Source organism: Thermoanaerobacterium thermosaccharolyticum DSM 571, assembly GCF_000145615.1.
GTDB lineage: Bacteria > Bacillota > Thermoanaerobacteria > Thermoanaerobacterales > Thermoanaerobacteraceae > Thermoanaerobacterium > Thermoanaerobacterium thermosaccharolyticum.
Genome location: NC_014410.1, coordinates 845001 through 901368 on the forward strand (window position 1 = coordinate 845001; position 56368 = coordinate 901368).

The window sequence follows — 56368 nt, forward strand, 5'->3', positions numbered from 1 at the left end:
GTGAATAACAGTAGGCAACGGTCTATGAAGTAGGAAGCTTCATCCTCTATAGGATGGAGTAGGTTCACCAATACAAAATTGCCTGGTCGTGACCTCAACATCTATTCAACATCTCAGTGTGCCGTATATGCAATAGATAAGTATTATTTTTATATTTTAAGTCAACAAATCTGCAGCTTGAAAAAGAAATAAAAATTGATCAAATGAGAACAAAATTTCATTGCGAATGCTTCACATGAGCTTAAAACACGATAAGCCTCTTATAAGTGGATATGTAGAAGCAATAGAAGATAAAATTGCAGAAGGTGAAAAGGCTAACAGAAATCTTGATATCATTTTGGATGAAACTAAACAAATGAGCAGTCTTGTATATTCAATGCTCGATTTACCGGTTCTTGACCAAGGGAATCATCAAACAGACTATGTGTGGTAAATTTATTAAATATTAGAGGCTGTAAAAATAAAAACGTAATTATTTCACATCCAGTCTATTAATGTGAAATGTTTCATCTAGAAAATCAAAGCCTTGTTCTTTGAAAAAGTTCCATATCCACTGATTCATTCCTATCATTTCTATAGGATTGTAATGAAGACCGAATAATTTTTGAGCTGGATTTATGTAGCCATTTTTTTCAACATTTGCTTTCACTTTGTCTGCAAAGTCTTTTCCTCCAACCATTGAAGCGATATTGTAAAGTTCATCTATCAAATAGCTATTTTTGTCATTGATGTATGTGTTGTTATTTTGGTATTTTTCTTCATAATATCTTTCAATTTTGTCATCGTTTAATTTCTTGTACTTCTCGTCAAAAATGACTGCATCTTTTTGAAGCTTTTTTCTGGAATTTAGCGTACCTTTTACATTTCCAAGGCACATAGCGAGAACAGGGATTGTAAGCTCTGGCAACTCTAAAAGCTCTTTTATTTCCTCATAGCGTAGATTCGGCGTACCTAAGTAAACACTGCCTATACCTTTTAAAGTGCATGCACATTCAATGCTTTGTGCAACACACATTACATCCTCTAAAGAGATGATAAATTCCAAAAAAGATCTGTTCCGCCCGTAAGGCGCCTTATTTATTTCGCACCATCTTTTCTGCTTATAAAAATCCAAAAGAAATACTAAAACAGTATCAGACTTTTCAATAAAATTTTGTCCGAGCAAATCTTTAAGCTTTGATTTTCTATCTTTGTCCCTTATTTTAATTATAGTGCATGGCTGAGTATTGCCTCCACTGGCGGCATTTAAACCAACTTCTAATATGTCATTTAAAACATCATCGTCGATGGGGATATCAGAAAAATTTCTGCAGCTTCTCCTATTCTTCAATAAGTCAATTGCATCCATCTGCCAATCCTCCTATTATCCTTTAAAACAAATTGTTGCGTAGCACTATACTATTTATAGTACTATATTAACGCTAAAGTCAAGTATTTTCTTTAATAAGTTTTTATAAACTAATGATTGATGAGAAAGATAACTATTTAAAGACTGACTTATTACATGGATTTCATGATTTGAGAAGATATTTTAAATTGACAAAGGCTATAATGAAAAGTATAATTCTTTTACAAGGTAAAAACACAGATTTGAGTAGCAGTTTGTATGCAATATGTTGGAAATTATAAGAAGTATGTAATTTGTTATCACAGCGGTCTTTATAAAAAGGAAGGTTAATGTATGATAATAAGTGCAAGCAGAAGGACGGATATACCTGCGTTTTACAGCGATTGGTTTTACAATAGAATTAAAGAAGGCTATGTTTTGGTTAGGAATCCTTTTAATTTACATTATGTAAGCAAGGTACCTTTATCTTTGGAATTAGTTGATTGCTTTGTGTTTTGGAGTAAAAATCCGGCGAATATGATTGATAATCTTCAAATTATTGATAGATATCCATATTATTTTCAGTTTACGTTGAATCCTTATGATGATAAAGTTGAGAAAAATGTCCCGAAGAAATCGGAAATAATAGATACATTTAGGAGATTATCAGATAAAATAGGACCCAATAGGGTTATCTGGAGATACGATCCTATCATTATAACTGAAGCTATTAGCGAGGAATATCACTATAAATATTTTGAAGTATTGGCATCGAAGCTTCAAGATTATACATCAAAGTGTATCATAAGCTTTGTGGATTTTTACCCTAAAGCAAAGAAAGGCCTTGGGACGATAGGCGCTTTTGACATTAGCGATGAAGATAAAATAAGGATAGCCAAAAGGATTGGAGAAATTGCAGAAGCGTATTCTCTCAAAATTGAAACATGCGCAGAAGAAATAGATTTGTCTCAATTTGGAATAGAGCATGGAAAATGCATCGATCCTAATCTGATTAAGGAAATTTCTGGACGTAATATTAAGGATGGAAAAGACAAAAATCAAAGAAAAGCATGTGGTTGTGCCTCTAGTGTGGATATAGGAGCTTATAATACGTGTATGCATAGGTGTATCTATTGCTATGCAAATTACAGTAGCAATGTTGTCAATGACAATATGACTAGGTATGATGTCAATTCTCCATTATTGTGCAGCAGTATAACAGATGAGGATGTAATAGCGGAAAAAAACAGTTAGTTATTTTACATCAAGCTTGTTTACATGAAATGAGTTGTCGTGAAAGTGAAATCACTGCTCTTTGAAAAAATTCCAATCCACTGATTCATTTCTGAAAGTTGATATTTTTACATAAAAAGAATATAATATTAGTAAGGAAAGTAAGGAATGGGTGTGGAAGATGGAAATTGCAAAAGTTACTAGTAAAGGCCAAATTACGATTCCTATTGATATTCGCAAGAAGCTTAATCTTAAAGACGGTGATAAAGTAATTTTTATTGAAGAAGGTGATAAAATTATTTTTGCTAATGCTGCAAAGGTAGCTTTTATGAACATTCAAAAAGCTTTTGAAGGTGAGGCCGAACGACTTGGTTTGAAAAATGAGCAGGATGTAGTGGATATGGTAAATGAAATAAGAGAAGAAATGTGGAAAGAACGTTATGAGAATAATGATTGATACAAATGTTCTTATTTTAATTTTTCTTTTTCCTACATCCAGAATGAAAAAATTAGTCGACATTATTACAGATCAACATACTATTGTATTGCCATCATATGTTATTGATGAGCTTAAGATGGTAATCAGACGAAAATTTCCTGCAAAATACCAAGACTTAGACACATTTCTTTCAGAATTGCCTTTTGAGTATACTTATACAATTGAAAAAATATATATACACAAATATCCAGATATTCGCGATAAAAAAGATTTGCCTGTTCTGGTGTCGGCTATCACAGAAGATGTAGATGTTTTAATTACAGGTGATAAAGATTTTTATGATTTGAAGATTGAAAAGCCGGAGATACTTACACCAGCAAAATTTGTCGAGAAATACAACTGAGAAGAGCTATTAAAGTTTATTGGCAACATGCGTTTTTTCATTCAAAAGCAGAACCCCATCTCATATTTCTGGCTTTCTTATAAATATCTCCATGGCTTTTTGTGACCGTGACTTTCTTGATGCTATCCTTTGTGCACAAATCCAATATTATGTGGCCTTTTCTTATCTGCGGATGTCTTATGATTCTGCTTTTTATTGTTTTGCAAGGCTTTTTTGACACACAAATGTACGAAAATTTTTCATCCTCGTATGGAAGTTCGCCATTTTTAACCTTTCTGTGCAAGCTTGTTCGCTGTATGCGCGAGGAAAAGTGGCACCAATCATTATCTTTTATGGGACATTTTTTATCATGCGGACAGGGTGCGATTACATGCGCACCAAGCGATATCAGAGCTTCCCGGGCTCTTTTTATCCTAGAAAAGCCGATTTTAGTTCCTGGCTCTATAATGATCAGTATATCATTAGCACTTTCCCACAGTTTTTTTATTATTTTACTCTGTACATCTTCATTTAGCTCACCAATGGAATACGATGCAATGACGATATCGTGTCTGTGAGCGTCAAATGATCTATTTAAATCTATTTTTAGCCACTTTGCGTTTTTGATAGAATCATAATGTGAATTAGAAGATAACTTTTTGCCGATATTTATCATGTTTTCGTCTTTTTCCAGAAGCGTTATTTGATCAATATCATGCCATATAGCAGTTGCCGCCCACATGGCTGTTCCAGGGCCTGCCCCTACATCTAAAAGAGATTTTGGGCGAAAATCATTATATACTTCTTTTACATGATTTAAAACAGTGTATATTGCGCCGTACGTAGCAGGCATCCTGTATACGACATAAGCGATTGTTTCATCATATCCGTTTAAAAATTTATCAGAATAGTTTTTATCACGGTATCGCTTAGAAATATCCGAAACTAAAGCTGCTAATTTATTTGTAGGTATAGCTTCTGTTTCGTTTTCTATGGCAGTGATAAGTTCTAATGGTAGTTCCATTTACATAAACAATCCTTTCTATTAGTGTTCAATTTATATTATACCATCAAACATAATTTTATGTTATAATTCAACTCAAGAACCGTCCTTGGTTGGATGGACTTTATGAAAGGCTGGATGTAATGATTAAAGAGAAGATAAAAGTTTCAGTTAGAGACTTGGTAGAGTTTATATTGCGCAGTGGTGATTTAAACAGTGAGTTTGTCGGAAACGGCAATAGAAGAGCGCTAGAAGGGGCAAGGATTCATAGAAAGATACAGAAATCTAAAAATGAAAATTATACGAAAGAAGTCTCATTAAAGTACGAAGCAGAGTACGATGATTTTATCCTTGCTGTTGAAGGCCGTGCGGATGGCATCATTATTGAAAACGGCAATGTTACGATAGACGAAATAAAAACTACAAATGCTCAACTAAATGACATTGATGATAATTACAATCCGCTACATTTGGCACAGGCAAAATGCTATGCTTATATATACTCTATTCAGAACGATTTGGTTGCGATAAATATTCAACTAACGTATTATCAGATTGATAATGATGAGATTAAATATTTGAGATACACGTATTCTATAGATGAGCTAAAAGCATTTTTTGAAGATCTTTTAAAAAAGTTTTACAACTGGGCAATGATATCATACAGTTGGATAAATGAAAGAAACAGCTCCATAGAGAAGATAGATTTTCCTTATAAAAATTACAGGAAAGGTCAGAGAAAGCTAGCCGTAACTGTCTACAGGACGATTGAAAGAGAGAAAAAACTCTTTGTACAAGCGCCTACCGGAATAGGTAAAACAATATCTACAATTTTTCCATCGATAAAGGCTATGAGGGAAGGGATGACGTCAAAGATATTTTATCTGACGGCTAAAACAATTGCTGGTACTGTTGCAGATGAGACGTTTAAGATGCTAAGGGATAAGGGGCTAAGAATTAAGACGCTTGATATCACTGCAAAAGAGAAGATATGTTTAAATGAAAGGACTGAATGCACCCCTGAGTCATGCCCATACGCAAAAGGCCATTATGATAGGATAAACGATGCTATAATGGATATGATTTTAAATGAAGATGATTTTAGCAGGGCAAAAATTGAGGAGTATGCAAAAAAACATACGGTATGTCCATTTGAGTTTTCACTAGACTTATCTTTATGGTCTGATGTTGTAATCTGCGATTACAATTATGTTTTTGACCCAAATGTCGGGATAAAAAGATTTTTTCAAGATAAGAGCGATTTTACTCTACTTGTGGATGAAGCCCACAACCTTGTAGACAGGTCAAGGGAGATGTTTTCTGCAGAGCTTTTTAAAAAAGAGTTTTTATCATTAAAAAAGTCGATGCAAGGGAAAAGCAGTAAAATAGAGAAGGTATTATCGAAGATTAATTCTATTTTTCTTCAAATGAAAAAACAGTGCGGTGAAAATAATTTTTTTGTGGCGAAAGAAAAACAAGTTGCTTTGGATGGCTATTTAAGGCAGTTTATAGGTGAAGCTGAATTGTACCTTGTAAATAATAAAAAATCATCCAAATGCGATGAGCTTATAGATTTGTATTTTAAATCATTATCTTATTTGAAAATTTCTGATATGTATGATTCGTCATATATGACGTACGTAGAAAAAGATGGTGATGATGTAAAAATTAAGCTATTCTGCTTGGATCCGTCTAAATTATTAAGTCAAACGCTTCAGAAAGTCAGAGGGACAATATTTTTTTCTGCCACACTTCTTCCGATTACATACTATAAGTCGCTTTTAGGAGGGAGCCATGAAGATTACGCAATTTGCTTAGATTCACCTTTTGATACTAAAAACAGAATGATTCTTATAGCAGATGATGTATCTACAAAGTACAAAGATAGAGAAAATACGCGAGAAAAAGTAGCGGAGTATATTGATGCAGTTGTGTGGAAAAAGCCAGGGAATTATATTGTGTATTTTCCATCATATGAGTATATGAACATGATATATGAGATTTATAAAGATCGAGGAACGAACATGATAATCAAGCAGGAGAGCAGTATGAGTGAGGATGACAAAGAGAGTTTTTTAAAGATGTTTGAAGATGAGAAAAAGGGAATCATAGCCTTTTGCGTGCTAGGAGGTATCTTTTCGGAAGGCATTGATTTGAAGAATGATAGATTAATCGGCGTTATAATTGTAGGTGTCGGTCTTCCTCAAATATGTCTTGAAAGAGATATAATAAAAGACTACTTCGAAGAAAAGTATGGGCTTGGATATGAGTTTGCTTACCTTTATCCTGGCTTTAATAAAGTGATGCAATCAGCAGGTCGTGTTATTAGAACTGAGACTGATAGAGGTGTTATTTTGCTTATAGATGAAAGATTTTTGCATAAGAACTATATAAAATTATTTCCTAAGGAATGGTTTCCGTATATTAAAGTCAATAAAAATAATATAGAAGCATATCTTGACGGCTTTTGGAGGAATTTATAATGGTGGAAGTGTACGCTACAAAAATCACGAGAAATGTAGACGAAGAAGAATATAGTAAATTATTAGAGGCAGTGTCAGAAGAAAAGAGATGGAGAGTTAAAAAGATTAAGAAATTTGATGATGCACTGAGGACTCTTTTGGCAGAGGCAATGCTTCGAGTGACATTAGTAAAAGAATTTGGACTAAAAAACAGCGATATCGTATTTTATAAGAATGAGTTTGGGAAACCTTTTTTAAAAGGCAAAAATATATTTTTTAGTATATCCCATTCAGGAGAGTGGGCATCTATAGCTGTAGATTGTGATAATTTAGGCGTTGACATAGAGAAGGTAAGAGATATCAATTTAAATGTGGCAAAGCGTTTCTTTTCGATGGAAGAGTGTAATGATATGATGAAAAAGGATGATAAAATAGACTACTTTTTTACTCTTTGGACACTAAAAGAAAGCTATGTCAAGGCACTAGGCAAGGGACTTTATGTTCCATTAAAATCATTTACTGTAAAATTAGAAAAAGAAATTAAGCTTTATGGAGAAAATAAAAATAAGTTTTATTTTAAGCAGTTTAATATAGATGTTGGATATAAATTGGCAGTCTGTGCTCAGAATAATATGTTTCAAAATAATGTTAATGTCATAAAACAAGATGATTTATTAAATAATATTTTTAATTTTTTATGAAATATGGTATAATTTAGAAAAATGGGTGGAGGTGATATTATGCAAAAGTCTGTTGAACTGACATATGGATCTAGGACATTGAGGGGTATGATGCATATGCCAGACGGTACACATGGCAAAGCTCCTATGGTGGTTATGTTTCATGGGTTTACAGGCAATAAAGTTGAGTCACACTTTATTTTTGTAAAGTTGTCAAGAGAGTTGGAGAAGGTAGGCATAGGCAGTTTCCGCTTTGACTTCTACGGCTCAGGTGAAAGCGATGGAGACTTTATTGACATGACATTTAGCGGTGAAGTAGAAGATGCAAGACATATAGTAGAATTTGTAAAGAACGATCCTCTGACAGATGTCAATAATATCGGAATACTGGGTTTCAGCATGGGTGGTGCCATTGCTGCCATTATAGCAAAGGAATACAAAGACGTCGTAAAATCATTGGTACTCTGGGCTCCTGCTTTTAATATGAGAGATGCAATAATGCTTCAATCTCAGAGTGAAGCAGGAAATTTGCTTAATGAACATGGCTTTGTTGATATTGGTGGGTTCGCACTTGGGAAAGGATTTGTGCTTGACATAGCTGATATTGATATATTTGAGTCAGCGAAAGGGTATGACAAAGACGTGCTAATAGTTCACGGCACAAAAGATGAAGCTGTTCCGTATACTGTGTCTGAGGAGATTTTAAAGACAGTTTACAAAGAAAATGGACGTAGAATATCGATAGATGGATCAGATCATACATTTAGCAGGCTTGACTGGCAAAGGAAGGCTATCGATGAATCTGCTGCTTTTTTGAAAGAAAAGCTTAAATGAAATAGAGGGCCCAATAGTGAGCCCTTTTTAGATTTACTTTTCTGTCACAAGCTTTACTATATTCAATATAACTTCAACAGCTTTTTCCATCGCAAAAATAGGTATGTATTCATATTTGCCGTGAAAATTATGGCCTCCTGTAAATATATTAGGCGTTGGAAGCCCCATGTACGATAACCTTGCTCCATCAGTGCCGCCGCGGATAGGAGACACATCTGGTTTTACGCCTGCTTTCTCTATAGCTTTTAGTGCAATTTCAACTATACTCATGTCTTTTTCAATGATTTCTCTCATATTGTAATATTGGTCTTTTAAATCTATTTCTACTGTGCCTTCGCCGTATTTTTCATTTAATTTGTTTATCAAATTTAACAAGTAATTTTTGCGATTTTCAAAGTTTTCTTTGTCAAAATCCCTTATTATGTAGTACAAGTGTGTTTCTTCTACATTACCATTAAAATTATTTATGTGATAAAATCCCTCATATCCCTCTGTATTTTCCGGTGTTTCTTCCAGCGGCAGCATTGAAGCAAGCTCTACTCCTATTAAAACAGAGTTTTTCATTTTGCCTTTTGCTGTTCCCGGATGTACATTTCGGCCGTGTATTATTATTTTTGCAGATGCTGCATTGAAGTTTTCATATTCCAATTCACCCAATTTTCCACCATCGATTGTATAAGCAAAATCAGCCCCGAATTTTTTTACGTCAAATTTGTCTGCACCGCGTCCGATTTCTTCGTCTGGCGTTATACATACTTTTATAGTCCCGTGTTTTATTTCAGGATGTGATATGAGGTATTCATAGGCGGTTACTATTTCAGCAATTCCAGCCTTATCATCGGCACCAAGCAGTGTTGTACCATCTGTCGTGATCAGTGTTTTTCCTATGTAGTCTTTTAATTCTGGAAAATCACTTGGCGACAAAACGATATTCTTATCCTTGTTTAATATTATGTCTTTGCCATCGTAGTTTTCGATTATCTGCGGATTTACATTTTTTCCAGACATATCAGGGCTTGTGTCCATGTGTGATATAAAGCCTACTACTGGTATTTTCCTATCAATATTAGATGGTACAGTTCCCATTACATATCCATTTTCATCGACGGATACGTCTGTAAGCCCGATAGCTTTTAATTCAGCAGCCAAGTCTTTGGCAAAAACCATTTGCCCATCTGTACTAGGGCATTTTGAAGAGTTTTCATCTGATGTTGTTTCATACTTTACGTATTTTAAAAATCGATGAGCGACGTTTTGCAATATACCCCTTCTTTCTTAAAATTTTCTAAAATTATTTTATCACTTATAAGAAAAATTTAAAAGAAATAAAGCCTGGGTTACCGTTACCAGGCTTTAGTAAAATTCTACTAATAAATGGTCGTCAATTTCTACAGGAATTTCGCTTCTTCTTGGCAATTTAATTAATTTGCCTTCCATTTTATCCACATCGACATTGATATATGGTGGAATATCATTTGTGCCGATGCTTTGTTTTATAAGGGGCATATTTTTACTTTTTTCTTTAACGGAGACGACGTCTCCGACATTTACCTCATAAGATGGGATATTTACTTTTTTGCCATTTACTAAAATATGGCCATGCGAAACGAGCTGACGTGCAGAGTATATTGTAGGAGCAAAGCCCATCCTGTATACAATATTGTCAAGGCGCCTTTCAAGAAGTGAAAGAAGTTTTTCGCTTGTCGGTTCCTTGCTTTTTAGTGCTTTTTCAAAATACCTTCTATACTGTCTTTCCTTAACGTTGTAGATTGATTTGAGCTTTTGTTTTTCAAGAAGTCTTCTACCGTATTCAGAAAGCTTTTTGCCTCTAGCTAGCCCATGCTGTCCAGGAGCGTACGGCCGCTTTAACGAAGGACATTTTGGACTACCGCATAGGGGATGTCCTACAATTCTGCACATTCTATGCTTTGGTACTATTGTTCTTGCCAACTGCTCACCTCCATTTTATAATGATAATCATTATCAATTAATCACATTCAATTATATAGTCTGAAATAAAATTTATCAAGTATTTTTCTTAAGTATATTTTTATCAAAGAACAAAAAAATATACAAAAACCCGGCATTAAGCCGAGTTTTTTAAAATTTTTCCCAGTGCAGTACGTCGCTTAAAGATTTTTTATTTCTTGGAGACGGATTTTGCGTACTGTAGCCTAAAGCAATAATTGAGATCATTCTAAGGTTTGATGGAACATTTAAATATTCATTTATGTCTTTTTCATATGTCCGATCATACCCTGCTACCCAGCATGAAGAGATGCCGTATGCTTTTGCTGCAAGTATGATATTTTCAGTTGCTGCTGCACCATCTTCTAGATGGTGGATGTTTTCTTTTTCACAGTATACAACTACACATGCTGCAGCATCTTTAATAAATTTGCCGTATGTAGCCTTTTCAGAAATATACTTAAGAGTTTCCTTGTCAGTTACAACGACGAAATGCCAAGGTTGAACATTGTTTGCAGATGGAGCAAGTCTTCCGCAGTCAATAATATCTTCCAGTATGTTTTTTGGAATTGGTTTATCTTCAAAAGATCTTACAGCTCTTCTTTGCTTTAATACTTCTAATGCATCCATATAAAACACCTCCATTTAATATTATAACCACTAAAAAAACAATTTCAAAATTTGGTTAAATATTTATTGACGGTAAAATATGAATATGTAAAAATATTGTTATAATGAGAGGGGGAGATATGGAATGGGTAGTATTGAAGGTAGGATAGGTGGCGTCTTTGCGGGATATGACATATATGCACTCGTAGAAGACGGAAAAATTGACGGAAGAATCGGAGGTTCAGTGATTGGAGACGATATAGACATAAAGTATTCTATGACAGATGGCAACATCAATGGAAGATTTGGAGGAGCTATTTTTGGTAAAGATATAACAGGTAGCATTGGAAATGATTTTGTTAATGCGAGAATTGGCGGCAGCATCGATGGACATGACTTGAACCTTCACTATGATGGAAATACAGTTTACGGCAGGTGTGGAGGCGCTGTTGGTGGATTTGATGTCATTATAAATTTCCAAGGGTCTACCGCAACAGGAAGGCTAGGTGGTACAATTGACGGCTTTGACGTTGAGTGCCAATGTGTAGATGTAGAGCCAATAGTGTCAGCCGTGGTAATTGCATCAGCATATTATCTTTACAAGAAAAAACAGAATCACAGTTCTTCAGGTGGAGGCACTAATTAATTGAATTTAACTAAACTTATAGGAGATGATATTATGTCGAGATTAAAATATATTATGGAACTTAAAGATTATTACGGCATTGACTTAAAAAGAATAAACCATGCATTAAAAGTGCTTAGCTTTGCTGACAGAATAGTGGATGGCGAAAATATTACTGATGAAAAAATCAAGAAGATCGTGTATATTACCGCAATTTTGCATGATATCGGCATCAAAAAAGCTGAAGAAAAATATGGTAGCTCATCCGGAAGATATCAGGAAATAGAGGGACCGGCCATTGCAAGAGAGATTATGCGGAAAAACAATGAGGACGAGGGTATAATAGAAAGAGTATGTTATATTATAGGTGGTCATCATACGGCATCTAAAAATGATGGACTTGATTTTCAGATAATATGGGAATCTGATCTTCTGGTAAATATAGAAGAGGATGAATTGTATAAAGATAGAGAAAAGGTCAGCAATATTGTAGAAAAGAATTTTAAGACAAAGACAGGCAAAAACATTGCAGGTGACTTGTTTCTAAGTTAAAGCTTGATAATATAATTTATATAGTATAAAATATGAGATGTAAAATAAGATTGGAGGTTTACATATGACAAATGTATTAAACTTTGACTATTCCAATGCGTTGAATTTTGTAAATGAGCATGAAATATCATATCTAGAGAAACAGGCGCAATTATCACTTGATATGGTGCTAAATAAGACTGCGCAGGGAAGCGATTTCCTTGGTTGGGTTGATTTGCCGAGGGATTACGACAAGGAAGAATTTGCTCGAATCAAAAAAGCTGCAGAGAAAATAAGATCTGATTCAGATGCACTTGTCGTAATCGGAATTGGTGGTTCGTACTTAGGCGCAAGGGCAGCTATTGAGATGCTTACACATTCATTTTACAATATTTTGCCACAATCAGTTAGAAAGGCGCCAGAAATATATTTTGCAGGAAACAGCATAAGCTCTACATACCTTCAAGATTTATTAGAAGTTCTGGATGGCAAAGATGTATCTATAAACGTCATATCAAAGTCTGGTACTACTACAGAACCTGCTATTGCATTTCGAGTCTTCAGGGATTTTCTAGAAAAGAAATATGGAAAAGAAGAAGCTAAATCTAGGATATATGTCACAACAGATAGAAAAAAGGGTGCTCTTAAAAAACTGGCGGATGAAGAAGGCTATGAGACATTTGTGATTCCTGATGATGTAGGTGGCAGATATTCCGTTCTGACGGCAGTAGGACTCCTTCCTATAGCAGCTTCAGGCATTGACATTGATGAAATGATGAAAGGTGCATATGACGCATCATTAATTTTCAAAAAACCTGATATAAAAGACAATTTAAGCATGCAGTATGCTGTACTTAGAAATGCGCTTTATAGGAAGGGCAAATCTGTTGAAATTTTAGTAAACTATGAGCCGAGGCTTCACTATTTTTCCGAATGGTGGAAACAGCTTTTTGGAGAAAGTGAAGGCAAGGACCACAAAGGAATATATCCTGCATCAGTAGATTTTTCGACGGATCTTCATTCCATGGGGCAATTTATACAAGATGGAAGCAGGATAATGTTTGAGACGGTTATAAATGTAGAAAAACCGCTAAAAGAAATAACGATAGACGAAGACAAGGACAATGTAGATGGACTTAATTTCCTGGCTGGAAATACGATAGATTTTGTCAATAAGAAAGCTTTTCAAGGCACGGTACTTGCTCACAATGATGGCGGCGTGCCAAATCTAATAGTGAATGTTCCAGAGATATCTGCATACAACTTTGGATATCTGGTTTACTTCTTTGAGATGGCTTGCGGCATAAGCGGATACTTAAATGGAGTAAATCCGTTTGACCAACCTGGAGTAGAAGCATATAAGAAAAATATGTTTGCGCTTTTAGGCAAACCTGGTTATGAGAAAGAAAAAGAAGAATTGGAAAAAAGGCTTAAAAGGTGACAAAAAGGATATGTCTATAAGGCATATCCTTTAAATTTATGTTTTTCTGAAAAAAATTTCTAGTATAATATTAAGTAGTTATTGTTAAGATTTTAGGATGGTGATCAAATGGAAGTTGGCATATCGACTGCTTGCTTTTACCCGGATTATCTTACAGAAGAAACTATTCCGATCATTGGAAATATGGGTATTAAAAAAGTTGAAGTTTTTTTAGAATCTTACAGTGAGTATGATGAAGATTTTTGCAAAGAGATGAAAGATAACCTTGATAAATATGAAATCGAGGTTAATTCTATACATGCCATAGGGACACAGTTTGAACCGCAGCTTTTCTCAGCAACATCGAGGCAAAGGAAGGATGCATCAAAGATGCTTCTAAAAGTGTTAAAAGCTGCCAAGATACTCGGCTCAAAGATCTATGTTTTTCATGGGCCGGCACTTAAAAAAGATACACTTCCTAATATAGATTTTGAGAAAATCGCAAAATATACAGATTATATAGCTGATACTTCCGGAGAATATGGAGTTAAATTTTCTTGGGAAAATGTTTATTGGTGCTGGTTTTCGTATCCTGAATTTGCAACATCCATAAAACAAGTCACAAACAGCAAAAATATATATTTTACCTTAGACATAAAACAGGCAATGAAAAGCAAAAAGGATCCCTTTGACTATCTTAAAACCATGGAAAAGCAGCTTACAAATGTCCATTTGTGTGATTACGATTTAAGTGGTGAATTGCATCTGCCTGGTAAAGGAAATTTTGATTTTAGGAGACTGTATAAAGAGTTAAAGAATATCGATTACAGAGGATCGCTTATAATGGAGGTGTACAGAAACAATTATAAAGATCGGAAAGAAGTGGTTGAAAGCATTGAGTATCTCAAAAGTATCTTTGAAAAATATAAATAATACCAGAGGCAAAAATCTTAATGAAGCAATTTAATTATTTTAAAAAGAGGTGTAAACATTGAAAACAAGGGAATATACATTTTTCGGTGGAATACATCCGAGATCTTATAAAGAATTATCTAATAAATATCCAATCGAAGAACATTTACCAAAATCACAAGTTATCATACCTTTGCAACAGCATATAGGTGCTCCATGCACACCATTGGTTAAAGTAAATGACTACGTTAAAGTCGGGCAAAAAATCGGTGAAGCGAATGGATTTGTTTCTGCTCCAGTACATTCTAGTGTATCGGGAAAGGTAGTTGCCATAGAAGATAGACCATCATCAAGCGGTAAGCTGGTAAAATCTATTGTTATTGAGTCAGATGGCGAATTTAATTATGATGACAATATTAAGCCAAATGAAGATATAGATAATTTAAAACCAGAAGAAATAAGGCAAATTGTCAGGGACGCTGGCATAGTAGGTATGGGTGGCGCTATGTTTCCAACTGCTGTTAAACTTAATCCACCTCCAGACAAAAAAATAGACATCGTCATTTTAAATGGTGCTGAATGTGAACCCTATTTGACGGCTGATCACCGTCTTATGCTGGAGAAACCTGTTGATATTGTACATGGGCTTTTAGCAATAATGAAAGCATTAGGGGCATCAAAAGGATATGTTGGGATAGAAGATAACAAACAAGATGCCATAAAGGAAATAAGAAAGGCCTGCAAAGAATATGCGGGTGTGGAGGTCGCCGTATTAAAAACAAAATATCCACAAGGTTCTGAAAAACATATTATAAAAGCGATAACTGGTAGAGAAATTCCTTCGGGTAAATTGCCTGCCGATATTGGCGTTGTTGTTGACAATGTAGGAACAGCTTTTGCTATTGCAGAGGCTATAAAATTTGGGAAACCACTTATAGAACGTGTTGTCACTGTAACTGGCGAAGGAATCATGACACCAAAAAATCTTCGTGTCAAGATTGGTACACCATTTAGGGAGCTAATAGAATGTTGTGGTGGATTCAAAGGCATTCCAGGAAAAGTGATATCTGGCGGACCAATGATGGGGATTGCACAGTATTCTATTGATGTGCCAGTTATTAAAGGTACGTCAGGAATTTTAGTATTACCGGAAGACAGGATAGCTTTAAAAGATCCCAAACCGTGTATTAAATGCGCAAGGTGTGTAGATGCATGTCCTATGAACTTATTACCACTTTTTATAAGCGCGTACTCCTTGAAAAATGATTTCAATAAATGTGAGGAATATCATGCACTTGATTGCATAGAATGTGGAAGCTGTTCTTATGTTTGCCCATCTAAAAGACCGCTTGTTGAATCAATCAGATTGGCAAAGCGTGAAATCTTAAGAAAACGAAAAAAGTAAGTTTTGGAGGTTGGTAATAATATATTAACTTGCAGGAGGTCATAAAAGACAATGGAAAATAAATTATATGTCACGTCATCACCTCATTTCAGGTCAGAAGATAGTATTGAAAGGATAATGCTTGATGTTGTAATAGCTTTAATGCCAGCACTTATAGCAGGCATCATAATTTTTGGTATCCGTGCGTTATTTATAACGGTATTATGTATTGTTTTTTCGATTGCGACAGAAGCGGTAATACAAATTTTGACACATAAAGATGTAACGATAAACGATTTTAGTGCGGTTGTCACGGGAATACTACTGGCATTTAATCTTCCTGTATCAATACCATGGTGGATAGCGGCTATTGGGTCTATATTTGCAATAGCAATAGTTAAGCAAGTATTTGGCGGATTGGGATATAATTTCATGAATCCAGCATTAGCAGCAAGAGCTTTTTTACTTGCATCATGGCCAGTACCTATGAGCCGCTTTACTGTGGATGGGATAGCCAGTGCTACACCCCTTGCCATAATCAAAGGTACTGAATCATCATGTGAGCTACCTTCACTTTTTAATATGTTTATAGGTCTAAGAGGTGGTACAATTGGAGAAGTATCAATTTTAGCTTTGTTGATTGGTGCGGCATATCTCCTTAAAAGAAAGGTAATAACTCTGAGAATACCTTTAAGTTATATTTTAACAGTTGCAATATTAACATGGGTGCTTGGCAAGAATGGTCTATTTACTGGTGATCCATTATACCATATCATGTCAGGAGGACTTATTCTCGGTGCATTCTTTATGGCAACAGATTATACTACATCACCTGTTACTCCTAAAGGCCAGATAATCTTTGGAATTGGATGTGGCGTTTTTACTTCAATTATAAGGCTTTATGGCGGATATCCTGAAGGTGTATCTTATTCTATACTTCTAATGAATATAGCTACACCTCTCATAGATAGATACACAACACCGAAAGTATTCGGGGAGGTAAAAACTAATGAGTAGTAAAAATGATATCTTAAAGACGGGTATTACTCTTTTAATTATTACAGGTATAGCTGCAATAGTGTTAGGCTTTTTTAATTTCATTACTGAAAAACCTATCGCAAAACAGCTTGAAAATACAAATATGGAAGCAATGAAAGCTGTACTTCCAGCGGAGCAATATACAAAACTTGATTTAAGTAAGTACAAATTTAATTTTGATACATCTGGTGATCCGAAACTGACGCCAGATTCAAGACTTATAGAAGAAATAAATGAGGCAAAATCAAATGGCAATGTCGTTGGATATGTAATAAAAGTTGCACCAAAAGGATTTAGTGGCCCTGTTGATGAAATGATAGGAATAAATAAAGATGGCAAAATAACAGGCATAACAATAGTAAATCAATCGGAGACACCTGGACTTGGTGCAAAATCGGAAGATCCAAACTGGAATAAACAGTATAAAGGTAAAAATGCAGATAAAGATTTGGTAGTTGTAAAGACTGTTCCAAGCCAGGACAATCAGATTCAAGCAATAACCGGTGCTACAATAACATCTAGAGCAGTAACAAAAGGTGTAAATACGGCCATAGAAGCATACAGGGTTATTGCTGGATCAAATAAGTGAGGTGTTTTTTATGAGTATATTTAACACATTTAAAAACGGTATATGGAAAGAAAATCCTACATTTATCCAAGTCATTGGCATGTGTCCTACGCTTGCAGTGACAACTGCAGCTTTAAATGGTATAGCTATGGGAATAGCAGCTACATTTGTTCTATTTTTTTCAAATATATTAATATCCTCATTGAGAAAATTTACACCTGATAAGATTAGAATACCTATTTTTATCGTAGTAATAGCCACTTTTACAACCATAATAGGAATGCTTATTAAGGCATTTTCTCCAGCTCTTGACAAAGCCCTTGGAATATATATACCCCTTATCGTTGTAAACTGCATAATAATGGCAAGAGCTGAAGCATTTGCTTATAAAAATACTGTTTTGCAGTCTGCTGCAGATGGACTTGGTATGGGTTTAGGATTTACATTAGCGTTGTTTATATTGGGGTCCATAAGAGAGATAATAGGGAATGGTTCGATATTTGGAATATCACTGTTTGGACCAAATTATCAACCTGCTTTGATATTCATCATGCCTCCAGGAGCATTTATAACATTAGGTCTTCTTCTTGGATTCTTTAGATTAATGGAAGGCGTTCAAAAAAAGAGAAGAGAGAAGGCAATAAAAAAGAAGGCATTGTTGGGAGGTGCATCACATGCTGACAGAGCTTATACTTATACTGATTAGTTCTATACTTGTAAATAACTTCGTATTAGTAAGATTTTTAGGTGAATGTCCTTTTCTCGGTGTTTCAAAGAATGTTGAGACAGCACTTGGAATGGGTATAGCTGTTACATTTGTCATGACAATAGCATCTGCTTTTGCATACATAGTGTATAATATGATACTTGTGCCACTAGGCTTATCTTACCTTGAGACAATAGCGTTTATACTTGTAATAGCTTCACTGGTACAATTTGTAGAAATGGTAATAAAAAAATCAAGTCCAGCTTTGCATCAAGCGTTAGGCATATATTTACCGCTTATAACGACAAACTGTGCAGTTTTAGGTGTTGCACTTTTAAATGTTCAACAAAACTATAACTTCATTGAGTCAGTGGTGAATGGATTTGGTTCAGCTGTAGGATTTACGCTTGCGATTGTTTTATATGCTGGAATAAGGGAAAGACTAGAGCTTGCGCCAATTTCAAAAGTGTTGGAGGGATTTCCGATAGCGCTTATTGGTGCTGGCTTAATGTCAATAGCTTTTCTCGGTTTTCAAGGATTAATATAAAGGAGTGCTTTGAATGAGTGGAATATTGCCATATTTGATATTGCCATTAGCAAGCCTTGGAGGAATGGGTTTAGTATTTGGAATAGTTTTAGCATACGCATCTAAAAAATTTGAAGTTAAGGTTGATCAAAAAGAAGTTGAAGTAAGAAATGCCCTTCCTGGTGCTAATTGTGGTGCATGTGGATATCCAGGTTGTGACGGATTCGCACATGCAGTATCAACAGGTAATGCACCAATAGACGGATGTAAAGTGGGAGGAGCATCTGCTGCTAAAAAAGTTGGGGCTATTCTTGGTGTCAAAACAGATGTTAGTAATAAAAAGATGGTAGCATTTGTTAAGTGCAATGGTACTAGAAAAAATGCATTAGAAAAATATAAATATTTTGGTATCGATGACTGCAGGTCAGCAGTGCAGTACCAAGATGGATCAAAAGGGTGCCGTTTTGGATGTCTTGGCCTTGGAACATGTGAAAAATTGTGCCCATTTGACGCTATACATGTAATAGGCGATGGAGTCGCTGTTGTTGATGAGGATAAATGCACTGGGTGTGGGATTTGTGTAGATGCTTGTCCTAAAAATATAATAGAGTTAGTTGATGCAAACACTAAGACAAGGGTTATATGCTCTAATACTGATAAAGGCAAAAATGTAAGGCCAGTGTGTACAGTTGGATGTATAGGATGCAAAGCGTGTGAAAGAGCATGTAATTATGATGCCGTGCATGTCATAGATAATTTAGCTAAGATAGATTATGAAAAATGCGTATCATGCATGGCGTGTGTTGAAAAATGTCCTACAGATTCCATATATCCTTTTAAGACAAGCTTGATTGTAAACAAAATAAATGTTTAAATATTTTGTAAAGCTGGTTAAAAAAATGAGTGAGGCGTTAATTAATGACTGAAAAAGGATGCGTTGCCAATATAAAAGATGGAAAAGCAAAAGTTGAGCTACTAAGAAATGACATGTGCGGGAAATGCCATGCATGTGATATGGGAAGCAATAACAGAATGATGGTTGAAGTTGATGCAATTGATGAATTAAAAGTTGGTGATAATGTTTTATTAGAAATTAGAGAAACTTCAATGTTAAAGGCTACTATGATAATGTATGGCATACCGCTTTTATTTTTCTTTGTAGGTGTGTTTGCTGGTTATGCTGTAGCACATATATTTGGAATAGATAATTTTTCCCAGATGATAGAAGCTATATCGGGACTGTTATTTACGGCTATATCATTTATAGGCATTAAATACTATAGTAAAAAGGTAATAAATAAAGAATACAAACCTGTCATTAAAAAAATATAAATACAATATTAAGATAATACATATGATTCCACTGCAAAACTAATTTTTAACTAGTTTTATGCGATTCCAAAATTTGCCTAAATTTAAAAATGTTTTATCTAATAATAGATAAAGAAGACTTTTGCAGTGGAATCTCATAATATATTTAATAATTAAAACCTTTATTTGTGCAACTTAACATTTTTATGATTTGCCAGGTACCATTTGTTTGATTCCATTTGAATCCAGCGCAATGCCATAGCCATACGCTAAAGTTGAAAAATTTAATTCAGCCTGTTGTAATGGTATTCCTTTAATTGTGACATTTTTTAATTCGCCTGTTCCTACACCTCTTTTGGCGCATTGAAATAAATAGTTTACCCCCTGCGGCATGAATCCAAACATTCTGGCACCTACCGTGTCAGTTGCTACAGGATCGGTTCCTGCTATTATCATGTTTGCATTGATAGGCTTTCCTTCAGATGGGCCTGTGCCTATCATTGCTTCTTGTGCGCTTAATATTGTAAGGTCTATAGAAATTTTTTCTGCCATTGCTCTTATGAAATTGTGGAGGTCATCATGTATTCCTAGATTTTTTTTCGGAAATCCATGTATTTCTGCAGGAGGCCAGCTTAAAGCTATGTTTTTTATTCCAAGGGACACAGTCGCTTCCTCGTGTATCTTCATTTGAGTGAATGAAATCAAAACATCCATCTTTTCATAAAGGTCATTTACTTTTGTAGATTTAACGAGGCAATCGTCAAGCAACAGTTCTACATAAGGTCCATAATTTAAATCCACAAACTCGACGCCCTCTTCTGATATGACTTTATCAATGCCATTATCTGACATGACTTTTGGCGTAGGATCACCGCCAGAACCGGCGGCAATTACTATTCTTCCGGGATTTTTCGATTTTATATACCTGATTAATGCCCTTAATGTATTTGGACCGACTATTGTACCGCTTTGTGGCGGTTTGCTTTTGACAAAATTAGGTGTAATCACAACTGTATTGCCTGCATCTATTAAATTTTGAAGTGGAAGTAAATTTAATGCGTTGTTTAGGTTTTCTATTTCATCAGGTCCTGATGTGATGGAAACTACAGGTTCGACTATTTTTCTGTATCTCATAAAATCACCTCATATATATCTTTTCACATTTTTAAAAAAATAAAAGATTAATTGCAGCATAAAACACCAAGGAATTTTAATGATTCAACAAATATTTCATTGACATTTAAGCATCTGGATTGTATTATATAATTTAACAAATTAATATAATAAACTCTTATCAAGAGTAGCGGAGGGACTGGCCCTATGAAGCTCGGCAACCGGATATCACGGTGCCAATTCCAGCAGCGTATCGCTGAAAGATGGGAGCACATTTATCTCTTCTTTTGGCGAAGAGATTTTTTTATTTTTATCAGGAGGGGTTATATTGTTAAATTCAAAAAATTTATGTCAAAAGCTCAATAACCGTGAATTTGTTGTTACTGTTGAGATGTCAACGCCAAAAGGAGCTGATATTTCAAATTCTATTGAAGAAGCAAGAAAATTGTATGGAATAGTGGATGCTTTAAATATAACTGACTGTCCTATGGCAAACATGAGGATGAGTCCGATTGCGCTTGCACATCTTCTACAAAATCATCTGAATATTGAAACTATATTCCATCTAACTTGCAGGGATAGAAATCTTATAGGTCTTCAGGCAGAGCTTTTAGGGGCGTATGCTCTTGGAGTAAGAAATATTCTTGCATTGACGGGTGATGATCCTAAACGTGGAGATGTACCTCAAGCAACTGGTGTATACGATGTGGATTCTATAGGGTTAATTAAGATTGCAAAATCGTTAAACAACGGTTTTGACTACAGTGGAAACAGGCTGGAGTCATCGACAAGCTTTTGTATAGGTACTACAGCAAATCCAAATGATTTAAGCAAAGAATCAATAGAAAAATTAAAGATAAAAATAGAAAATGGGGCATCATTTATACAGACACAACCGGTTTATGATGAAAAAATATTATATAGATTCCTTGATGCAATAAGCAAGTTCGGCATACCTGTCTTAGTAGGTGTTCTGCCGCTTAAAAGTTATAAAATGGCTGTCAATTTAAATGCAAAGGTACCAGGCATTGAAATACCTGATTACATCCTTGAAAGATTAAAAAACAACGGAAAAGGCGAAGGACTTAAAATTGCGGTAGAGTTTATAAATAAGATAAAAAATCTGGTAAGTGGTGTTCATATTATGCCGCTTGGGAGGACGGACATCGTCGTCGATATTATCAATAATGTAAAAAATATAAAGACAGATATTAAAAAAGAAGTTTTGTAATCACTGTAAGGAGATGTAATCATTGGATATTTTAAAGAACTTAAAGAATAGTGTAATTGTGTTTGATGGAGCAATGGGAACGATGCTTCAAATGAAAGGGCTTAAAACAGGTGAGTGCCCAGAGTACTATAACATAACACACCCGGATATCGTATATGAAATTCATAAATCGTACATCGATGCTGGCGCTGATGTGATTGAAACAAATACTTTTGGTGCCAATAGGATAAAATTGAAAGCTTATAATCTTTCTGGCGATGTACCGTTGATAGTAAGAAGTGCTGTTAAGATAGCAAAGAAGGCTGCAGGAGATAAAGCGGTTGCCCTTTCGATGGGACCTATTGGAGAATTGATGGAGCCTTTCGGCAAACTTACATTTGATGAAGCATATAATGCCTTTTCTGAAGTCGCTGTAGAAGGTGAAAAGGCAGGTGCAGATTTAGCACTAATAGAAACTATGTCAGATATTTTAGAAGCTAAGGCGGCTATTCTTGCAGTGAAAGAAAATACGAATTTAAAAGTAATATGCACTATGACGTTTCAAGAAGATGGAAGAACATTGATGGGGACAGATCCTGTGACAGCTGTTGTGAGTCTTCAAGGGTTGGGGCTTGACGCTATTGGCGTGAATTGTTCTACAGGGCCTGATATGATGGCTGATATAGTAAAAAAGATGTCGGAAGTTGCTCGAATACCTATTTTAGCGCAGCCAAATGCCGGGATGCCTCATTTAAAGGATGGCAAGACGTTCTACAATGTATCGCCGGAGCAATTTGTACATCAGTCAAAAAAACTTTTAGAGTGTGGCGCATCTATTGTAGGTGGCTGCTGTGGCACGACACCGGAGTTCATTAAATTATTAAAGAACGATGTATATAATGTTGAGCATAAATCGACCATGAGGAAAGTGACAGCAGTTTCATCAAATACAAAAACTGTTTTCATAGGTGAAAATAACCCAATATGTATAATAGGTGAGAGGATAAATCCGACAGGTAAAAAAAGGCTAAGTGCGGCTATAAAAGAGGGTAAGTTTAATATTCTGTTTGATGAAGCGAGCTCACAGGAAAATTTAGGCGCTGATATGTTGGATATAAATATTGGAGTGCCGGGAATAGATGAAGAGAAGCTAATGCCTTATGTCGTCTCGCAGATTCAAAATATTGTCAATCTGCCGTTGCAGATAGATAGCAGCAATGTCAAAGCAATAGAAAATGCAGTAAGAATAGTAAGAGGAAAGCCGATTATAAACTCTGTAAGCGCAAAAGAAAAAAGCTTACAAGAAGTATTGCCCATTGTTAAAAAGTATGGTACTAACGTTATAGGACTTACAATAAGCGATGAAGGGCTTCCTAGAAATGCGGAGGAAAGGCTTAAAAATGCTGAAAAGATTGTAAAAACAGCCTTTGACTATGGAATACCAAAGGAAGATATTATAATTGATTGCATAGCTCTTACGGTGTCATCGGAGCAGACGGCGGCGATTGAAACTTTAAAGGCAATTAAACTTGTAAAAAGTGAACTTGGTGTAAGCACGATTATTGGACTTAGCAACATATCTTATGGTTTGCCTGAGCGGCAACTTATAAATACTGCATTTCTTGCCATGGCAGCATCATACGGCCTTGATGCAGTGATAGTAAATCCAAACGATAAAATTACGATGGATATATTAAATGCATCAATGGTTTTGACATCTAGGGATGCAAGATGTGAAAAATACATACAGACATATAAAAAAGATGATAAAATCAGCAATATATCCGATGCAACGATTGAAGAAAAACTAAAAAAAGATGCAAGCCAAATGCTTTATAAAAACATACTAGAAGGTAAAAAGGCAGACATAGATAGATTAGTGCTGGAAATACTTAATGAAGGCGTAGAACCATTAAGCATAGTAGATAATACAATAATACCTGCATTGAAGGATGTAGGAGACAAGTACGATAAGGGAATATATTTTCTACCGCAGCTTTTAAACTCCGCTGAAGTTGTAGAAAGCGCTTTTAAAGTTTTAAAAGAAAAGATGCCAAAAGGAATGGGATCTAAAGGCAAAATAATACTTGCTACAGTAGAAGGCGACATACACGACATAGGTAAAAATATAGTCAAAGTCCTTCTTGAAAATTACGGGTACGAGGTAATAGATCTTGGGAAAGATGTGAAACCATCTACTATAGTTGACGAACTGAAGCGGACGAAAGCACCGCTTGTAGGGCTTAGTGCCTTAATGACTACGACGCTTAACAATATGGAAAAGACGATTAAAATATTAAGGAAGGAACATGATGTAAAAATCATGGTTGGTGGTGCTGTGCTTACAAAAGATTATGCAATGAAAATCGGCGCTGATTATTATGGTGCAAATGCGCAAGAGGCGGTTAGGATAGCCGATAAAGTATTTAGCGAATTAAACAAAGAGTAAAAGCCGGTGGTTCCGGCTTTTACTTTAATATATTTTTTTGCATCTTAGATGTTCTCTTACCCTATCTAAAGTCTCTCCAAATCTCTGGAAGTGTACAATTTCTCTTTCTCTTAAAAATCTCAATGTATCTTTTACACATGGATCATCAGTAAGGTTTATAAGGTGTTCATATGTTGCCCTTGCTTTTTCCTCGGCTGCCATGTCTTCATGAAGATCTGCGATTACATCACCCTTTGCTTGAATGTACGCCGCTGTCCAAAGCATTCCTGTTGCGTCGTTGTAGAAAATTGCCCTGTCGTGTTCGGTGTACTGCTCACCAAGCCCTTCTCTTCTAAGCTCTTCTGCTGGTACACCTTTTAAAAGCTTAAATACCATTGTGGCAATTATTTCAAGATGCGCAAATTCTTCTGTGGATATATCTGTCAATGTTCCCTTTGCTTGGCCTGTAGGCATTGTGTATCTTTGAGTCTGGTATCTCAACGCTGCAGCTAATTCACCATCCGGTCCTCCATACTGTGCTATTAAAAATTTAGCCATCTTGATGTCTGGCTTACATACATTGGCAGGATATTCTAATTTTTTTTCATACACCCACATAGTATCACCTCTTTAATACTGAATTTCCCATGGCCATGGGTCATCTACCCACCTAAATCTGTTACACTGTGAAGGTGTTTCACCGAAAGACATCAATGGACCATAAAGTTGCTCATATTGTACTTTTAATGATTTTGACTGTTGGCTATAGTAGTTGTAATCTTTTAATGCTTTTTGATCTTCAGGATGTGTGTCAAGGTAAAGATTTAAGTCTATACACGCAAAATCTAACTCCATTATTTTTTTGATAAGAGCTACTTGATTTGCATCCATTTATTAGTACCCCCTCGCTTTTTCCTCAATGTATGGCTTATCTAATTCAGGGAAAATTGTTCCTCTCCTTAAACCTTGTTCAGGCGGATACGATGATACATACTTTTGCATCGGTATATATGCCTCAGCCAAGCCTTTTTGGCTCATATCATATGTTTGTATATAAAGATCGTTATAATCATACATATATAAAACCCCCATTTTAGTATTTTTAATATATAATATTCAGATTATATATATGTGTGATAATATATTTATAATGAATTATTTTGACGTATTTACACATGTATGGTATATATAATGTATATCAAAGTTTAGGGGAAATGTGACATGAAGAAAAACGAAGAAATAATTGTTAATATAGATGATATGGACTTAAATGGACATGGATTAACACATTTAAGTGGCAATATTATTAAGGTAAGAGGAGCTATTAAAGGGCAAAAGGCAAAGGTGAAGATAAAAAAAATAAAAGGTGAAGAAATTGAGGCAGATGTTGTAGAGGTACTAGAGAGATCACCGTTGGAACATAGTGATGTATGTAAACATTTTGGTAAATGTGGCGGTTGTGCATATTTAAATATAAATTATGAGGATCAATTAAAATTAAAAGAAGATTATGTAAAAAAACTTCTTGATGAAGCAGGAATAAAAGATTTTGAATTTCTCGGCATTGTCAGAAGTCCAGATGCCTTTTTATACAGAAACAAGATGGAGTACACGTTTGGAAAAGATGACAATGGGATAAGTCAGTTGGGACTTCACGTGAAAGGTAGATTTTACGATATTGTAACGACGGAAGACTGCAGGATTGTTGATAGTGATTTTATCACATGCTTAAAAAATGTGTTGAGATATGTAGAAGAGCACGGTTTACCACACTATAACATTAAGACGCATGAAGGTTATCTAAGACATTTAGTTGTAAGAAAAGCTGCAAATACAGGTGAGGTTATCATTAATGTTGTTACAACATCTCAGATAAAACACGATTTTAGTAAACTGGTAGATGAGCTTAGAAGCATAAAATTAAATGGTAAACTTATAGGTATATTGCACACTGTAAATGACAGCTATTCTGATGCAGTTAAGTGCGAAAAACTTACAGTTTTGTACGGCAGAGACTATATAATGGATGAAATACTCGGTCTTAAATTTAAGATAAGCGCCTTTTCATTTTTCCAAACTAATTCAAAAGGTGCAGAGAAGCTCTACAGCATAGCAAGGGAATTCGCAGGGGAAATATCTAACAAAATTTTATTTGACTTGTATTGCGGTACTGGGACTATAGGGATAATAATGGCACCATTGGCTAAAAAAGTCATAGGTGTAGAACTTGTTGAAGAAGCCGTTGATGCTGCACGTGAAAATGCACGATTAAATGGACTTAGTAATATACAGTTTATAGCAGGTGATGTCGCACAAAAAATAAAGGAAATAAATGAAAAGCCGGATGTGGTTGTGTTAGATCCTCCTAGACCCGGAGTAAATCCAAAAGCTATATTGGATATTATTAAGTTAAACCCAGAAAAGATAATCTATGTATCCTGCAATCCTGTGTCCCTAACAAGGGATTTAAAGATGTTTAATGAAAGACAGTACAAAGTGGAAAAAGTAAAATGCGTCGACATGTTTCCTCACACTCCTCATGTGGAATGCGTAACATTGATGTCAAGGGTGTAAGCCTTGAACTTACTGGGTTTGCAGGATTATACTTATCTTGTCTACTCGACGTATAGTTTTAAATGCGTCCGCGGGAACATATCGATGGATAGAAAAAGAACCGAAAAATGAAGTAGGGTCGAGTTGATAGAATAGATAACGTCATAGAGTTGTGGAGATAGGATAGATGTAAAAATTGGTGATATTGAATTTAATATATTGAGCTGACCGCTGATCAGGAGATGAATTCTCTTGATTGGCGGTTTCGTTTTATTAATAGCTCATAAAAAATCAATTTATTGAGAATGATGTTATCATTTAGAGTGAGCAAAAAGAAACTTGACAAAGTTAGTATCTTGCAATACAATATACCTGTATATTGCATTGCAAGATACTAAATGGGAGGTTTTATTATGATTCCTTCACAAATGTTAAAAGGTGTGTTAGAAGGATGCATTTTAGAGATAATCCGAAAACAAGAGACTTATGCATATGAAATCTCGAAACAGTTAGAGCGATATGGATTTGGAGAGATATCTGAAGGAACAATATATCCTATTATTTTGCGCCTACAGAAAAGTGAACTTGTGAAAGCTACTTTACAAGACTCTAATAGCGGACCGAAGCGCAAATATTATCATTTAACTGAGAAGGGGGTTATTAGTCTAAGTGAATTTAAAGTTAACTGGCAAGAACTAGATCATGCGGTTAATCAATTATTTATGGGAGGAAAAGAACATGAATAAATTAGCAAAGGAATTATTAAAGAAAAATAATAATAGGGAAAAAGCGATATTTGATGAAAACAAAGAAATTTATACAAATATGATTGTCTACTTACGGGGTTCTGATTTATCAGAGTACAATCAAGAAGTTGTAAGAGGAGATATTATTGAACTAATTATTGATGGTCAGCAACGAGGCGATAATATTAAAAAAGTCATGGGAGGCAGATATAAGGAAATCTGTGATCAGATTATCGAAGCTATGCCTAAGAAGACAAAAAAAGATAAGGTGATGGATTTTTTAGATATGTCTCTTCATGCACTATGGGTTTTAGGTGTTATTTCTTTAGCTAAAAACTTTATAATTAGCTTAATTTCAAATAAAGCTGGGTTTGAGTTTATCTTAACCGTTGGGGATATTATAAATGGACTTGCAATTATCCTTATAGCAAATGTGATTGTATTGTATATTACTAAAACAGCATTTGGTGCAAAGAAAGAAAAAAAAGTAGTTTCTTTTTTAAAAGCGTGGTTTATTGCTGCAGCTGTTTTGGCAGCTATGATATTGAGTAATGTATACTTTAGAACCATTGCAGTGAATATTTCTTTATGGTTAGCAGCAATAACTGTCATATTGATTTTTGTTATTTGGAAAATTATAAGTGAAAGAGCGTAAATGAGATTTTCTTAATTTGATTTTGCTAAGTCGACGCGTTCCCGTCTACCGTAAGTGCAAAATTTGCGATAGATATGTTTCCGAGAACGGACATATCTCAAATGACATTTATTCTGTCCTCTCGTGCCACGTAGAGACGGTAGTGCTGTTGACAAATGTAAAAAACAAATAAGCGTCTGAAAAACGGCTTGAATACAGGGGTTTTCCGGTGATTTGCCATCTGCCTAAAATGTGCTTTTTGGTGGTGGTGGTATAAACTTTCTTTAACATCTGTTTGCTACAATTATAAAAGTTTAAAATAAAACGGAGGTGTTTGCCACATGATTAATATACCTGTTGTTGAAGATGATGAAAAACTGATATGCACCTATCTTAATGATAACGGATATTCTGCAAAAGGATGCCTGAATCCGAAGGAAGCATATGATTTAATGTACAATAGTACATACGATTTAATAATTTCGGATATTATGATACCGGAAATCGACGGTTATGAGTTTGCAAAAACGGTGCGTGAATTAAATAAGGTTATTCCTATACTTTTTATCAGCGCTCTTGACGATATCTCATCAAAACAAAAAGGATTCAGGGCAGGCATTGATGATTATATGGTAAAGCCGATTAATATGGATGAGCTGGTACTGCTGAACAACGCAAAGAATATACAGATACGATAATTACGGCATCTCGACGGCTGACAGCACTTGTTACTAATATGCTCAAGCTGAATAAACTTGAAAATCAGGAGATAAGACCAGTTGCGGAGCCATATGATTTGTGCAGGCAGTTATGCAACTGTGCGCTTTCTTTTGAAAACTTGTGGGAAGAAAAAGGAATCGAATTTGAAGCGGATATTGAGGATCAAGCCGTTATACGCGCGGATGAAAGCATGCTGGAACTAGTATGGAACAACCTGCTTTCCAACGCTATAAAATTTACCGAACCAGGTGGAAAGATTACATTAAAGCAGACTTCTGATGAAGACACAGTCACCGTATCAGTGTCCGACACAGGTTGCGGAATCAGTGATGAAGCGATGAAGCACATTTTCGACAAATTTTATCAGGGAGATACATCTCATTCCAGCGAAGGAAACGGCCTTGGCCTTGCCCTTGTGCTTAGAGTTATTGAACTGCTAGACGGCTCTATATCGGTAAAGAGCGAAGTAGGCAAAGGCTCGACATTTACAGTCAGGTTAAGAAAAAATATATAAAAGCGAATTTTGTAGTGCACTATTGAGTACATATATCAAAACCAAGCAGCGTGAATTTGATTTTTTTGAATTCATGCTGCTTTTTTATTAAAAAATTCTCATTTGCTCTACTTCAAATTAATATTTCTTAAACATTTCTCCAACAATTTAAAAACATTGCTGCATTATAATAAAAACATCAGATAAAGAACGGGCAATCCAGGCTCGTGATTCTGATAGAAATTTTTATAAAAAGGAGCGATTGATATGAGTGAGACTGAAAAAAACAATTTTATTGGCTATGAGTACAAGGATATTACTGTAAAACGCGACATGGAAGCGTTATATGTAGACAGCTATCCCTACTTTGGCTGGGTACTGGATGGCACTAGCCCTGCCGTTAAGGGGCTGACGCATGTTACCTTGAAATTCAAGCGTGACCGAAAAATTAAGAACAAAGCTGAGTTGACAAGACTTCAGCATCAATTCGAGAGTCATGCAAAGGAAATCGAGAGATTGGAAATGTCTAAAGTAGTCGGGGCAAGCACTGTGGCATATGTTGTTGGCGTCTTCGGAACGGCGTTCATGGCATGTTCGGTGTTCAGCTATTTGGCTGGTATGCTGCCGCTCAGTATAATTCTTGCAGTTCCAGGGGTTATAGGCTGGATAATTCCGTATTTTTGCTATGAAAAAATCAAAAGCAAAAAGACGGATGAAGTATCCCCCATTATTGAACAGAAATATGACGCAATTTATGAGACATGCGAGAAAGCCAATCGTTTAGTGAACCTACTCCATCCTATAGAGGATGAAGCTTCCTACTTCATAGACCGTTGCCTACTGTTATTCACAGCAGGTCTTACACAATCTCCATAGGCGTAATTTCGGGAGGAACCTTCCCTACAAAAATATTACTCTTAGGCTGTTATGCCTAATTGTCTTTACTTTTTACTCCTGATAATATTATAGCATATAATGTTATGGAAAACAATAGAAATTCATCTCCCACCTATAGAGGATGGGAGACTTCTTTCAAGCCTTCGTTAAATAATTGACACAGAAAGGAAGTGCTTATCAATGGGTATTAAGTCCGATTTGCAGGTTGTGGCCCTGCGCAAGGCGTATGAATTCGTGGACCGCGATCCGGAAACCAACATCCCTAAACTCGTTTATTTTCTTGACAAATTTATACCGCCTGGAATTCTTGACGAGCAAATAGACGCGGTTAAAAAGGTTATATCGGAGACCGAAAGCAACTGGTACAAATATATAATGAGCCTTTGGACGGATATTGATGATGATGTGAGAAAAAAGATTTTTGAAAATTTTGTAATAAATGCATCCTTTTTTTCCTTTATTCTGGGGGGAGAGCCTCTTGTAAGAAAGGCGGACATCATCCGCTTGTGTGAAACACATCCAGACTGCCAGTTCAGTGCGTTTACAAACGGTACCCTCATTGATGAAGCTTTTGCTGATGAAATGCTGAGGGTCAAGAATTTCATCCCTGCCATCAGCGTTGAAGGCTTTGAAGAAGATACTGACTTTCGGCGTGGAATCGGCACATTCAAAAAAGTTGAAAAAGCTATGTCGATACTCAAGGCCAAGCGTCTGCCGTTCGGGATCTCCTGCTGCTACACGAGCAAAAACGTTCATATAATTGGTTCAGAGGAGTATTTTGATCAAATGATTGAATGGGGTGCGAAATTTTGCTGGTTTTTTACATATATGCCTATTGGGAACTCAGCAGTACCAGAGCTGATGGTCAGCGCCGAACAAAGAAAATTTATGTATGAGCAGGTGCGCAAATTCCGCGGAACAAAGCCTTTATTCACTTTGGATTTTTGGAACGACGGAGAATATGTGGACGGATGTATAGCGGGGGGAAGACGCTATTTGCACGTCAACGCAAATGGCGATATAGAACCTTGTGCGTTCATTCACTATTCGGATTCTAACATTCGTGAAAAGACTCTGTTGGAAGCTTTGCAATCTCCGTTATTCATGGCTTACCACGATCGTCAGCCGTTCAACGAAAACCACCTGCGTCCTTGTCCGCTGCTGGATAACCCAGATGCATTAGTGGAAATGGTGGAAACCTCAGGTGCGCACTCCACCGATTTGGAAAATCCTGAAGATGTGCACCGCCTTTCTGCTAAATGCAAAATCCCCGCAGAAAATTGGGCACCGGTTGCAGACGAGCTTTGGAAATGTACAGGACATTGTTCGGCGTGCAATAAGTCGAAATTGGCGTAAAGAAAAAATGTACGAATGTGAAAGCTGTTATCGGTGACGTCATTGCTGCTGTTGCGGTTGTTGCTGTAATCAATAATCGTAAATAATGAAAAAATATTACAATAAGCCATGATTTTGTTAAGCAGTCTTATCCTATATTTGCTTAATTGTGACATAGAAAGTATCTAAAAATGAAAAGAGGTGAATTAAATGAAAGCTATCATTGTCATTTTAATAATTGTTGTTGTAGGTGTCATCGGTATAACTGCAGCCAAGAAAAAGCACAAGTAATATATCATGCAAAGAAAGGAAAAAGTAAACAGTTGCCTTACTGGTATTCAATGCTTCGATTGATCTTAAAAATAAAAGGGTGAGAATGCCCGTTAAAAATGCAATTATGTCATTAACATAAGAGAAAGGAAAAACCATGTTTTATAGTCACAGATAAAACTAAAATATTAATCTAAACGCAAAAAGCCTTGAATCAATAAAAAATGATTTAAGGCTTTTTTATACATGCGCGCCAGGCATGGGCGATAGCTAGATTGAGGATTAATGTTCAATCTCCAGGTTCTGTTGAGATAAATTGAAAAATTTACATTGATTCATCTGTTTTTTTATCCTGTATGACAATTTCATCTTATAAAATCCATTGACACGTATTGAATACGTGTTATAATATTAGTTAAGGGAGGGTAATATATGAAATGTTATTCGTCCCGGGAGATACTCAAAATACTTCAGCAAGATGGTTGGTACATAGTAAAAATCAATGGAAGTCATCATCAACTTAAACATCCAGTAAAACAAGGAAAAGTAACTGTACCACATCCTAAAAAAGACATTCCTTTTAAAACTGCAAAAAGTATTTTGGATCAGGCAGGACTTAAACTCGAGTGAGTTCTGCCTCCCTCCCTGAAAACAAGCCAAAAGGAGGCTTTTAGATGAAAGAAACATATATTTATCCTGCTATATTTGATTATGCATCTGACGGTATTTCTGTCAGTTTTCCCGATTTACCTGGCTGTTTTACATGTGGAGATAATGAAGAAGAAGCTGTAAGAAATGCAAAAGAGGCTATGGCACTTCATATTTCAGGTATGGAAGACGATGGAGATGTTATACCAGAACCAACTCCTATTTCGAAGATAAAAGTAGAAGATAACCAAATTGTTGTTCCAATAGAAGTATGGATGCCATACTATAGAAGTGGTATTAAAACTGTTTATGTAAAGAAAACACTGACAATACCATCATGGCTCAATAGTGTCGCCGAAAGAAGCAAAATAAACTTTTCACAGGTGCTTCAAGAAGCTCTTAAAGAAAAATTGGGAATTAGAGAATATAAGCAATAGGCACTCTAAAATGGGTGCTTTATTTTTTAAGATTATTCACTGACAAATTAGCACCTATTCTTCTGTTTTTATATCTGTTAATGCTGCTTTTGCTGCCCTGTTGGCATTGTGTATCTTTGTGTCTGGTATCTCAATGCTACTTAATTCTTTCAGGGGATTGCCTAGCATTAACATCGTAATAAGCGGTGCTATCGGAGGTAGCAGTAAATCAATCATTACTGTTATACCAATGGGGAATTTGATCTTTTCTGTTTTTGTTACAGGTCTTGCCTGTTTCATCATGATCTACCTTTCTTCTTTAGTCGTAAGCAATTTCATTATTTGTGGTTGAATCAAAGGCATAAGAGCCATGTACGAATATGCTGCCACAGATATCTGTGCCATTAAATATGGAGCCAGTTTTGGTATTACATATATTGCCATTTGGCCGCATACACCCCCGATAATAACAATTACACCTACTTCATTTATGCTAAAGCCAAAAAGCTTTGTACCGATAAGCGCTATAAAAATTCCTATGTGTGCAGCAGCACCAAGTATTATAAATGAAGAGTTGACTTTCCAAACATCGAAACTACATTCCACTTATCATCAGCTACAATGGCAATTTTCATCATCAAGCTGATATCCAGCGGAACAGTAATTGACAGAGATTTTACTGCTTCGATTGTCGCATGAAGAAGTGCATGCATTGAAGAAGGAACTTATTCAATCACATTGTTGTTTAACGCAGCCCCTACGACAGCATTGATAACATTTTCATCAAATGCTTAGTATATTCGCGGAAATATGTCTATAAAAACTTTTAAATGCTTATCTGTACAATTTTACTTAGCAGGTTGAGTCTGGTCGTTTTGCAACCAAATACGTCCAAGAACGGGATGTGAAGATAGAAACAATCTATCTTCTGGGCTTTACCCACTTCTGCACTCGGAATAGAATAGGGAACTTTATGATTGGGCGAAAGACAGAGAAAACAAGGCTTAGACGAAGCATCATAAAAATGCAAGCAACCCCTACGGGAAAACCGACACTTTTGCCTATTTAAAGATCAATTGCCAGTTATAAACGCTGTTTTAAGAGGCCATTACAACAAAATAACTTCATAATTTTCATAGAAGATGACTACAAGATTTTAATAAGTTCTTGGGGTGTTTTTTTTATAAAAAATGAAAAACATCTTGACTTAGAGTTAACTCAAAGGATTATCATAATATTAACACTTAAAGGTGTATGTGTAAATTTATTAGATCAAAAAATACTGGAGGAATGAAAATGAGTTTTAATATGTATGTGCCGACAAGATTTATTTTTGGTTGCGGAAGACTTAGCGAACTGCACGAGCAAAAACTTCCCGGCAAAAAAGCAATGGTAGTAATCTCAAATGGAAAATCTTCTAGAGAAAATGGTTCCCTTGATCGCACATTAAATGAACTTTCCAAAGCTGGTATAGAAGGTGTTGTGTTTGATAAAGTTCAGGCAAATCCGCTTAAGTCAACTGTTATGGCGGGGGCTAAGACAGCGAGGGATAACGGATGTGACTTTATAGTTGCACTCGGTGGCGACAGCGTAATGGACGCTTCCAAAGCAATGGCGGCAATGGCAACAAACGACGGCGACATTTGGGACTATATCAACGGCGGTACTGGCAAAGGCAAAGCGCTGACAAATGATCCGCTTCCTGTAGTTTGCATTACAACAACCGCAGGAACTGGTTCAGAAGCGGACCAATGGGGTGTCATCACAAATGACGAAACCAATGAAAAAATCGGTTTCGGCGGTGATGACCGTTTGTTCCCGGTGATTTCTATTATTGATCCCGAATTAATGAAGACAGTTCCACCTAAATTTACTGCTTATCAAGGTTTTGACACACTTTTTCATGCTACAGAAAGCTATATTTCCAAATTTGCAAGCTTTATGAGCGATATGTATGCGCTGACTGCAATTGAAAATACAGCTAAATATCTTCCACGTGCGGTAAAAGATGGCAGCGATATGGAAGCAAGAGAACGCATGGCATTTGCCAATACCATTTCTGGTATAGTTATGACTGTCAGCGTTACTACTGCTGAGCATTCCATTGAGCATGCTATGAGTGCATATCATCAGGATTTGCCTCATGGTGCAGGGCTTATCATGATTTCAAAGGCATTCTATGAATTCTTTATTGAAAAGCATGCTTGTGACGAGAGATTTATTACTATGGCAAAGGCAATGGGAATCAAAGATGCTAATAGGGCAGAGGATTTCATTACCGCGTTGGTGGATTTGCAAAAGGCATGTGGAGTGGCAGATCTCAAAATGAGCGACTATGGCATCACACCGGATGAATTTGATAAAATCGCTACAAATGCCCGTGAAACCATGGGTGGTCTTTTTGCAGCAAATCCTTGTGAAATGACACATGAAGATGTCGTTGAGGTTCTTAGGAAGTCTTACCGATAAGGAGGATATCAATGGAAATCAATGTGGTGCTGGCTACACTTAATCATGAGCTTGATCCGGATAAGCGCAGCACTATACATCCTGCACCCATTGTTATTGGGAAAAATGTTTGGATTGGCGCTAATGTCACAGTCGTTTAGGGTGTAACCATTGGTGATGGTGCTGTTATCGCTGCTGGTGCGATTGTGACAAAGGATGTGCCTTCAAATGTTGTTCTAGGCGGAGTGCCTGCAAAAATAATTAAGAAAATATAAAGTATTTAGGAGGTAGGTTTTACGATGAAAAAACAAACGGCTGGCAGAGATGCCCTGGGATCATTTGCCCCAAAATTTGCTGAATTAAACGATGACATTCTTTTTGGAGAGGTTTGGTCTAGAATTTTAGTGCTGAAGAAATGGCAGAAATAATCACACATCTAGCGTTCTATGTAGGATGGCCTAATGCATGGGCAGCATTTTCGTTGGCAAAAGAGATATATGCTGAATAATCAAAAAAATGAGAATGGAGTGAATTTTATTATGGATAGAAATGAATTAGAAAAGATATCTGATTTTCCATTAGGTGAGGAAAATGTAGCATTTGCACAATATTTTACTGGAAAGAGCTATTTAAGCCTCTTAAATGATAAAGAAGTAAATATTCATAATGTTACGTTCGAACCTGGATGCAGAAACAATTGGCATATACATCATGGCTGTGGTCAGATACTGATCTGTGTTGGTGGGCATGGCTTATATCAAGAAGCTGGGAAAGATGCACGACTATTAAAAAGCGGCGATGTAGTATATATACCACCGGAGATTAAGCATTGGCACGGCGCCGTCAAGGATGAAGGGTTTGCACATCTGTCATTAACAGTTCCGACGGAAGGAGCAAACACTGAATGGTGTGAACCGGTTACCGATGAAGAATATAACAAACTACTTTGAAATTTTTAAATAAAGTGTTTGTTTCTGAATGCATTAAATGCAGACTATGATTGGAATCGACGAATGGTTGTTTGTGATCCTAAATGTTGGGAATGAAAAGCCATCCGGTAAGCTAGATGGCTGAAGTCTTATATGCTTTTCAGAAAGTCGCTGGGTAATACAGCTCTGACTGGCGAGTTGACGAAGTCCTTAATGTTCCGGGTAATGATGCATTCCATTTTCCTGCGCTTTGCGCATGCGGCAAGCAAGGCATCCTCATAATCTTCAATGGGCAGCTCAAGCGCCTTCTCGCAGTCGGAGCCAGTGACGTCAAGGATGTTGAAGATTTTTATGATTTTATATATTTCCTGCTTGCACCGCTTCTTGTCGTGCAGATATTTGTGTAGAAGGTAATAGATATCCGTAATGGAGCTTGCGGTTATATGCACGTTGATTTTTTCCTCGGCGGCCATAATAAACAATTTTTGCGCGTCTTCAGCGAAAGGCGAGCGGGAAAGCATGGCGTCCAGCATGACGTTGGTATCAATTAATACGTTCATGACGGCTCAAGCGCTCCTCTCTCGCCTGCTCCAAAGAAGCATCGGCAGGCAGTATACCAAACAAGGATTTTGCCATTTCAACTTTGTCCTGTTTTGTGTTTGTAAGCTTGGCAATGGCTTTGCCGTTTTTTGTAATATATATGTCCTCTTTGGAGGCAAGGGCGAGATACTTTCCAATATTGTTCTTAAATTCGGTTGCTGTTATTTGCATAGTGATACCTCCTTGTACAAAATTCATTATTTCAATTTCCTAATATTATTATACAAAAATAAGATTAAAATTATCAACAATAATCGAACAATTTTATTTTTACAATCGTACAGTATATGTGATCAAAATTTCATTGGATATGTTTCCTACAATGAGTGTGGGACATGCGCAAAAAACTAGGTGTATAACATATCATAAAAATTATTTTTTTATGATAACTCAAAGAATATTTGTTGAAAATCTCTTGACTTAGAGTTAACTCAAAGGCATATCATGATATTAATACATAATTATATCCTTAAAGTATTGATTTAAAGAGGTGAGTTGTAAGCAGATTGAGAAATGGCTGCAAAAATTCATAAATAATTTTGAGGAGGAAAAGTAAAATGGAATATTCAAAACTAGGAAATTCTGATATTCTTGTTTCTCGTATTTGCGTAGGTTGCATGAGCTTTGGTGACACGTCAAGTAATTTTCATGCATGGACACTAAACGCTGAAGATAGTGAAGCAATAATCAAACATGCTCTTGATCTTGGCATAAATTTTTTTGACACTGCAAATGTATATTCTGGCGGTACCAGTGAAGAATATCTTGGCCGTGCGATAAAGAACAATATAGCTCGTGATAAGGTAGTTATAGCTACTAAGGTTTATTTTAACGAAGGCAAACTTTCAAAAAAGGCGATACTTCGTGAGATCGATGGCTCACTAAAACGGTTGGGTACAGATTACGTTGATCTTTACATTATTCATCGATTCGATTATGACACACCGATAGAGGAAACGATGGAAGCACTTGACAGTCTTGTAAAGGCAGGAAAGGTGAGAGCTCTTGGCGCTTCAGCAATGTATGGCTACCAGTTTTACAATATGCAGCTTGCTGCCGAGAAGAACGGTTGGACAAAGTTTGTTTCAATGCAGAATCACTACAATCTGCTTTACCGTGAGGATGAGCGGGAACTTATTCCGATTTGCAAACAGCAAAATGTTGCACTTACTCCATACAGTCCACTTGCTGCTGGAAGGCTTTCACGTCTTGAATGGAAGGCAGATACGAAACGAAGCCAGACAGATAAAATTGCAGTTTCAAAGTACGATAGTACCCAAGAGACAGACTATGGAATAGTACTTCGCGTAAATGAAATTGCCAAGAAGTATGGTGTTACAATGACGCAGATTTCTCTTGCATGGCATTTTGCTAAGGGAGTTACAGCGCCAATTATCGGTGTAACAAAGGCAAAGTATTTAGACGACGCTGTAGGGGCTCTCAATGTAAAACTTACGGATGATGACATTGCCTACCTTGAGGAACTGTATGTTCCCCACAAAATAGTTGGTGCGCTTTAATTGAAAATATATTTGAAGTTTTAAAAAAGGAGAGAATAACACATTATGAAAAAATTAGGCTTTGGATTGATGCGTCTGCCACTATTAGACAATAACGATCAGTCAAGCATCAATATGGAAGAAATGAAAGATATGGTGGATACTTTTATTGAGAATGGATTTACTTATTTTGATACAGCATATATGTACCATAATTTCAAAAGTGAAATAGCAGCCAGAGAGGCGCTTGTAAAAAGGCACTCTCGCGATAGTTTTACTTTGACAACAAAAATGCCGACAATGTTTCTAAAAACAAAACAAGATATGGAGCGTATTTTTAATGAACAGCTTGAAAAATGCGGCGTTGAGTATTTTGATTATTATCTGCTTCATAATCTTGGAGTATCTCATTATGAGGTAGCACAGAAGCTTGACAGTTTTGAATTTATTCAAAATAAGAAAAAAGAAGGAAGAATCCGAAAAATAGGCTTTTCTTATCATGACAATGCAGATTTGCTTGATAAAATATTAACTGAACATCCCGAGGTTGATGTGGTACAGCTTCAAATCAATTATTTGGATTGGGATAACGAAAGCATCCAATCTCGAAAATGTTATGAGGTAGCAAGAAAACATAATAAAGATATCATTGTAATGGAACCTGTAAAAGGAGGTACACTTGCGAATATACCAGAAAAAGCTGAAAAGCTGTTTAAAGATTACGCTCCAAATATGTCAGTTGCTTCTTGGGCAATACGCTTTGCTGCAAGTCATGACGGCATCATGGTTGTGCTGAGTGGCATGAGCAATATAAAGCAGCTTCTTGACAATATTAGCTATATGTATGATTTTAGACCTATGACAGAAGAAGAATTTGGAATTGTTAAAAAGGCTGTTGATATAATCAATGACTCCATTGCCATACCATGTACTGCCTGTGCTTATTGCGTTGATGGATGCCCTAAGAATATTCCTATTCCAAAGTATTTTGCTTTGTATAATGCAGAAAAGCAAGCTATGAATACAGCCTTTTCAATACAAGGCGTATATTACAACAATTATGCGAAAACCTACGGGAAGGCTTCTGAATGCATTAAATGCAGACAATGCGAAAGACAGTGTCCGCAGCATCTGCCTATTTCAGATTTGCTCAAAGATGTTGCAAAAACATTTGAAAGTGTCTAATTTGCCGGCAAAACCGAGCTGAACCTTCCCCTTGCCGTCCAAAAGCTTTAAAAACTATTCGGCATTCAAACACTGCTGCTGGAGGGCGGTGGCATTGCCAACGGGTCATTTTTGCAGGAAGAACTTATTGATGAAATCAGTCTTGTGGTAGTGCCAGCAGCCGAATGCAATGAAGATGCAATCCCGCTTTTCAAAACAGGAAAATATGGAGCAAAAACCACTTTTGCAAAATCTTTTCACTTAAAAGAAGCAAAAAGGCTAAACGATAATGGCCTTTGGCTGATCTATTCAAAAAATTAAAAAGAGAAAATTAATATGTACAATTTTGTAGAAATCGGCATTGATGATACAAACTTTAAAATAATGGCGGAAAAAGCCTGCAGAGGCGATGTGTTACAAGGATTTAAGCATTTGACACCAAAAGATGTAGAGAAAATTTTCAGGATGTGCCTGTAAAAACAGAACAAGATAGGAGGAAAACAACTAATGAATAAAAAAGCTTTGGTAGCTTATTTTTCCTGTACTGGTACAACAAAGAGTGTGGCAGAAATTCTTGCTGATGTGGCTGGAGCTGATCTATATGAAATTAAGCCTGAGGTGCCATATACCGCCGCGGATCTTAACTGGATGGATAAGAAAAGCCGGAGTACAATGGAAATGAAAGACCCGTCCTCACGGCCTGCCATTTCGGGCAAGGTTTCAAACATGGGCGAGTATGACATTGTTTTTTTGGGTTTTCCCATATGGTGGTATGTGGCTCCGACCATTATCAATACCTTTTTGGAAAGCTATGATTTTTCGGGAAAGACCATCATACTATTTGCCACTTCTGGAGGAAGCGGTTTTGGAAAAACGGTGGAAAAACTTAAAGGCAGTGTTTCACCAGATACAAAAATTAAGGAAGGTAGGATTTTAAATGGCAAGCCGTCCAGAGTAGAGCTTGCTTCATGGATAAAAGATCTTGGTTTGTAAATAAAATAAAAAGATGATTTTATTATTTGATAACAACTGGTTTTTATTCAAAAATAGATAGATTGCTATAAAAAAACTTTTGTATGCAGGGTTTTTCTGTGATTCACCATTCTTTGTTGGTATTAAGAATAACCCTGTTTTTTTATATATTGACAAATGAAAATATGAAATAGATAAAAGATTTTTATGTCTTTATATACTAACTTTAAACACTATAATATGATATAATATTGGTTATTAGGAGGTAAAAGCTTATGACGATCGCAGAAGTAAGTGAAAAATACGATATATCACAAGATACGCTTCGCTATTATGAACGAATTGGACTGATTCCTCCTGTGAACCGCAATAAAAGCGGAAACAGGGATTATACGGAAGAAGACTGTAAATGGGTGGAATTTATCAAATGTATGCGGAATGCAGGTCTTTCGATTGAAGTGTTAATTGAATATGTTGCGCTAGTTGCACAAGGTGACGAAACTATTGAGGCTAGAAAAGAACTCTTAATTGAACAACGTAATCATTTAATAAAAAAAATAGAAGATATGAATGAAACTTTAGAGCGCTTGAATTATAAAATTGAAGTGTATGAGGGATTGTTGGTTGAGAAAGAAAAGGAATTAAAAAAGTCGGAAAATTAATAAAAGGAGATGCTTACTTTTATGAACAATGATTTACGTGAGAAAGTAAAAGAGCTGACGTTGATTTTACTGTATTTAACATCATGGGAAGAGGAATTATTAGATATGAAATACCGAAGAAGCTGGAAAGGATATGACTTTGGCATATTAGATGAGCTTGCTGATGATGACTTAATTAGTAGTGGACATAGATCAAAATCTGTTGCTATTACTGATGCAGGAATAAATAAAGCTAAAGTGCTGCTTAAAAAGTACGAAATAGAAGTTAATTAAAAATAAAATTATGAAGGAGCATGAGCTATAAAAGAAATGAAGCTACTTTAGATGAATGGAAAGAATTATATGATATTGCTCTTAAAATAAAAGAGCTAAAGCCATGAGCCTGACTATCCACAGCTTGTTTTACAGGATGAATTGCTTATAGAAAGGATTAATCGGCAGGAAGCTAATAAAAGTAAAATAGAAGTCGATATAGCTTATTTGACTGGTGCTATAAGAGATAAAAAATATGATGTTCCTGTTATGGAGAGATTATGTATTTTAGCAGAAAATCCATCAGGACTTATAATAGATCAAGATTTTATATTCCCAGATGATGACGAGATGGAAATTATATTCAGTATGACGATCGACTATATTTTAAATTATGGCAAGCCTGATACCATCATTGTGAGAGATGATTATGTATTAAATTTACTAAATGATTTGTGCAAAAGAACTGGCATAAAGTTAAAAATCAGAGGAAAATTAAAAGCCATTGATTACTTTGTAGAAAGTTTTTTAAGATATAGATTTTAAAAATAAGGGTTTATTGGTTTATTGTAGAAATAAGCAATACGCCAATAGCCCCTGGTTTTTACTTAGACGAAGTTATATTTTTACAGATTTCACATGACCACTCATACCATAAAATGTTGCTTCTGCTTCGTCTGCGTAGAAGATTTCAAATATTGAGTCCTCCTCGCTGTACAAATTTCTAAGGGATGGCATGGTATCTAGTGCTGCTTTTTTCGATTCACGGCTTGTTATGAATACAGCTTTACCTTTTAAACGTAGCCATTCGCCAGTTTTCGATGCAACACTTATTTCGAATTTTGGGTTTGCTTTTAACTGTTTGTAGACGTCCTTTTGGTTATTGGTGCAGAAGCATAGCTTGCCATCATATTCCATTGCAAAGCCAAATGGGCGCACCTTAGGTGTGTCGCCATCAACGGTTGCAATATAGAAAGTTGGATTATCTTTTAAAAACTGTAAAACTTCTTCCATTTTATTTGCCCCCTTCAATCTATTATATGATTACGATATTATTATAACTTTAATGACACGTTAAAACAATAAAGCAAAGAAAGCAGCTCTTTTTGATAGTCTTTTTGTTTGGAGAAATTACAGTCATATATTATAATGAAGAAAAGGCTTCAATTTTATGAATGATTTTTAGGAGGACAATTTATGTTATATATAGGATGTCACTTATCAGTTTCAAATGGTTATAAAGCCATGGCAGAAGAAGCTTTAAAGCTTGATGCCAATACGCTGCAGTTTTTCACGAGAAATCCAAGAGGAAGCAAGGCAAAAGAGATAGATGAAAAAGACTGTAATTCATTTTTAGAAATTGCGGACAAAAATAATTTTTCAAAAGTTGTTGCACATGCACCGTACACTTTAAATCCGTGTTCACCTGATGAAAGGACGAGGGAATTTGCCATAGAAGTTATGGCAGACGATTTGATGAGGTTGGAGTACCTTCCTAATAATCATTACGACTTTCACCCGGGAAGCCATGTGAAGCAAGGCGTTGATGCAGGTATAGAGTATACGGCAAATATGTTAAATGAAATATTAAAACCGGAGCAGTCTACTATTGTGCTTTTAGAGACAATGGCAGGAAAGGGGACAGAAATAGGAAAGACATTTCAAGAATTAAAACAGATTTTAGATAGGGTAGAGCTACAAGAAAAAATTGGGGTGTGTTTTGACACGTGCCATGTATATGATGCTGGATATGATATTGTAAATGACTTAGACGGCGTATTAGAAGAATTTGATAGAATCATAGGACTTGATAAGCTGTACGCTGTGCATTTAAATGACAGCAAAAATCCATTTGGAAGTCATAAGGATAGACATGAAAAAATTGGTGAGGGATATATAGGAATAGATGCGATAGCCAGAGTAGTAAACCATCCAAGATTAAAACATCTTCCTTTCATCTTAGAAACTCCCAATGACCTTCAAGGATATGCAGAAGAGATAAAGCTCATAAGAAGTCTTTACAGCGAGTAAAATTTCCTAAGCAATTGGAGGATATTTAAATGTTTGATATGTGCTTATTAGGTACAGGTGGAATGATGCCTATACCTGGAAGATATCTATCTTCTTTGATTTTGAGATATGGCGGTATATCAGTACTGGTAGACTGCGGTGAAGGTACTCAAGTTCCACTGCAAAAATTGGGATGGGGGTTTTTAAACATTGATGCAATATTTTTTACACACTATCATGGAGACCATATTATGGGGCTTCCTGGCATAATATATCAGATGATAAATCAAGACAGGGAAAAAGAACTTAAGTTAATTGGACCAAAAGGAATGAGCATTATAAGCAATCTTTTGAATGTTTTGTTTGGGGATATACCATTCACTGTAGAATATATTGAAATAGAAGATGAGGAGTGCATGAACGTAGGGGATATTACAGTAAAAAATATCCTAGTAGATCATACGGTGTTATGCTTTGCATATAGCTTTGAAGTTAAGAGGTTGCCGATATTTGATGTAAAAAAGGCAAGAGCCCTCAATATTCCTGTAGAGTATTGGCACATACTTCAACATGGAGAAAATATCACTAAAGACGGCAATGTGATTTATACGCCTGACATGGTATTAGGTAAAAGCAGAAAAGGCTTAAAAGTAAGTTATTGTACGGATACTCGTCCTACAGAGAGTCTTATAGATCTAGTGAAAGATAGCGATGTTTTTGTAGGCGAAGGAATGTATGGAGATCCATTGGATATAGAAAAAGCCATAAAGAAATCCCATTCGACGTTTATAGAGACAGCTTTTGTTGCAAAAGAGGCAAATGTGAAAGAGCTTTGGTTGACACATTTTAGTCCATCATTAAAAAATCCCGCTGAATACATAAAATATGCGAAGGACGTGTTTGAAAATACTATAGTAGGACACGATTTGATGACAAAAGAATTACACTTTGAAAATTCATAAAAGTTTTATAATAAATCCTATAAAAACAGTTTCCTTTTTGTTAAAAAATGATAAAATAAAGTAGGAACATTTGCTTAAAATAATTTTTATGATATAATAAATAGAAGTTATTAACGTAAACATATGATAGGAGGATTTACTTAATGAGCAGTAATCTTAAAAAACTAGAGAATAGTGTAGCAACGATCGAATTAAATATTCCAAAGGAAAAATTTGAGGAAGGTTTGAATTTTTCTTACAAAAAAAATGTGGGTAGGTTTAATGTACCAGGTTTTAGACGCGGAAGAGCTCCGAGGATTATTATAGAGAGATATTATGGTGAAGGTGTATTATATGAAGATGCTATTGAACATTTGTTTCCTGATGCATATCAAGAGGCAATTGATTCGTTGAAAATTGAGCCAATAGATAGCCCCAGCATAGATATTCTACAAATTGGAAAAGGGAAAGACTTAATAATTGAAGCAGTTGTGCCAGTAATGCCAGATGTAGAACTTGGACAATACAAGGGTATAGAAGTTAAAAAAGTAGAGTATAATGTAAAAGATGAGGATGTTGAAAATAGATTAGAGCAGATGAGACAAAGAAATGCCAGGGTAGTACCTGTAGAAGATAGAGCCGCACAGATGGGTGATATAGTTGATATAAGTTTTGAAGGGTTTATCGATGGCAAACCATTTGAAGGTGGGAAAAGCGATAATTACTCATTGGAGCTAGGTTCTAAGACTTTTATTCCTGGCTTTGAAGAGCAGATTGTGGGCCACAATATCAACGATGAATTTGATGTCAATGTTAAGTTCCCTGAAGATTACAGAGTTGAAGAATTAAAAGGAAAAGATGCAGTATTTAAAGTTAAGCTGCTTTCAATAAAGTACAAAGAGCTTCCGGAGTTAAATGATGATTTTGCAAAAGACGTAAGCGAGTTTGATACATTAGATGAATTAAAAGAAGACATAAAGAGGGAATTAAAAGAGCAGTACAACAAAAGCGCAGAAGAAGAGATGAAAGAAAATGCAGTAAAGGCAGTTGTCGAAAATGCAAAAGTTGAAATACCTGAAGTCATGATAGATAGACAGATAGACATTTCTTTAAGGGATTTAGATTACAATCTCAGATATCAAGGATTAAACCTCGATAAATATCTTGAGATAACAGGGAAAAGCAAAGACGACTTGAGAAAGGAAATGCACGATGATGCTGCATTAAGGGTAAAGACACAGCTTGTTGTAGATAAGATAGGCAAAGTTGAGAATATAACTGCTACAGATGGAGAAGTTGAAAATAGGTTAAATGAAATGGCAAGAAATTACAATGTAAATGTGGAAGATTTGAAGAAAGAGTTGAATGAATCACAGATAAACAATATAAAGGATGATATAGTCTACTTTAAGACGATTGACTTTATATTTGAGAATAGTAAAATAGTAGATAAAGAGGAGTGATATTATGAGTCTAGTACCTATTGTAGTAGAGCAAACAAATAGAGGTGAGCGCTCTTACGACATATTTTCAAGACTTTTGAAAGATAGAATTGTATTCTTAGGTGAAGAGATAAATGATGTTTCTGCAAGTCTCGTTGTTGCGCAGCTTTTATTCCTAGAAGGAGAAGATCCAGATAAGGATATTTGGCTTTATATAAATAGCCCAGGTGGGTCCATAACATCTGCATTTGCAATATATGATACGATGCAGTATATAAAGCCTGATGTTGTCACGATGTGTGTTGGAATGGCTGCATCAGCAGGTGCATTTTTGCTAGCTGCAGGTGCAAAAGGCAAGAGATTTTCGCTTCCAAACAGTGAGATAATGATACATCAGCCACTGGGCGGAACACAAGGTCAGGCAACAGACATAAAGATACATGCTGAAAGAATTATAAAGATGAAGCAAAAATTAAATAAAATATTGTCTGAGAGGACTGGACAACCACTAGAAAAAATAGAAAGAGATACAGAAAGGGACTTTTTCATGGACCCAGAAGAAGCAAAAGCTTATGGGCTAATTGATGATATATTAGTTAGAAGAAAATAGGCCCCGGAAGAGGTGAAAAAATGGCTAAGTATGACAATCAAAAACAATTAAAATGCTCTTTTTGCGGGAAGTCACAGGATCAGGTAAAAAGATTAGTTGCCGGTCCCGGCGTGTATATCTGTGACGAGTGTATAGAGCTATGCCAGGAAATAATCGATGAAGAATTTGAAGAGAACATCGATGTAGAGATAGGTGAACTTCCGAAGCCAAAGGAGATAAAAGAATTTCTAGATCAATACGTAATAGGACAAGATAAAGCGAAAAAAGCTTTAGCAGTGGCTGTTTACAACCATTATAAGAGGATAAACAGCAGAGTTAAATCTGATGATGTTGAGCTACAAAAAAGCAATATTCTCATGTTAGGACCTACAGGTTCTGGTAAGACGCTTCTTGCACAGACACTTGCAAGGATGCTAAATGTTCCATTTGCTATAGCAGACGCGACATCTCTTACAGAGGCAGGATACGTCGGTGAAGATGTAGAGAATATTCTTCTTAAGCTTATACAAGCAGCAGATTACGATATAGAAAAAGCTGAAAGAGGTATTGTCTATATCGATGAGGTAGATAAGATAGCTAGAAAATCAGAGAATCCTTCAATAACGAGAGATGTCTCTGGTGAGGGTGTACAGCAAGCACTGCTGAAAATTTTGGAGGGAACTGTTGCAAATGTTCCACCACAGGGAGGACGGAAGCATCCTCATCAAGAATTTATACAGATTGACACGACAAATATACTTTTCATTGTAGGCGGTGCCTTTGACGGCATTGAAAAGATAATAGAGTCTAGGATAGGTAAGAAATCATTGGGATTTGGCTCAGAAGTCCAAAGTAAACAGGAAAAGAAGATAGGCGAAATCCTGAAGAATATAATGCCTGAAGATTTGCTTAAATTTGGTCTTATTCCAGAGTTTATAGGAAGGCTTCCGATTGTTGTGACACTTGACTCACTGGACAAAGATGCACTGATACGCATACTGACAGAGCCTAAGAATGCTCTTACAAAGCAGTATGAAAAATTATTTGAATTAGATGGTGTGAAGCTGGAATTTGATAAAAAAGCTTTAAGTGTAATTGCTCAAAAGGCTATTGACAGGAAGACGGGTGCTAGAGGCTTGAGATCTATACTTGAAGAGCTTATGCTAGATGTCATGTATGAGATTCCTTCAAGTGACAACATAGAAAAGTGCATAATAACAGAAGATACGGTTTTAAACAATGCACCACCTACGATTGTTTATTCTGAGTCTCAAAAGACTAAAAAAAGAGCTAAAAAGTCTGAGTCAGTATCATAGCTTGTAATTATGTAAGTATATAAAAACCTCCTTCTATCACATAATATCAATGTAGAAGGAGGTTTTTTATGACACAAAATATTATGATGCCGTATAAAGTAAAACAAAGGCTTATTCAAGAGCATCTGGCAGAACCTCTAAAAGAAAAAAGTCGTATACGAAAAATAGAAGATATTTTAGGACAAAGTGAAGCTGTCTTTAGAATATTAAATAACTTAAGAAAGGATAGGCCGAAAAACATTGTATTGCTAGGTCCTGAGGGAACCTGGAAGAAAGACATCTTAAGAGCATGTTTTAAAAAAGTGCAATATGAAGGCAGCAGTTTTTTTAAAAGTGGGGAATTTATAGAATATTATCCAGAGAAAGACTACAGTGATGATTTAATATATACTACACTGTTTGGACGTTTAGAAGAAATTGATTGTGTTTCAATGAAAATACAGAGGCTAAAAATTGGTCTTGTTACACGAGCAAATAAAGGAATACTTTATATAAATAATATAGAAAATATAAAGAAGAATGTCATTTTTAAACTAATAGATGTTATAAATGAAAAAAAGGTAAAGTCTGGTAAAATACGTATTTCAGAGGGAACTCCAGAATATTTAAAACGTTTTTTAATAGAAGGATTGCCAGCAGATTTTTGCTTAGCAGTAAATGCAATTGATATTAAGGCGGTACCTGAAGCTATGTTAAGCATCTGTGATATTGTATCTTTTAAAAAACAAGATAAAAGTGAGTTGAAAGAGTTAATTAAAAAAACTGCTGATGAAGGTTTATTCTATATAGAAGATGATGTGTGCGATGAAATTGCCAGTATAGCAAAGAGCGGTGAAGATGCGGTTAGAATACTGCAGCACGTTGCACTTAGTGCTCTTAAAAATGGAAGAAGCAAAATAATAAAAGAGGACTTAGATAGCTTGATTTTCTAGTTTTTGAGATTGAAATATTTTAATGTATAATATACTTATCAATAGGCCAATAGACAAAAGAGGTGACATTATGGACAAGAAATACATACTGCCGATGGTCCCATTAAGAGGTTTAACTGTATTTCCGTATATGGTTTTACATTTTGATGTAGGAAGAGGAAAATCGGTTAAGGCTATTGAAGAAGCCATGCTTAGAAATCAGCTTGTCTTTTTAGTTACGCAAAAACATGCTGATATTGATGAACCTACAATAGATGATATATATAGCGTTGGTACGATTACGAAAGTAAAACAGATGTTGAGGCTTCCTGGCGAAGTTGTAAGAGTTCTTGTTGAAGGTATATCAAGGGCTGAATTAAAGAATCTGATAAGTTCTGAAAGTTTTTTTGAAGTCGAGGTTATAGAGAAAATAGACAATACTGAGATACAAAAAGACAGTGAATTGGAAGCATTGATGAGAAGCGTGACATCGGCTTTTGAGGAATATATTAGTATTTCATCAAAAATACCATTAGACAGTATTTACAATGTTGTATCTGTAGAAGAGCCGGGAAGGCTTGCTGACGTTATAACAGAGCATTTAAGCTTAAATCAAAGCCAAAATCAAGAGCTTTTAGAGTGTTTTGATACGAAGGAAAGATTAGAGAAGCTATTAGGGTTTATATTGAAAGAGCTTGATATACTTGAAATAGAGAAAAAAATAAATATGCGGGTCCACAAACAGATAGACAAAAGCCAAAGGGAGTATTATTTAAGAGAGCAATTAAAAGCTATAAAAGCCGAACTTGGAGAATCTGATGAAATAGATCAGGAAATAGATGAATATGAAGAAAAAATCGAGTCAAAAGATTTGCCTGATTATGTTAAAGAAAAAGCTAAAGAAGAGTTGAGAAGATTAAGCAGGATGGGGCCAGGATCTGCAGAAGGATCCGTTGTTAGGACGTACATAGATTGGCTTTTGGACTTGCCGTGGAATGAAGAGACAAAAGACGTGCTTGACCTTAAAAGAGCAGAAAAAATTTTGAATGAAGATCACTACGGATTAAAGAAAGTAAAAGAGAGGATTTTGGAGTTTTTAGCAGTAAGAAGTTATCACGAAAAGATGAAAAGCCCGATTCTATGCCTTGTAGGTCCTCCTGGCGTAGGAAAGACATCCCTTGGAAAATCTATCGCAAGGGCAATGAATAGAAAATTTGTAAGGTTGTCTTTAGGTGGAGTTAGAGATGAAGCTGAGATAAGAGGACATAGAAGGACATATGTGGGGGCAATACCTGGTGGAATAATTAATTCATTAAAGATTGCGGGTTCCAAAAATCCAGTTTTTCTTTTGGATGAGATAGACAAGATGAGTTCTGATTTTAGGGGTGATCCAGCATCAGCAATGCTGGAAGTTTTGGATCCAGAGCAAAACTCTACATACAGGGATCATTACATTGATTTGCCATTTGATTTGTCAAGGGTGCTTTTTATAACAACAGCTAATACATTAGACACAATACCAGCTCCACTTCTTGACAGAATGGAAGTCATATATATATCTGGATATACGGAAGAAGAAAAATTGCACATTGCAAAAGAACATTTGGTTCCCAAAATATTAAAAGAACACGGAGCAACTGATGAAATTATAAAGATACAAGACTCAGCTATCATCGGCATAATATCAGAGTACACAAGGGAAGCGGGTGTGAGGGCGTTAGAGCAGAATATAGCAAAAGTTGTAAGAAAGTCCATTAAAACTATAGTGGAAGATAAAGCCAAGTCAATAAAAGTCGGGAAACAAAATCTGCAAAAATACCTTGGAAAGCCACTATTTAGGATAGACAAAGCAAACTTGCAAAACAAAGTAGGCATGGTTACTGGCCTTGCATGGACTAGAGTTGGCGGTGACACGCTTACAGTTGAAGCAACTACTATGCCTGGGACAGGAAAACTTACGTTGACAGGGCAATTAGGAGATGTCATGAAAGAATCTGCACAGGCAGGATTCAGCTATATAAGATCTAATGCTGATACATTGGGTATAAATAAAGATTTTTACAAAAACCTGGACATACACATCCATGTGCCAGAAGGCGCAATACCAAAAGATGGTCCGTCTGCTGGCATAACAATGGTGACAGCGATGGTTTCAGCCATTAAAAAGGTACCGGTAAGAGGTGATATAGCCATGACAGGTGAAATCACACTGACCGGAAAAGTATTGCCTATTGGCGGCTTAAAGGAAAAAGTTTTGGCTGCCCACAGGGCCGGTATACTTAAGATAATTGCACCAGCAGATAATAAAAGGGATTTAGACGAGATACCGCAAAGTGTCAAGAAGAAGTTGGAATTCAAGTTTGTGTCAAATATCGATGAAGTCTTAAAAATATCGTTAGTAGGTGAGAATTCAGATGAAAATCAAATCAATAGAGCTCAAAGTTGCTGCATACAATAAAAACCAATATCCAGATGACGGGCTAACACAAATTGCTGTAATAGGCAGGTCGAATGTAGGCAAATCATCCTTTATAAATACCATAGTTAACAGGAAAAATTTCGCAAGAGTTAGTCAGAAACCGGGAAAGACGCAAGGTATTAATTTTTACCTTGTAAATAATTCATTTTACTTAGTTGATCTTCCTGGCTATGGCTATGCTGAGGTTTCAAAAGAAATGAAAAAACAGTGGTCAATAAATATTGAGACTTACTTAAATGTTTCAGAATATCTCAAAGGGGCAATAATGCTTGTAGACATCAGGCATAAGCCCACAGATGATGATGTTCTAATGATGAATTATTTAAAACATAGAAATTTAAATTATGTTGTTGTTGCCACAAAGTCAGATAAGCTGAATAGGCAAGAAATTCAAAGGTCGCTAAATGTCATATCTGAGACACTTGAAGTCGATAAAGGTAAAATTGTACCTTTTTCATCTTTGAAGAAAACAGGTGTAGATAATATCTACACCTATTTAGATTCTATTCTTGAGGACAATAAAAGAATTGAAGATTAATGACGATAATGGAGAATTATTCAGTGTATTCGTTAAATATCAGTTAATTTGATTAAAAATGAAGTTATATGATGTGTGATTGACATTTGCTATTGAAAAGTACCGGTTGTATAATTAAGGTAATGAAATAAGCCTAATTCCAATGGAAACGGGGGGCCCAATAACTGGGGCGAAATTCGAAAGAATAGGGTTAAGTTCTCTTAAATCCTAGCCCGACAGCTAACCTCGTAGGCTTTTAAGGGAGAAGTTAAAAAACTTGAAGACTTCAGGTTTTTTATATTTTTGGGGGGAAATTGCAATGATTGCTAAAAAAGATGATGCTGGATAAACATAAAGCATTTCTACTATTAATGAGATCGTGGAAAATAAATTTCAATAATTGAGCATTATATTTGGAGATGAAGAAATGACTGTAAGGCAAAAAGTACAGCATACTTTAAGCACTATAACGCCGATACAGGTGCTTGCCTTAGGGTTTGCTGCAGTAATATTAGTAGGAACATTTGTCCTAATGCTCCCTATATCCTCGAGAAATAATAACACGACTGATTTTACAACTGCTTTGTTTACAGCAACATCAGCAACATGTGTTACAGGCTTGGTAGTAGTTGATACTGGAACATATTGGTCTAGGTTTGGTCAGACGGTTATTATGCTTCTCATACAAATAGGCGGACTGGGATTTATGTCATTTGCAACCCTTTTATTTATGATAATGGGTAAAAAAATAACTTTCAAAGAAAGGCTTGTTATGCAGGAAGCCATGAGTGCTCTGACACCGCAAGGTATAGTTAGGCTTATAAGATATGCACTTATAAGCACATTTGTAATTGAAGGCATTGGCGCAGCGTTATTATCATTTAAGTTTATTCCTCAATTCGGACTTTGGGAAGGGATTTTTAAAGGGATATTTCATTCAGTATCTGCCTATAATAATGCTGGATTTGATATTTTTGGTAATTTTAAAAGTTTGACGCAGTACACTGAAAGCTTCATTGTAAATTTTGTGATAATGGCATTGATCGTTCTTGGCGGTTTAGGATTTACAGTGCAGTATGAGATAATCGATAAAAGATATTTTAAAAAGTTTTCTCTACACTCAAAAGTTGTAATCATAACGACATCAATTTTAATCGTGGTCGGTGCTTTAATATTTTATTTATTAGAGCATGACAATCCTGAAACGATGAAATACCTTTCATTTAAAGGGAAAGTACTATCATCATTATTCGCATCTATAACGCCTAGGACTGCTGGATTTAACACCATTGATATTGCAAAGATGACAGATGCTTCAAATTTCTTTACAGTCATATTGATGTTTATAGGTGCATCACCTGGTTCTACAGGTGGTGGTATAAAAACATCAACGTTTGCAGTCATCGTAATGACTCTGTTGTCAGTAATAAAAGGCAGAGAAGATACGGAAATACTAGACAAAAGAATTCCGAAAGATGAAGTATATAGGGCACTTTCAGTTGTTTGCATAAGTATGTTTATAGTGCTTTTTGATGTTTTACTTTTATCAGTATTTGAGAAAGCAAACTTTCTGCCAATTTTCTACGAAGTTATATCAGCGTTTGGCACTGTAGGTCTCACAATGGGTTTGACGCCGCATCTAGATATTACTGGAAGGATAATAATAGTATTGACAATGTATGCAGGAAGAGTGGGGCCGTTGACAGTTATATATGCGCTAGTTCGCAAACATGCAAATACAAATGCGGTGATGAAATACCCTGAGGGCAATGTACTGATCGGTTAGGAGGTCAAAATGTGAGTGGAAAGCAATTTGTAGTAATAGGCTTAGGAAGATTTGGGTCAAGTGTTGCAAAGACGCTGTATACACTTGGATGTGATGTGCTTGCAATAGATAGTTCTGAAGAATTAGTTCAGAACATTTCAGATAGCGTAACTAGAGCAGTACAGGCTGATGCGACAGACGAAAAAGTCCTAAGATCTTTAGGTGTAAGAAACTTTGATGTTGCAATAATAGGCACTGGAACAGACATACAAACGAGCCTTTTGGTTACACTTATGGTAAAAGAGCTTGGTGTAAAAACAGTCGTAGCAAAAGCGCAGAATGAACTTCATGCAAAAGTATTGCTTAAAATTGGCGCAGATAGAGTCATATTTCCAGAAAAGGAAGCAGGAGTAAAATTAGCTTACAGTCTCATATCATCGAATATACTTGATTTTATAGAGCTCTCGCCAGAGTACAACATCGTTGAAATAATAGCCATTAGAGACTGGATAGGCAAATCTTTGAATGAGTTGAAACTAAGACAAAGGTTTGGCTTAAATATTATTGCGATAAAAAGGGGAAATAATATTAAAATTACTCCTTCTGCTGACGATATAATAATGGAAGGCGATAATTTGGTTGTGATTGCGTCAACAGACGATATAAATAAGTTGAATCACAATTAAAATGGAAGACGGAAGAGATAGATAATTGTCAAAATAATGAAGTTTTCAAATTATGAAAACAATATTTGAAATTTACATTCTGAAGTATTATAATTGTAGTTATCAATGAGAGAAAGGGGTGATACGAGTGGAGATAGGACAGTCGGTAGTATTTACAATCCCTATTTTAGGCGGTATTCCTGTGACGACAACAGTTGTAGTAACGTGGATAATAATGATCATACTTACTATAGCATCACTTATCGTTACAAGAGGCTGGAAACTTGTTCCTACAGGTGTGCAGAATTTTGTTGAAACTATAGTAGATGGCTTAAATTCATTTACTAAAGATGCCCTTGGTGAGTATTGGTCATCATTTGCACCTTATCTTGGAACAGTGGCTTTGTATTTAATATTGGCAAATACTATCGATTTATTTGGATTAACACCTCCAACGAAAGATTTAAGTGCCACATCAGCACTGGCTATTATGTCTATCATAGTAGTCATAATTGCATCTGTTAAGGCGAGGGGTATAAAAGGATATGCAAAATCATTTTTTGAACCGATGCCTATTAATTTTCCCATGAAAGTACTTGATATGTTCACAAGACCGTTGTCATTGGCAGCCAGGTTATTTGGCAATATTACTGCAGCATTTATAATAATGGATTTAATAAGTAAAGTAGCACCAATAGTCGTTCCAGCCATATTCAGCATTTACTTCGATTTGTTTGATGGTGCACTTCAGATGGTAGTATTTGTGTTTTTGACAATGCTTTATATTGAAGAAGCTGTAGAATGAAAGCAAGTTAATTTATAATAAAAAATTGATATTAGAAAGATTTATGTGTAAAATATAAATAAAAAAATAAAAGGAGAGATGAGAAATGAATTTATTGGCAATAGGAGCAGGAATTGCAGCTATAACTGGTATTGGTGCAGGAATTGGTATAGGTATAGCTACAGGAAAGGCGGTTGAAGCTGTATCAAGGCAGCCGGAGGCAAGAGGTAGTATAATGCAACTTTTACTTCTAGGTGGCGCTTTATCTGAAGCAACTGCTATATATGGGTTATTAGTTGCTTTTTTGATAATATTTTTCATGAAAGCATAATGATACGAAAGAAGGTAATAATTTGAGCCTTATAAATCCGTATACTTTTATTTTTACCATCATAAATCTTGTTGTTTTGTACTTGATATTGAGAAAGTTTCTATTTAAACCAGTGACAAAATTTATGGAAGAAAGGTCACAAAAGATCAGGAATTCATTGGAGGAAGCAGATAGGAAAGTTCATGAAGCTAATGATTTAAAAGCACAGTATGAAGAAATATTAAAAAAAGCAGACGATGAGGGCAAAGCTATCATCGATAGAGCAGAAAAATATGCTAAAGAAAAGGCAGAAAAGATAATAGAAGAGGCAAATACAGAAGCGAAAGCCATAATAGAAAGGGCAAAAGAGGAAGCAGAGACAGAGAAGATTAAAGCAATGCACGATTTAAGAGTTAACTTGTCACATCTTATAATAGAAGCTGCTTCGAAAGCCATTGGCAATATTAACGTTGATGATGATGAAATAATCAATGAGGTGGTTAAGGAGGCAGGTGCATCTTGGAACAAGTAATAGCGAAAAAATATGCACGTGCTCTTTTTAACGCAGCCAAAGAAAACGGCAATATCGAAAAGTATTATGACGAACTTAAAGGCATTTTAAATATGTTGAAAAATAAGCAAATATACAAAATTATTACAAATAGAGGAATCTATTTAAAACAAAAAATGAA

Annotated in this window: 69 protein-coding genes, 1 pseudogene and 2 riboswitches (1 of these 72 running past the window's edge); of the genes and pseudogenes, 56 read left to right on the forward strand and 14 right to left on the reverse strand. The window is 35.7% G+C overall.

Features of this window, described 5'->3' with window-relative positions:
• Positions 1-226 precede the first annotated feature (226 nt).
• Complete coding sequence (locus tag TTHE_RS04110) at positions 227-433, forward strand: hypothetical protein (protein ID WP_196793657.1); 207 nt, start codon at positions 227-229, stop codon at positions 431-433.
• 39 nt (positions 434-472) lie between these two features.
• On the opposite strand, the gene TTHE_RS04115 is transcribed toward TTHE_RS04110, so the two are convergent.
• On the reverse strand, positions 473-1348 hold the full coding sequence (locus TTHE_RS04115; RefSeq protein WP_013297340.1) for a nitroreductase family protein: 876 nt from the start codon (positions 1346-1348) through the stop codon (positions 473-475).
• A gap of 333 nt (positions 1349-1681) precedes the next feature.
• On the opposite strand from TTHE_RS04115, the gene TTHE_RS04120 reads away from it, so the two are divergent.
• The 3 genes from TTHE_RS04120 (at position 1682) to TTHE_RS04130 (ending at position 3402) form a co-directional block, all read left to right on the forward strand.
• Positions 1682-2581, forward strand: coding sequence for a DUF1848 domain-containing protein (locus TTHE_RS04120; RefSeq protein WP_013297341.1), 900 nt, complete (start codon positions 1682-1684; stop codon positions 2579-2581).
• Positions 2582-2741: 160 nt separating this feature from the next.
• A complete protein-coding gene (locus tag TTHE_RS04125; RefSeq protein ID WP_013297342.1) occupies positions 2742-3017 on the forward strand; it encodes an AbrB/MazE/SpoVT family DNA-binding domain-containing protein in 276 nt (91 codons plus the stop codon).
• Entirely contained in the window at positions 3001-3402 is a 402-nt protein-coding gene (locus tag TTHE_RS04130) for a putative toxin-antitoxin system toxin component, PIN family (protein WP_013297343.1), read from the forward strand. The genes TTHE_RS04125 and TTHE_RS04130 overlap by 17 nt, the downstream gene beginning before the upstream one ends.
• A 37-nt stretch (positions 3403-3439) precedes the next feature.
• On the opposite strand, the gene TTHE_RS04135 is transcribed toward TTHE_RS04130, so the two are convergent.
• A complete protein-coding gene (locus tag TTHE_RS04135; protein WP_013297344.1) occupies positions 3440-4405 on the reverse strand; it encodes a small ribosomal subunit Rsm22 family protein in 966 nt (321 codons plus the stop codon).
• Between the two features lie 122 nt (positions 4406-4527).
• Between TTHE_RS04135 and TTHE_RS04140 the strand changes: the two genes are divergently transcribed.
• The 3 genes from TTHE_RS04140 to TTHE_RS04150 are packed head-to-tail and all read left to right on the forward strand — an operon-like array spanning position 4528 to position 8360.
• A complete protein-coding gene (locus TTHE_RS04140; protein WP_013297345.1) occupies positions 4528-6867 on the forward strand; it encodes a helicase C-terminal domain-containing protein in 2340 nt (779 codons plus the stop codon).
• Positions 6867-7547 carry a 4'-phosphopantetheinyl transferase family protein gene (locus TTHE_RS04145; RefSeq protein WP_013297346.1) on the forward strand — a complete coding sequence of 227 codons (681 nt, stop codon included), beginning with the start codon at positions 6867-6869 and terminating at the stop codon, positions 7545-7547. The genes TTHE_RS04140 and TTHE_RS04145 overlap by 1 nt, the downstream gene beginning before the upstream one ends.
• Positions 7548-7586: 39 nt before the next feature.
• Positions 7587-8360, forward strand: a complete 774-nt coding sequence (locus TTHE_RS04150) for an alpha/beta hydrolase (protein WP_013297347.1) — start codon at positions 7587-7589, stop codon at positions 8358-8360.
• Positions 8361-8393: 33 nt separating this feature from the next.
• Here TTHE_RS04150 and pepT read toward each other — a convergent pair whose 3' ends face one another.
• The 3 genes from pepT to TTHE_RS04165 form a co-directional block, all read right to left on the reverse strand.
• Positions 8394-9620 (reverse strand): peptidase T, encoded by a 1227-nt coding sequence (gene pepT, locus TTHE_RS04155; RefSeq protein WP_013297348.1) that lies wholly within the window; start codon positions 9618-9620, stop codon positions 8394-8396.
• Positions 9621-9713: 93 nt separating this feature from the next.
• Positions 9714-10310, reverse strand: coding sequence for a 30S ribosomal protein S4 (gene rpsD / locus TTHE_RS04160; protein ID WP_013297349.1), 597 nt, complete (start codon positions 10308-10310; stop codon positions 9714-9716).
• 150 nt (positions 10311-10460) lie between these two features.
• Positions 10461-10958, reverse strand: coding sequence for a nitroreductase family protein (locus tag TTHE_RS04165; RefSeq protein ID WP_013297350.1), 498 nt, complete (start codon positions 10956-10958; stop codon positions 10461-10463).
• Positions 10959-11082: 124 nt separating this feature from the next.
• Between TTHE_RS04165 and TTHE_RS04170 the strand changes: the two genes are divergently transcribed.
• The 11 genes from TTHE_RS04170 (at position 11083) to TTHE_RS04220 (ending at position 19979) form a co-directional block, all read left to right on the forward strand.
• A complete protein-coding gene (locus TTHE_RS04170; protein WP_013297351.1) occupies positions 11083-11583 on the forward strand; it encodes a hypothetical protein in 501 nt (166 codons plus the stop codon).
• Between the two features lie 33 nt (positions 11584-11616).
• Positions 11617-12114 carry an HD domain-containing protein gene (locus tag TTHE_RS04175; protein ID WP_041587535.1) on the forward strand — a complete coding sequence of 166 codons (498 nt, stop codon included), beginning with the start codon at positions 11617-11619 and terminating at the stop codon, positions 12112-12114.
• A 64-nt stretch (positions 12115-12178) separates the two neighbouring features.
• The gene (locus TTHE_RS04180; RefSeq protein ID WP_013297353.1) at positions 12179-13534 is read left to right on the forward strand and encodes a glucose-6-phosphate isomerase; all 1356 of its coding nucleotides are present in this window, start codon (positions 12179-12181) and stop codon (positions 13532-13534) included.
• Positions 13535-13642: 108 nt separating this feature from the next.
• Positions 13643-14446: a sugar phosphate isomerase/epimerase family protein gene (locus tag TTHE_RS04185; RefSeq protein WP_013297354.1), complete on the forward strand. Its 804-nt coding sequence runs from the start codon at positions 13643-13645 to the stop codon at positions 14444-14446.
• A 58-nt stretch (positions 14447-14504) separates the two neighbouring features.
• Complete coding sequence (gene rsxC / locus TTHE_RS04190; RefSeq protein ID WP_013297355.1) at positions 14505-15830, forward strand: electron transport complex subunit RsxC; 1326 nt, start codon at positions 14505-14507, stop codon at positions 15828-15830.
• Positions 15831-15881: 51 nt separating this feature from the next.
• Entirely contained in the window at positions 15882-16826 is a 945-nt protein-coding gene (locus TTHE_RS04195; protein WP_013297356.1) for an RnfABCDGE type electron transport complex subunit D, read from the forward strand.
• A complete protein-coding gene (locus tag TTHE_RS04200; RefSeq protein ID WP_013297357.1) occupies positions 16819-17436 on the forward strand; it encodes an RnfABCDGE type electron transport complex subunit G in 618 nt (205 codons plus the stop codon). The genes TTHE_RS04195 and TTHE_RS04200 overlap by 8 nt, the downstream gene beginning before the upstream one ends.
• A gap of 10 nt (positions 17437-17446) precedes the next feature.
• On the forward strand, positions 17447-18121 hold the full coding sequence (rsxE, locus tag TTHE_RS04205; RefSeq protein ID WP_013297358.1) for an electron transport complex subunit RsxE: 675 nt from the start codon (positions 17447-17449) through the stop codon (positions 18119-18121).
• Positions 18090-18668: an electron transport complex subunit RsxA gene (rsxA, locus tag TTHE_RS04210; protein WP_013297359.1), complete on the forward strand. Its 579-nt coding sequence runs from the start codon at positions 18090-18092 to the stop codon at positions 18666-18668. The genes rsxE and rsxA overlap by 32 nt, the downstream gene beginning before the upstream one ends.
• A 13-nt stretch (positions 18669-18681) precedes the next feature.
• Positions 18682-19521 carry an RnfABCDGE type electron transport complex subunit B gene (locus TTHE_RS04215; protein ID WP_013297360.1) on the forward strand — a complete coding sequence of 280 codons (840 nt, stop codon included), beginning with the start codon at positions 18682-18684 and terminating at the stop codon, positions 19519-19521.
• A gap of 44 nt (positions 19522-19565) precedes the next feature.
• On the forward strand, positions 19566-19979 hold the full coding sequence (locus TTHE_RS04220; RefSeq protein WP_013297361.1) for a SoxR reducing system RseC family protein: 414 nt from the start codon (positions 19566-19568) through the stop codon (positions 19977-19979).
• Between the two features lie 183 nt (positions 19980-20162).
• Here TTHE_RS04220 and TTHE_RS04225 read toward each other — a convergent pair whose 3' ends face one another.
• A complete protein-coding gene (locus tag TTHE_RS04225) occupies positions 20163-21092 on the reverse strand; it encodes a DUF362 domain-containing protein (protein ID WP_013297362.1) in 930 nt (309 codons plus the stop codon).
• A 154-nt stretch (positions 21093-21246) separates the two neighbouring features.
• A riboswitch (SAM riboswitch) is annotated at positions 21247-21341 on the forward strand.
• 58 nt (positions 21342-21399) lie between these two features.
• Between TTHE_RS04225 and TTHE_RS04230 the strand changes: the two genes are divergently transcribed.
• Positions 21400-22302 (forward strand): methylenetetrahydrofolate reductase, encoded by a 903-nt coding sequence (locus TTHE_RS04230; protein ID WP_013297363.1) that lies wholly within the window; start codon positions 21400-21402, stop codon positions 22300-22302.
• Positions 22303-22324: 22 nt separating this feature from the next.
• The gene (locus TTHE_RS04235) at positions 22325-24730 is read left to right on the forward strand and encodes a homocysteine S-methyltransferase family protein (RefSeq protein ID WP_013297364.1); all 2406 of its coding nucleotides are present in this window, start codon (positions 22325-22327) and stop codon (positions 24728-24730) included.
• A gap of 24 nt (positions 24731-24754) precedes the next feature.
• Here the strand turns inward: TTHE_RS04235 and TTHE_RS04240 are convergent, their stop codons facing one another.
• The 3 genes from TTHE_RS04240 to TTHE_RS04250 are packed head-to-tail and all read right to left on the reverse strand — an operon-like array spanning position 24755 to position 25786.
• Positions 24755-25327 (reverse strand): manganese catalase family protein, encoded by a 573-nt coding sequence (locus TTHE_RS04240; protein WP_013297365.1) that lies wholly within the window; start codon positions 25325-25327, stop codon positions 24755-24757.
• 12 nt (positions 25328-25339) lie between these two features.
• Positions 25340-25600, reverse strand: a complete 261-nt coding sequence (locus TTHE_RS04245) for a spore coat protein CotJB (RefSeq protein ID WP_013297366.1) — start codon at positions 25598-25600, stop codon at positions 25340-25342.
• A 3-nt stretch (positions 25601-25603) separates the two neighbouring features.
• Positions 25604-25786, reverse strand: coding sequence for a spore coat associated protein CotJA (locus TTHE_RS04250; RefSeq protein WP_013297367.1), 183 nt, complete (start codon positions 25784-25786; stop codon positions 25604-25606).
• A 144-nt stretch (positions 25787-25930) separates the two neighbouring features.
• On the opposite strand from TTHE_RS04250, the gene rlmD reads away from it, so the two are divergent.
• The 9 genes from rlmD to TTHE_RS04295 all read left to right on the forward strand — a co-directional run bounded on the left by rlmD (position 25931) and on the right by TTHE_RS04295 (position 33442).
• Positions 25931-27283, forward strand: coding sequence for a 23S rRNA (uracil(1939)-C(5))-methyltransferase RlmD (gene rlmD, locus TTHE_RS04255; RefSeq protein WP_013297368.1), 1353 nt, complete (start codon positions 25931-25933; stop codon positions 27281-27283).
• A 392-nt stretch (positions 27284-27675) separates the two neighbouring features.
• Positions 27676-28008, forward strand: a complete 333-nt coding sequence (locus tag TTHE_RS04260; RefSeq protein WP_013297369.1) for a PadR family transcriptional regulator — start codon at positions 27676-27678, stop codon at positions 28006-28008.
• Positions 28001-28663 (forward strand): DUF1129 domain-containing protein, encoded by a 663-nt coding sequence (locus tag TTHE_RS04265; protein ID WP_013297370.1) that lies wholly within the window; start codon positions 28001-28003, stop codon positions 28661-28663. Before TTHE_RS04260 ends, TTHE_RS04265 begins: the two co-directional genes overlap by 8 nt.
• A gap of 320 nt (positions 28664-28983) precedes the next feature.
• Positions 28984-29340, forward strand: a complete 357-nt coding sequence (locus TTHE_RS04270; RefSeq protein WP_196793658.1) for a response regulator transcription factor — start codon at positions 28984-28986, stop codon at positions 29338-29340.
• A 38-nt stretch (positions 29341-29378) separates the two neighbouring features.
• Positions 29379-29876, forward strand: coding sequence for a sensor histidine kinase (locus TTHE_RS04275; RefSeq protein ID WP_081441840.1), 498 nt, complete (start codon positions 29379-29381; stop codon positions 29874-29876).
• A 246-nt stretch (positions 29877-30122) separates the two neighbouring features.
• Positions 30123-30731, forward strand: coding sequence for a hypothetical protein (locus tag TTHE_RS04280; protein WP_013297371.1), 609 nt, complete (start codon positions 30123-30125; stop codon positions 30729-30731).
• Between the two features lie 201 nt (positions 30732-30932).
• Positions 30933-32108, forward strand: a complete 1176-nt coding sequence (locus tag TTHE_RS04285; RefSeq protein ID WP_013297372.1) for a radical SAM protein — start codon at positions 30933-30935, stop codon at positions 32106-32108.
• Positions 32109-32789: 681 nt separating this feature from the next.
• The gene (locus TTHE_RS04290) at positions 32790-32987 is read left to right on the forward strand and encodes a type II toxin-antitoxin system HicA family toxin (protein WP_013297373.1); all 198 of its coding nucleotides are present in this window, start codon (positions 32790-32792) and stop codon (positions 32985-32987) included.
• A 44-nt stretch (positions 32988-33031) separates the two neighbouring features.
• On the forward strand, positions 33032-33442 hold the full coding sequence (locus tag TTHE_RS04295; protein ID WP_013297374.1) for a type II toxin-antitoxin system HicB family antitoxin: 411 nt from the start codon (positions 33032-33034) through the stop codon (positions 33440-33442).
• A 54-nt stretch (positions 33443-33496) separates the two neighbouring features.
• Here the strand turns inward: TTHE_RS04295 and TTHE_RS04300 are convergent.
• Both TTHE_RS04300 and TTHE_RS13925 read right to left on the reverse strand, forming a co-directional pair.
• Positions 33497-34027 (reverse strand): annotated as a pseudogene (locus TTHE_RS04300) (sodium ion-translocating decarboxylase subunit beta).
• Entirely contained in the window at positions 33982-34134 is a 153-nt protein-coding gene (locus tag TTHE_RS13925) for a HutP family protein (RefSeq protein ID WP_223814499.1), read from the reverse strand. The pseudogene TTHE_RS04300 and the gene TTHE_RS13925 overlap by 46 nt, the downstream one beginning before the upstream one ends.
• 583 nt (positions 34135-34717) lie before the next feature.
• Here TTHE_RS13925 and TTHE_RS04305 point away from each other — a divergent pair.
• The 5 genes from TTHE_RS04305 to TTHE_RS04320 all read left to right on the forward strand — a co-directional run bounded on the left by TTHE_RS04305 (position 34718) and on the right by TTHE_RS04320 (position 36819).
• Positions 34718-35890: an iron-containing alcohol dehydrogenase gene (locus tag TTHE_RS04305; protein ID WP_013297375.1), complete on the forward strand. Its 1173-nt coding sequence runs from the start codon at positions 34718-34720 to the stop codon at positions 35888-35890.
• A gap of 11 nt (positions 35891-35901) precedes the next feature.
• Entirely contained in the window at positions 35902-36030 is a 129-nt protein-coding gene (locus TTHE_RS15100; protein WP_257789818.1) for an LbetaH domain-containing protein, read from the forward strand.
• 138 nt (positions 36031-36168) lie between these two features.
• Complete coding sequence (locus TTHE_RS15105; RefSeq protein WP_013297376.1) at positions 36169-36297, forward strand: hypothetical protein; 129 nt, start codon at positions 36169-36171, stop codon at positions 36295-36297.
• Positions 36285-36377 carry a carboxymuconolactone decarboxylase family protein gene (locus TTHE_RS15110; RefSeq protein ID WP_223814498.1) on the forward strand — a complete coding sequence of 31 codons (93 nt, stop codon included), beginning with the start codon at positions 36285-36287 and terminating at the stop codon, positions 36375-36377. Before TTHE_RS15105 ends, TTHE_RS15110 begins: the two co-directional genes overlap by 13 nt.
• Positions 36378-36408: 31 nt before the next feature.
• Positions 36409-36819, forward strand: coding sequence for a cupin domain-containing protein (locus TTHE_RS04320; protein WP_041587539.1), 411 nt, complete (start codon positions 36409-36411; stop codon positions 36817-36819).
• 128 nt (positions 36820-36947) lie between these two features.
• Here TTHE_RS04320 and TTHE_RS04325 read toward each other — a convergent pair whose 3' ends face one another.
• Both TTHE_RS04325 and TTHE_RS04330 read right to left on the reverse strand, forming a co-directional pair.
• Entirely contained in the window at positions 36948-37358 is a 411-nt protein-coding gene (locus tag TTHE_RS04325) for a PIN domain-containing protein (RefSeq protein WP_013297378.1), read from the reverse strand.
• Positions 37342-37569, reverse strand: a complete 228-nt coding sequence (locus TTHE_RS04330; RefSeq protein ID WP_013297379.1) for a type II toxin-antitoxin system Phd/YefM family antitoxin — start codon at positions 37567-37569, stop codon at positions 37342-37344. Before TTHE_RS04330 ends, TTHE_RS04325 begins: the two co-directional genes overlap by 17 nt.
• 386 nt (positions 37570-37955) lie before the next feature.
• Between TTHE_RS04330 and TTHE_RS04335 the strand changes: the two genes are divergently transcribed.
• The 8 genes from TTHE_RS04335 to TTHE_RS04365 all read left to right on the forward strand — a co-directional run bounded on the left by TTHE_RS04335 (position 37956) and on the right by TTHE_RS04365 (position 42493).
• The gene (locus TTHE_RS04335) at positions 37956-38918 is read left to right on the forward strand and encodes an aldo/keto reductase (RefSeq protein WP_013297380.1); all 963 of its coding nucleotides are present in this window, start codon (positions 37956-37958) and stop codon (positions 38916-38918) included.
• 45 nt (positions 38919-38963) lie between these two features.
• Positions 38964-40082 (forward strand): aldo/keto reductase, encoded by a 1119-nt coding sequence (locus tag TTHE_RS04340; protein ID WP_013297381.1) that lies wholly within the window; start codon positions 38964-38966, stop codon positions 40080-40082.
• A gap of 72 nt (positions 40083-40154) precedes the next feature.
• Positions 40155-40382 carry a dihydrofolate reductase family protein gene (locus tag TTHE_RS14145; protein WP_225624276.1) on the forward strand — a complete coding sequence of 76 codons (228 nt, stop codon included), beginning with the start codon at positions 40155-40157 and terminating at the stop codon, positions 40380-40382.
• A gap of 15 nt (positions 40383-40397) precedes the next feature.
• Positions 40398-40538 carry a hypothetical protein gene (locus TTHE_RS14150; protein ID WP_196793660.1) on the forward strand — a complete coding sequence of 47 codons (141 nt, stop codon included), beginning with the start codon at positions 40398-40400 and terminating at the stop codon, positions 40536-40538.
• 30 nt (positions 40539-40568) lie between these two features.
• Positions 40569-41054, forward strand: coding sequence for a flavodoxin (locus tag TTHE_RS04350; protein WP_013297382.1), 486 nt, complete (start codon positions 40569-40571; stop codon positions 41052-41054).
• A gap of 254 nt (positions 41055-41308) precedes the next feature.
• Entirely contained in the window at positions 41309-41695 is a 387-nt protein-coding gene (locus TTHE_RS04355) for a MerR family transcriptional regulator (RefSeq protein ID WP_013297383.1), read from the forward strand.
• A 21-nt stretch (positions 41696-41716) separates the two neighbouring features.
• A complete protein-coding gene (locus TTHE_RS04360) occupies positions 41717-41968 on the forward strand; it encodes a DUF6429 family protein (protein WP_013297384.1) in 252 nt (83 codons plus the stop codon).
• Positions 41969-42109: 141 nt separating this feature from the next.
• Entirely contained in the window at positions 42110-42493 is a 384-nt protein-coding gene (locus tag TTHE_RS04365; RefSeq protein ID WP_196793661.1) for a DUF6930 domain-containing protein, read from the forward strand.
• A 72-nt stretch (positions 42494-42565) separates the two neighbouring features.
• Here the strand turns inward: TTHE_RS04365 and TTHE_RS04370 are convergent, their stop codons facing one another.
• Positions 42566-42961 carry a pyridoxamine 5'-phosphate oxidase family protein gene (locus tag TTHE_RS04370; protein ID WP_013297385.1) on the reverse strand — a complete coding sequence of 132 codons (396 nt, stop codon included), beginning with the start codon at positions 42959-42961 and terminating at the stop codon, positions 42566-42568.
• A 183-nt stretch (positions 42962-43144) separates the two neighbouring features.
• Here TTHE_RS04370 and TTHE_RS04375 point away from each other — a divergent pair, with 183 nt between their 5' ends.
• From TTHE_RS04375 to atpH, 14 genes are all read left to right on the forward strand, one after another.
• Entirely contained in the window at positions 43145-43978 is an 834-nt protein-coding gene (locus TTHE_RS04375; protein WP_013297386.1) for a deoxyribonuclease IV, read from the forward strand.
• A 29-nt stretch (positions 43979-44007) separates the two neighbouring features.
• The gene (locus tag TTHE_RS04380) at positions 44008-44919 is read left to right on the forward strand and encodes a ribonuclease Z (RefSeq protein ID WP_013297387.1); all 912 of its coding nucleotides are present in this window, start codon (positions 44008-44010) and stop codon (positions 44917-44919) included.
• 143 nt (positions 44920-45062) lie between these two features.
• Complete coding sequence (tig, locus tag TTHE_RS04385; RefSeq protein ID WP_013297388.1) at positions 45063-46361, forward strand: trigger factor; 1299 nt, start codon at positions 45063-45065, stop codon at positions 46359-46361.
• Positions 46362-46365: 4 nt separating this feature from the next.
• On the forward strand, positions 46366-46950 hold the full coding sequence (clpP, locus tag TTHE_RS04390; RefSeq protein WP_013297389.1) for an ATP-dependent Clp endopeptidase proteolytic subunit ClpP: 585 nt from the start codon (positions 46366-46368) through the stop codon (positions 46948-46950).
• 20 nt (positions 46951-46970) lie between these two features.
• Entirely contained in the window at positions 46971-48245 is a 1275-nt protein-coding gene (gene clpX / locus TTHE_RS04395; protein ID WP_013297390.1) for an ATP-dependent Clp protease ATP-binding subunit ClpX, read from the forward strand.
• A gap of 68 nt (positions 48246-48313) precedes the next feature.
• Positions 48314-49177 (forward strand): sigma 54-interacting transcriptional regulator, encoded by an 864-nt coding sequence (locus TTHE_RS04400; RefSeq protein WP_013297391.1) that lies wholly within the window; start codon positions 48314-48316, stop codon positions 49175-49177.
• Positions 49178-49244: 67 nt separating this feature from the next.
• The gene (lon, locus tag TTHE_RS04405; protein ID WP_049774947.1) at positions 49245-51614 is read left to right on the forward strand and encodes an endopeptidase La; all 2370 of its coding nucleotides are present in this window, start codon (positions 49245-49247) and stop codon (positions 51612-51614) included.
• Positions 51571-52173, forward strand: coding sequence for a ribosome biogenesis GTP-binding protein YihA/YsxC (gene yihA / locus TTHE_RS04410; protein ID WP_013297393.1), 603 nt, complete (start codon positions 51571-51573; stop codon positions 52171-52173). Before lon ends, yihA begins: the two co-directional genes overlap by 44 nt.
• 120 nt (positions 52174-52293) lie before the next feature.
• Positions 52294-52422: riboswitch (cyclic di-AMP (ydaO/yuaA leader) on the forward strand.
• A 130-nt stretch (positions 52423-52552) separates the two neighbouring features.
• Entirely contained in the window at positions 52553-53938 is a 1386-nt protein-coding gene (locus TTHE_RS04415) for a TrkH family potassium uptake protein (protein ID WP_340371404.1), read from the forward strand.
• Between the two features lie 11 nt (positions 53939-53949).
• The gene (locus TTHE_RS04420) at positions 53950-54603 is read left to right on the forward strand and encodes a potassium channel family protein (protein WP_013297395.1); all 654 of its coding nucleotides are present in this window, start codon (positions 53950-53952) and stop codon (positions 54601-54603) included.
• A gap of 127 nt (positions 54604-54730) precedes the next feature.
• Positions 54731-55387, forward strand: a complete 657-nt coding sequence (locus TTHE_RS04425) for a F0F1 ATP synthase subunit A (protein WP_013297396.1) — start codon at positions 54731-54733, stop codon at positions 55385-55387.
• 85 nt (positions 55388-55472) lie between these two features.
• On the forward strand, positions 55473-55697 hold the full coding sequence (gene atpE / locus TTHE_RS04430) for an ATP synthase F0 subunit C (RefSeq protein ID WP_013297397.1): 225 nt from the start codon (positions 55473-55475) through the stop codon (positions 55695-55697).
• A gap of 22 nt (positions 55698-55719) precedes the next feature.
• On the forward strand, positions 55720-56208 hold the full coding sequence (atpF, locus tag TTHE_RS04435) for a F0F1 ATP synthase subunit B (protein WP_013297398.1): 489 nt from the start codon (positions 55720-55722) through the stop codon (positions 56206-56208).
• Positions 56196-56368, forward strand: the beginning of a protein-coding gene (atpH, locus tag TTHE_RS04440) for an ATP synthase F1 subunit delta (RefSeq protein ID WP_013297399.1). Its footprint extends 361 nt past the window's final position; the window shows 173 of its 534 coding nt (coding positions 1-173); its start codon is at positions 56196-56198; its stop codon lies off the right edge, out of view. Before atpF ends, atpH begins: the two co-directional genes overlap by 13 nt.

Bases quoted from the DNA above. Each gene is read 5' to 3' on its own strand.
- TTHE_RS15100 (WP_257789818.1), top strand. From the start codon at position 35,902: ATGGAAATCAATGTGGTGCTGGCTACACTTAATCATGAGCTTGATCCG.
- TTHE_RS04115 (WP_013297340.1), bottom strand. From the start codon at position 1,348: ATGGATGCAATTGACTTATTGAAGAATAGGAGAAGCTGCAGAAATTTT.
- TTHE_RS04225 (WP_013297362.1), bottom strand. From the start codon at position 21,092: ATGAGATACAGAAAAATAGTCGAACCTGTAGTTTCCATCACATCAGGA.
- rlmD (WP_013297368.1), top strand. From the start codon at position 25,931: ATGAAGAAAAACGAAGAAATAATTGTTAATATAGATGATATGGACTTA.
- TTHE_RS04120 (WP_013297341.1), top strand. From the start codon at position 1,682: ATGATAATAAGTGCAAGCAGAAGGACGGATATACCTGCGTTTTACAGC.
- atpE (WP_013297397.1), top strand. From the start codon at position 55,473: ATGAATTTATTGGCAATAGGAGCAGGAATTGCAGCTATAACTGGTATT.
- TTHE_RS04130 (WP_013297343.1), top strand. From the start codon at position 3,001: ATGAGAATAATGATTGATACAAATGTTCTTATTTTAATTTTTCTTTTT.
- TTHE_RS04165 (WP_013297350.1), bottom strand. From the start codon at position 10,958: ATGGATGCATTAGAAGTATTAAAGCAAAGAAGAGCTGTAAGATCTTTT.
- TTHE_RS13925 (WP_223814499.1), bottom strand. From the start codon at position 34,134: ATGCATGCACTTCTTCATGCGACAATCGAAGCAGTAAAATCTCTGTCA.
- TTHE_RS04145 (WP_013297346.1), top strand. From the start codon at position 6,867: ATGGTGGAAGTGTACGCTACAAAAATCACGAGAAATGTAGACGAAGAA.
- TTHE_RS04270 (WP_196793658.1), top strand. From the start codon at position 28,984: ATGATTAATATACCTGTTGTTGAAGATGATGAAAAACTGATATGCACC.
- TTHE_RS15105 (WP_013297376.1), top strand. From the start codon at position 36,169: ATGAAAAAACAAACGGCTGGCAGAGATGCCCTGGGATCATTTGCCCCA.
- TTHE_RS04375 (WP_013297386.1), top strand. From the start codon at position 43,145: ATGTTATATATAGGATGTCACTTATCAGTTTCAAATGGTTATAAAGCC.
- TTHE_RS04240 (WP_013297365.1), bottom strand. From the start codon at position 25,327: ATGTGGGTGTATGAAAAAAAATTAGAATATCCTGCCAATGTATGTAAG.
- TTHE_RS15110 (WP_223814498.1), top strand. From the start codon at position 36,285: ATGGCAGAAATAATCACACATCTAGCGTTCTATGTAGGATGGCCTAAT.
- clpX (WP_013297390.1), top strand. From the start codon at position 46,971: ATGGCTAAGTATGACAATCAAAAACAATTAAAATGCTCTTTTTGCGGG.
- TTHE_RS04400 (WP_013297391.1), top strand. From the start codon at position 48,314: ATGACACAAAATATTATGATGCCGTATAAAGTAAAACAAAGGCTTATT.
- TTHE_RS04380 (WP_013297387.1), top strand. From the start codon at position 44,008: ATGTTTGATATGTGCTTATTAGGTACAGGTGGAATGATGCCTATACCT.
- TTHE_RS04170 (WP_013297351.1), top strand. From the start codon at position 11,083: ATGGGTAGTATTGAAGGTAGGATAGGTGGCGTCTTTGCGGGATATGAC.
- TTHE_RS04335 (WP_013297380.1), top strand. From the start codon at position 37,956: ATGGAATATTCAAAACTAGGAAATTCTGATATTCTTGTTTCTCGTATT.
- yihA (WP_013297393.1), top strand. From the start codon at position 51,571: ATGAAAATCAAATCAATAGAGCTCAAAGTTGCTGCATACAATAAAAAC.
- TTHE_RS04250 (WP_013297367.1), bottom strand. From the start codon at position 25,786: ATGTATGATTATAACGATCTTTATATACAAACATATGATATGAGCCAA.
- TTHE_RS04280 (WP_013297371.1), top strand. From the start codon at position 30,123: ATGAGTGAGACTGAAAAAAACAATTTTATTGGCTATGAGTACAAGGAT.
- TTHE_RS04330 (WP_013297379.1), bottom strand. From the start codon at position 37,569: ATGCAAATAACAGCAACCGAATTTAAGAACAATATTGGAAAGTATCTC.
- TTHE_RS04350 (WP_013297382.1), top strand. From the start codon at position 40,569: ATGAATAAAAAAGCTTTGGTAGCTTATTTTTCCTGTACTGGTACAACA.
- TTHE_RS04195 (WP_013297356.1), top strand. From the start codon at position 15,882: ATGGAAAATAAATTATATGTCACGTCATCACCTCATTTCAGGTCAGAA.
- TTHE_RS04220 (WP_013297361.1), top strand. From the start codon at position 19,566: ATGACTGAAAAAGGATGCGTTGCCAATATAAAAGATGGAAAAGCAAAA.
- TTHE_RS04175 (WP_041587535.1), top strand. From the start codon at position 11,617: ATGTCGAGATTAAAATATATTATGGAACTTAAAGATTATTACGGCATT.
- TTHE_RS04285 (WP_013297372.1), top strand. From the start codon at position 30,933: ATGGGTATTAAGTCCGATTTGCAGGTTGTGGCCCTGCGCAAGGCGTAT.
- TTHE_RS04290 (WP_013297373.1), top strand. From the start codon at position 32,790: ATGAAATGTTATTCGTCCCGGGAGATACTCAAAATACTTCAGCAAGAT.
- TTHE_RS04320 (WP_041587539.1), top strand. From the start codon at position 36,409: ATGGATAGAAATGAATTAGAAAAGATATCTGATTTTCCATTAGGTGAG.
- rsxA (WP_013297359.1), top strand. From the start codon at position 18,090: ATGCTGACAGAGCTTATACTTATACTGATTAGTTCTATACTTGTAAAT.
- clpP (WP_013297389.1), top strand. From the start codon at position 46,366: ATGAGTCTAGTACCTATTGTAGTAGAGCAAACAAATAGAGGTGAGCGC.
- TTHE_RS04150 (WP_013297347.1), top strand. From the start codon at position 7,587: ATGCAAAAGTCTGTTGAACTGACATATGGATCTAGGACATTGAGGGGT.
- TTHE_RS04180 (WP_013297353.1), top strand. From the start codon at position 12,179: ATGACAAATGTATTAAACTTTGACTATTCCAATGCGTTGAATTTTGTA.
- TTHE_RS04200 (WP_013297357.1), top strand. From the start codon at position 16,819: ATGAGTAGTAAAAATGATATCTTAAAGACGGGTATTACTCTTTTAATT.
- TTHE_RS04215 (WP_013297360.1), top strand. From the start codon at position 18,682: ATGAGTGGAATATTGCCATATTTGATATTGCCATTAGCAAGCCTTGGA.
- TTHE_RS04135 (WP_013297344.1), bottom strand. From the start codon at position 4,405: ATGGAACTACCATTAGAACTTATCACTGCCATAGAAAACGAAACAGAA.
- TTHE_RS04275 (WP_081441840.1), top strand. From the start codon at position 29,379: ATGCTCAAGCTGAATAAACTTGAAAATCAGGAGATAAGACCAGTTGCG.
- TTHE_RS04140 (WP_013297345.1), top strand. From the start codon at position 4,528: ATGATTAAAGAGAAGATAAAAGTTTCAGTTAGAGACTTGGTAGAGTTT.
- TTHE_RS04245 (WP_013297366.1), bottom strand. From the start codon at position 25,600: ATGGATGCAAATCAAGTAGCTCTTATCAAAAAAATAATGGAGTTAGAT.
- TTHE_RS04325 (WP_013297378.1), bottom strand. From the start codon at position 37,358: ATGAACGTATTAATTGATACCAACGTCATGCTGGACGCCATGCTTTCC.
- TTHE_RS04355 (WP_013297383.1), top strand. From the start codon at position 41,309: ATGACGATCGCAGAAGTAAGTGAAAAATACGATATATCACAAGATACG.
- rsxE (WP_013297358.1), top strand. From the start codon at position 17,447: ATGAGTATATTTAACACATTTAAAAACGGTATATGGAAAGAAAATCCT.
- TTHE_RS04185 (WP_013297354.1), top strand. From the start codon at position 13,643: ATGGAAGTTGGCATATCGACTGCTTGCTTTTACCCGGATTATCTTACA.
- TTHE_RS04305 (WP_013297375.1), top strand. From the start codon at position 34,718: ATGAGTTTTAATATGTATGTGCCGACAAGATTTATTTTTGGTTGCGGA.
- TTHE_RS04125 (WP_013297342.1), top strand. From the start codon at position 2,742: ATGGAAATTGCAAAAGTTACTAGTAAAGGCCAAATTACGATTCCTATT.
- TTHE_RS04110 (WP_196793657.1), top strand. From the start codon at position 227: ATGCTTCACATGAGCTTAAAACACGATAAGCCTCTTATAAGTGGATAT.
- TTHE_RS04360 (WP_013297384.1), top strand. From the start codon at position 41,717: ATGAACAATGATTTACGTGAGAAAGTAAAAGAGCTGACGTTGATTTTA.
- TTHE_RS04265 (WP_013297370.1), top strand. From the start codon at position 28,001: ATGAATAAATTAGCAAAGGAATTATTAAAGAAAAATAATAATAGGGAA.
- TTHE_RS04260 (WP_013297369.1), top strand. From the start codon at position 27,676: ATGATTCCTTCACAAATGTTAAAAGGTGTGTTAGAAGGATGCATTTTA.
- TTHE_RS04295 (WP_013297374.1), top strand. From the start codon at position 33,032: ATGAAAGAAACATATATTTATCCTGCTATATTTGATTATGCATCTGAC.
- TTHE_RS14150 (WP_196793660.1), top strand. From the start codon at position 40,398: ATGTACAATTTTGTAGAAATCGGCATTGATGATACAAACTTTAAAATA.
- TTHE_RS04370 (WP_013297385.1), bottom strand. From the start codon at position 42,961: ATGGAAGAAGTTTTACAGTTTTTAAAAGATAATCCAACTTTCTATATT.
- tig (WP_013297388.1), top strand. From the start codon at position 45,063: ATGAGCAGTAATCTTAAAAAACTAGAGAATAGTGTAGCAACGATCGAA.
- TTHE_RS04340 (WP_013297381.1), top strand. From the start codon at position 38,964: ATGAAAAAATTAGGCTTTGGATTGATGCGTCTGCCACTATTAGACAAT.